This is a genomic window from Kocuria sp. UBA5001 (assembly GCF_002398425.1).
Classification (GTDB): Bacteria; Actinomycetota; Actinomycetes; order Actinomycetales; family Micrococcaceae; genus Kocuria; species Kocuria salsicia.
Map to the genome: position 1 here is coordinate 48,273 of NZ_DGYR01000001.1, position 50,053 is coordinate 98,325.

Below are 50,053 nucleotides of genomic sequence, written 5' to 3' on the forward strand. Positions count from 1 at the left end.
GCCCTTGATGATGAGGTTGAGGGTGTCGATCTTGCCCTCCGCCACGGCCTCGTCGAAGGACTCGAGGGTGATGCGCTTGCGGCGCTTCGCCAGTGCGGCGTTGCGGTCCGCGGCCTCACGCTTTTCGGCGATCTGACGGGCGGTGCGCTCCTCCTGCGTGGACAGGAAGGTGTCACCGGCTCGCGGCACGGTGGACAGACCCAGGACCTGCACCGGGCTGGACGGCAGCGCCGCCTCGACCGTGTTTCCCGTGTCGTCGAACATCGCACGAACGCGGCCGTAGGCCGCACCGGCGACGATCGAGTCGCCCACCTTCAGCGTGCCGGACTGGACCAGCACCGTGCAGACCGCGCCGCGGCCCTTGTCCAGGTTGGCCTCGATGGCCACACCGCGGGCGTTCTTGTTCGGGTTGGCCTGCAGCTCCAGGGCACCGTCCGCGGTAAGCACGATCGCGTCCAGGAGTTCCTCGATGTTGAGGCTCTCGCGGGCGGAGACGTCCACGAACATGGTGTCTCCGCCGTACTCCTCGGGCACGAGACCGTACTCGGTGAGCTGGCCGCGGATCTTCTCCGGGTTGGCGTCAGGCTTGTCCACCTTGTTGACCGCGACGACGATCGGCACGTTCGCCGCCTGGGCATGGTTCAGCGCCTCCACGGTCTGCGGCATGACGCCGTCGTCCGCGGCGACCACCAGCACGGCGATGTCCGTGACCTGGGCACCACGGGCACGCATGGCGGTGAACGCCTCGTGACCCGGGGTGTCGATGAACGTGATGAGCCGTTGCTGGCCCTCCACCTCCGTGGCGATCTGGTACGCACCGATGTGCTGGGTGATGCCGCCGGCCTCGCCCTCGATCACCTTGGTGTTGCGGATCGCGTCCAGCAGACGGGTCTTGCCGTGGTCCACGTGGCCCATGACCGTGACGACCGGGGGCCGCGGCGCGAGGACGTCCTCGCCCTCCGCCTCCAGCTCGGCGTCGAGGTCGATGTCGAAGGACTCGAGCAGCTCGCGCTCCTCGTCCTCCGGCGAGACCACCTGGATCTGGTAGCCGAGCTCGGCACCCAGCAGCTGGAACGTCTCCTCGTCGAGGGACTGCGTCTGCGTGGCCATCTCACCCAGGTGGATGAGCACGGTCACCAGCGACGCCGGGTTCGCGTTGATCTTCTCCGCGAAGTCCATGAGGGACGCGCCGCGGCGCAGGCGCACCACGGTGCTGCCGTCGCCGTGGGGAACCGACACACCGCCGACGGCGGGTGCCGACATCTGCTCGAGCTCCTGGCGCTTCGCCCGCTTCGATTTGCGGTGCTTGCCACGGGCTCCACCGCGGCCGAATGCACCCTGCGTGCCACCACGACCACCACGACCGCGGAAACCGCCGCCGGGACCACCCGTGCCGCCGGGTCCGCCCCCACCGCGGCGCGGACCCGAGCCGGGAGCCGGACGGCTACCGATCGGGGCGACACCGGTCGTGTGGCCGGGCATCATGTTCGGCGAGGGGCGGGGGCCACCGGGGCGAGGACCGCCCTGGCCCTGACCCTGGCGAGGCGCACCCGTGCGGGGAGCGCCGGGACGCGGGCCACCCTGACCCGCCTGAGCGGGACGGGGCCCACCCGGGCGGGGACCACCGGGGCGGGGACCGCCCTGGCCGGAGCCGCTCGAGCGCATGCCCTGCTGGGGTGCGAACGGGTTGTTGCCGGGGCGCGGGGCACCGGGCTTGGCCGAGCGCTGCTGACCGGGACGGGAAGCCCCGCCACGCTGGCCGCCCTCGCCGCTGCGGCCCATGCCCTGCTGCGATGCGTACGGGTTGTTGCCCGGACGCGGCGCGGACTGGCCCGGCTTGGCGCCACCCGGCTTGGGTGCGTCAGAGCGGGGTGCGGGTGCGGCGCTCGAACGCGGCGTTGCGGACGCCGAGGAGTCGGTGGGCTCCTGGGAACCGGAGGTCTGCGCGGGTGCTGCCTGCTCGGAGGCGGGTGCCGCTTTCGCCGCAGGGTTCGGGGAGCCCGGAGCGGACGGCGCGGGCTTCGCCGCGCCGGACTCCGGCTTGGAGTGGGTCCGGCCGCCGGGCTTGGGGCCGGACGCCGCCGGCTTGCGGGCACCCTGCGAAGGTGCCGCCTGCGCGGAGTTGCCACGACCTGCGGCGGGCTTGGACTGGTTCGCGCTCTCCCCGCCAGCGGGGAAGGCGGAACGCAGCTTCTTGGCGACGGGCGGCTCTACCGTGGAGGAGGCGCCGCGAACGAATTCGCCGAGTTCTTGAAGTTTGGAAATTGCTTCCTTGGACGTGATTCCGAGCTCTTTCGCGAGCTCGTGGACACGGGGCTTGGCCACTGTTCTCCTGTCTCAGCTCGCACCGAAACAGGTACGAACCGTTTATCTTCCGTTGACGCAACCACCGGACACGGGCATGGTGCTCACGCGTCCCGCGTGGCGGCGGGGTGAGTACGTATGAGTACTCATCGGCCGGCACTCATCGGTTTTCCATGGTCTTCTGACTCGCTTTCCTTGTGTTCGTCCTCCTGCGCCGGCAGGAGGACGCGGAACTGCTCCGCGAGGTCGTCCGTCGAGACGGCCGCCCGGAACGAACGGTTCAGCGCCCGCCTCCGGATCGCCTGCTCGACGCACTGCCGGGTGGCGTGCACCCAGGCTCCTCGACCTCCCAGTCGGCGGTGGGGGTCCGCCACGGCCCGGGGGCCGTGAGGGGTTTCCTCCATCGTCACGCGGACGAGTTGATCAGGTGGTGCGACGATTCGGCATCCCACGCAGGTGCGCAGACTCGCAGTGCTCATCCACGCTCCTCATGATCCACAACCCGCTCCCCCGAGCACGCGGACGTGCAGGATCACGAGAGATGGTCTACCTGATCAGGCCACAGTCTAGCGCGCCGCCGGGGAATCGCCCGAATCACCGCGCCGCGAGGCTCACTGGGCCTTGGACTCCGCGACGATATCGATCCCCCAACCGGTCAGGCGTGCGGCGAGACGGGCGTTCTGCCCCTCCTTGCCGATCGCCAGCGAGAGCTGCGAGTCCGGGACGACGGCGCGCGCCGAGCGCCCCGCCTCGTCCAGGACCTCCACACGGCTCACGCGGGAGGGGGACAGGGCGTTCGCGATGAACGTGGCGGGGTCCTGCGAGTAGTCGATGATGTCGATCTTCTCCTCCCCGAGCTCGTTCATCACCGCGCGCACACGGGAGCCCATGTCACCGATGCAGGCGCCCTTGGCGTTGGCTCCTGGGCGGGTGGCGACTACCGCCATCTTGGTGCGGTGACCGGCCTCGCGAGCCAGGGTCACGATCTCCACGGAGCCGTCCGCGATCTCCGGGACCTCCATCTCGAAGAGTCGGCGCACGAGGTCCGGGTGCGACCGGGACAGGGTGATAGACGGGCCCTTGAAGCCGCGCTTCGCCTCAACCACGAAGGCGCGGATGCGGTCGCCGTGCTTGTAGGTCTCCCCGGGGACCTGCTCGTGCGGCGGCAGCAGCGCCTCGACGGTGCCCAGGTTCACCTGCACCATTTTGGGGTTGTTGCCCTGCTGGATCTGGCCGGAGACGAGCTCGCCCTCGCGGCCCTTGAAGTGGCCCAGCACGTTGTCGTCCTCGACGTCCCGCAGCTTCTGCAGGATGACCTGCCGGGCCGTAGCCGCGGCGATGCGTCCGAAGCCGGCCGGGGTGTCGTCGAACTCACCGATCCGGTGGTCCTCGTCGTCCAGCTCCGGCGCCCAGATGGTCACGTGCCCGGAGCGGCGCTCCACCTCTGCCCGAGCGCCGTTGATGGCACCGGGGGAACGCATGTAGGCGAGCAGCAGCGCCTGCTCTATGGTGGGGATCAGCACGTCCACCGGGATGTCGCGTTCGCGCTCCAGCAGCCGCAGTGTGCTCATGTCGATGTCCATGTGTCCCGCCTTCCCTCGCACCGCGCCGGGTTCCGTTCCGGGTGGGGCCGGGAACCAAACAGCGCGCCGCACGTGTCGTGCGGTGCGCTGCGGCGTGGTGTTCGTCGTGTTCTGTTGCGGTAATCGTACATCCCCGCGGGGACGTCAGATCTCGACCTCCACCTTCGCCGAGCGCACCTCGTCGTAGGCCACGTCCTCCGGGTCCAGGTACTTCACGGGCATCCCCTTCTTGGGCTGGTGCCAGCGCTGCAGCACGGCGTGGTCCTCGTGCGCCTCGAGCAGCCGGGCCGTGTAGCGCTCGCCCTCGAGCGGGCGGACCCGCACCAGCCGGCCCACGTTGCGGCGCCAGTGCCGCGGGGTCTCGAGCGAGCGCGTGGCACCGGGGGTGGAGACCTCGAGCTCATAGGGCGGGCCGGGCACCGGGTCCTCACGGTCCAGAGCGTCGGAGATCTCGCGCGCGACGGCCGCCACGCCGTCGAGGTCCAGGGATTCCGTGCCCTCGGTCACGTCAACGAGCACTCGCAGCGTGCGCGTGCCGCCCTCCCCCGTGAGCTCGCACTCCTCGAGGAAGAGCCCCGCGGCCTCGACCACCGGGGCCACGGTCTTGCGGATGGTGGCATTCTCGTGCGACGTCATGGGTTCTCGTCTCCTGTGGTTCGTGTCGTCCGCCGCACGGGCGGCCTCTGCCGGGCGGCGCTTCTCCCTATCATGGAGCAGACCCGTCCCCCGGAGGAATTCGTGAGTTCTCACCCGTCCACGCCCCGCGAGCGGAGCTGGCGCACCGCGGCCGCGGTTCTCGCCGTCGTCCTGCTGCTCGTGGTGGCCGCCGGTCTCTGGGCGCACTGGCGGCCGCTGTCGGACGACGACGCCGCCCGGCTCGCAGCCCGAGCCACCGCCGAGTCCGTGCGCGCCCAGCTGCACCCGGGGTCCTCCGCGTCCTCCGCGCAGGCGGGCAGTGCGAAGCCCTCGGACAGCACCGCACCCGCGGACGATTCCCCCCGTCCGGACACGGCCCTGCTCGCGGACGGCTCCCTGCTTCCGGACGCGGTCCTCGACCGTCAGCTCGACGAGCTCGGACCCCCGGCCACGCCGTCGCAGACCCGGCGCATGGCGGAGCGCGGCGAGCACGCCCCCGCGGTGGAGAGTCTCTCGGACGCCGCGGGACGGCTCGCCGAGGCCGCGGACGATGTGCACGACGGCGACCTCGCGGCGTCGCTCTCGGCCGTCGCGGCATCGTGGTGGGCCGCGGACGCCTCCTCCTCAACCGGCGGGTCGGAGACCAGCGAGGCGACGGACGGTGGAGCCACGACCGGCGAGGGTGCGGCCGGTGGAGCTTCGGATGGTGAGGGTGCGGCCGGAGAGGCCGCGGGCAGCGGCTCACCCTCGGCTTCGGCGACACCCGCTGGGCCGGAGGGCTGCGAGCCCGAGCAGCTCGCGGCCGAGACCGCCGTGGACCGCGCGCAGTTCGTTGCCGAGGCCGCCCAGGCGCGGATCTCCACCGGGGACGCCGCGCGGGCAGATGTGGACGCCACCGTCGCACGGCTCCACCACGCGCTCGAGGACGGGCGTGCCGCGGGCCTGCTCGGCTGCGATCCCGGCCCGGTGGCGGCGCGGTACGACCTCCCCGAGGGGTTCACCACGGATCCCGCCGGTGCCACGGGCGCGGCAGAGCGGAAGGCCAGCGAGGCGGTCGTGCGGGCCGTGGCCACCAGCACCGCCGGGCAGCGCTCCTGGTGGCTGGACGTCCTGCAGGACACCGCGCACGGCGCCCAGCGGCTGGACCCGCAGAAGCCCGTCGCCGCGCTGCCCGGTCGAGGCTGACCCGGGCGGGCCCGGCAGGAGATCGCTGCCGTCCGCCGGGCGGTAACCCGGCTCAGCGGCCGGTGAGCACGTCCCAGCCGAGCTTCACGATCAGCACCGAGACCACAGCGAAGAACACCACGCGGATGAACGAGTTGCCCCGGGCCACCGCCGTGCGCGCGCCGATGTATCCGCCGGCCATGTTGCTCAGTCCCAGCACCAGGCCCAGTCCCCACAGGATCGAGCCGTGCGCGCCAAAGACCACGAGTGCACCGAGGTTCGTGGCCAGGTTCGCGATCTTCGCCTTGGCACTGGCCTCCAGGAAGCTGTAGCCGAGCAGCGAGACGAGTCCGATGATGAGGAAGGACCCGGTGCCCGGTCCCATGACGCCGTCGTAGAAGCCGATCACGGCACCGAGCAGGACTGCCAGACCGTAGTGCCGGGCGCCGGCGTGCCGCAGCTCGGTGAGCCGGCCCATCGACGGCTTCGCCACGGTGAAGGCCAGGACCGCGACGAGCGCCAGCACGATGATCGGCTTGAACACCCCCGCGGGCAGCGCCGCCGCCACGGCCGCGCCCGCCCCCGCGGCCACGAAGGCCGCCGCCGCCATGGGCAGGGCCGTGCGCAGGTCCGGACGGACGCGGCGGTTGAACGTCACCGCCGAGGTGGCCGTTCCGAAGACCGACCCCATCTTGTTCGTGGCCAGTGCCTGCACCGGGGTGAGCCCAGGGATCATCAGCGTCACAGGCAGCTGCAGGAGTCCACCGCCACCCACCACGGCGTCGATGAACCCCGCGGCGAGGCCGGTGAGCACGAGCAGCAGCAGGAGACCGGGGGTCGCGGTGTCCAGTCCCGAGCCCTCGAGGAAGGAGAGATCCACCACCCCGCCCGTTCCGAGCGGACTCAGCGACCGACGCCCGGGGCGTCGCCCCGGACCTCGGCAGTGATCTCTCCGACCACGTCGTCGCGTGCGATGTCGCGGCTGGTGCCGGTGCCGCGGTCCTTGAGCTCCAGCATACCGTCCTGCAGACCGCGACCCACCACGAGCACGGTGGGCACGCCCAGCAGCTCTGCATCCCGGAACTTCACGCCCGGGGAGACCTTGGGACGGTCGTCGAACACGACCGTGATCCCGGCGGACTCCAGCTCCGCAACGATTTCCTCTGCGGCCTCCAGGATCTCCGCGCCCTTGCCCGTGGCCACCACGTGGACGTCGGCGGGGCTGATGTTGCGGGGCCACACCAGGCCCTTGTCGTCGTGGTAGTGCTCCGCGATGGCCGCGAGCGCGCGGGTCACGCCGATGCCGTACGAGCCCATGGTCACGGTCACGAGCTTGCCGTTGCTGTCGAGGACCTTCAGCCCCAGGGACTCCGCGTACTTGCGGCCGAGCTGGAAGACGTGGCCCATCTCGATACCGCGCGCGATCTCCAGCGGTCCGGAGCCGTCCGGGGCGGCGTCGCCCTCGCGCACCGCGCAGGCTTCCAGCGTGCCGTCCCACGTGAAGTCGCGCTCCGCCACGAGCCCGTACACGTGGCTCTCCGCCAGGTTCGCGCCCGTGATCCAGGAGGTTCCGGGAACCACGCGGGGGTCCACGAAGAACGGGATGCCGGTGGCGGACTTCTCGCCCAGCAGGGGCTCGTCCGTGCTCAGCCCCGGACCGATGTAGCCCTTCACGAGCTGGGGGACGGCCCGCAGCTGCTCCTCGCTCGCGGCGGCCACCTCGAGCTCACCGCCCTGTCCCAGGGCGGTGCCGATGCCGGCCTCCACGCGCTTGAGGTCGATCTCCCGGTCCCCGGGGACGCCCACGGCCACGAGCTGCTTCGTGCCGTCCGGCAGCGTCACCGACAGCACCACGTTCTTCAGGGTGTCCGCGGCGGTCCAGGGCTCGCCCTCGCGGGGGTGCAGCTCGTTGGAGCGCTCCACGAGCGTGTCGATCGTGGGGCTCGACGGCGTGCGGTGCACCTGCGCGGCCGGGGCCTGCGAGTAGTCGAGCGGCTCCGGTGCCACGGTGGTCACGGCCTCGACGTTCGCCGCGAAGCCGCCCGCGGTGCGCACGAACGTGTCCTCCCCCACCAGTGAGGGGTGCATGAACTCCTCGGAGCGGGAGCCGCCCATGGCACCGGAGGTCGCGGCGACCGCCACCACCGGCAGACCCAGCCGCTCGAAGATCCGCACGTACGCGGCGCGGTGCTTGGCGTAGGACTCGTCCAGCCCGGCGTCGTCGACGTCGAAGGAGTAGGAGTCCTTCATGATGAACTCGCGCCCGCGCAGCAGCCCGGCGCGGGGGCGGGCCTCGTCCCGGTACTTCGTCTGGATCTGGTAGAGGGACACGGGCAGGTCCTTGTAGGACGAGTACATGTCCTTGACCAGCAGGGTGAACATCTCCTCGTGCGTGGGCGCGAGCAGGTAGTCCGCGCCCTTGCGGTCCTGCAGCCGGAAGAGGTTCTCGCCGTACTCGGTCCACCGGTTGGTGGTCTCGTAGGGCTCACGCGGCAGCAGCGCCGGGAAGTGCACCTCCTGCGCGCCGATCGCGTTCATCTCCTCGCGCACGATTCCCTCCACACGGCGCAGCACCGCGAGTCCGAGGGGCAGCCACGTGTAGATCCCGGGCGCCGCGCGGCGGATGTAGCCCGCACGCACGAGCAGCTTGTGGCTGTCGACGTCCGCGTCCACGGGGTCTTCGCGCAGGGTGCGCAGGAAAAGGGAGCTCAGGCGAAGCGGCACGAAAAGGTCCTAACCGCCCGGGGAACGGGCCGATCTGGGCAATGGATGTCTCCTGGGAGTCTATCGCTGTGCCCCGGGGATGCTCACGGCGGCACGGCGTCGCATGCGGCACGACGCCGCTCGCAGCACGGCACCGCTCGCCGGGCGGCGCCACTGGCAGCAGGACCGTCCCTCACAGCAGGACGGTTGCGAACTCCCCGGTCTGCTCGAAGCCCACGTGGCGGTAGGTGGCCAGGGCCGGGGCGTTGAAGGAGTTCACGTAGAGGCTCACCACCGGGGTGCGGACACGGGCGAGGGCCACGGTGGCCGCCATGCACGGCACGGCCAGACCGCGGCCGCGGTACCGGGGGTGGATCCACACGCCCTGGATCTGGCAGACGCGCCCGTGCCGGGAGCCGACGTCCGCCTTGAACACCACGGTGCCGTCCTCGTCGCACAGCACCGCGGTGCGACCCTCCGCGAGCAGCGAGCGCACGCGTCGTCGGTAGCCCTCGGCCCCGCTGGTCAGCGGCGAGTAGCCCACCTCCTCGGTGAACATCGCCACGGCGGCGGGAAGCACCCGGTCGAACTCCTCGGGTCCCGCCCAGCACACGCGCGAGGCCGTGCCACCGAGCAGAGCCGGGGCGGGGTCCCGCTCCATCACGAGCAGGGGCTGGTGGGCGCGGACGTCGAACGGTGCGGGCCAGTTCTCCCGCACCCGGTCCCACAGCCCCAGCACGGGCTCGGCCGGGCCGAAGACGGAGGCGAAGCGGGGCCCGCCGCGCAGCAGGAGGTCCGCGACGAGGTCCGTTCCCCGCTCGTCGAGGGCGATCGGGACGACGTTCGTGCCCACCCAGCACGCCCCCTCGAGCCGGCCGTCCGGGCCCCGCACGCCGTAGACGGGCGGCGTCGCACTGCCGCCGTCACGGATGCGCTCCACGTGGGCGGCCACGAACACCGAGGACACGGCGTGCTCGTCGAGCAGCCGGTCCAGCTCCCCCCGGCCCACGGCGGCGGGCGGGAGCAGCCTCGGGTCGCGGCGTCGGATCACCCGGCGGTCACGACCGGGGCACCCTCGACGGGCTGGCCGTTCTCGTCCACGCCCATCTCCTCGGCCATCTCGTTGGCCTGGGCGAGCAAGGTCTCCACGATCTGGTCCTCGGGAACGGTCTTGATGACCTCGCCGCGGACGAAGATCTGGCCCTTGCCGTTGCCGGAGGCCACGCCGAGGTCCGCCTCACGGGCCTCCCCCGGTCCGTTGACGACGCAGCCCATCACGGCCACGCGCAGCGGCACCGTGAGGTGGGCGAGACCCTCGTTGACCTCTTCGGCGAGCTTGTAGACGTCCACCTGGGCGCGCCCGCACGAGGGGCAGGAGACGATCTCCAGCTTGCGGGGGCGCAGCCCCAGGGACTGCAGGATCTGGTTGCCCACCTTGACCTCCTCCACCGGCGGCGCGGAGAGGGAGACGCGGATGGTGTCACCGATGCCCTGGGAGAGCAGGATGCCGAACGCGGTGGCGGACTTCACCGTTCCCTGCAGCGCCGGCCCGGCCTCGGTCACGCCGAGGTGCAGGGGCCAGTCCCCCCGCTCGGCCAGCAGCTGGTAGGCGCGGACCATGGTCACGGGGTCGTTGTGCTTCACGGAGATCTTGAAGTCGTGGAAGTCGTGCTGCTCGAACAGCGAGGCCTCCCACACGGCGGACTCCATGAGCGCCTCCGGGGTGGCCTTGCCGTACTTCTGCAGCAGCCGCTTGTCCAGGGAACCGGCGTTGACGCCGATGCGGATGGAGACCCCCGCCGCCTCCGCGGCGCGGGAGATGCCCTCGATCTGGTCGTCGAACTTGCGGATGTTGCCCGGGTTCACGCGAACTCCCGCGCACCCGGCGTCGATGGCCGCGTAGACGTACTTCGGCTGGAAGTGGATGTCCGCGATCACCGGGATCGGGGACTTCATGGCGATGATCGGCAGGGCGTCCGCGTCGTCCTGGGACGGGCACGCCACGCGCACGATGTCGCAGCCCGCGGCGTTGAGCTCCGCGATCTGCTGCAGCGTGGCGTTGATGTTCGTCGTGGGAGTGGTGGTCATCGACTGGACGCTGATGGGGCTCTGCGAGCCGACACCCACCGAGCCCACGCGGATCTGGCGGGTCGGGCGCCTGGGTGAGAGGACCGGCTGGGGTGCCGCCGGCATGCCGAGGTTGACCGAGGTCACGAATTTCCTCCAGGGAATTTGGCGTGCGGGGCCCGCGACACGCGCCCCGTGGGAAAGACTTCCCCCATTGTGCCCCACTCGTCCGACACGCGGCAGCCGCGCGTGACCCGCCGAACACCACGACGCCCCGGCAGCGCACAGGCTGCCGGGGCGGCGTCGGGAACTCGCGGGGGCGCCTCAGCGGCGCATGATCCTGCGCGCGAGCCAGTTGCCGAAGAACTGCACCAGCTGGACCAGGATGATGATCACGATCACCGCGGCCCACGTCACCTGGTCGTTGAAGCGCTGGTAGCCCAGGCGCAGGGCGAAGTCACCCAGGCCGCCGGCGCCGATCGCGCCCGCCATCGCGGACATGTCCGTGATGCCGATGACCAGGAACGTGTAGCCCAGGACCAGCGGGCCCAGTGCCTCGGGCAGGATCACCGTGGTGATGATCTTCCAGCGCGAGACGCCCATGGAGCGGGCCGCCTCGATCACGCCGGGATCCACCGTCATGAGGTTCTGCTCCACGATCCGCGCCACCGCGAAGGTGGCCCCGATGGTCATGGCGAAGATCGCGGCGTTGGGGCCCAGCCGGGTCCCCACCACGCTCTCCGTGAGCTTGCCGAGGGCGGCCAGCAGGATGATGAACGGGATCGGGCGCACGAAGTTCACCAGGAGGTTCAGGACGGTGAAGACCGCCCCGTTCTCCATGATGCTTCCTCGCCGGGTCACGTAGAGCCCCATGCCCACGGCCAGGCCGATGAACCCGGCCAGCACGAGGGTCACGGTGACCATGTAGAGCGTGAGCCCCGTGGCGCTCAGCAGCTGCGGTGCCAGTGTGGACCACTCCATCACTCAGCCACCTCCTCAACCTTGGTGACCGCCCGGAGGGCATCGACGGTCCGTTCGACGGCGTCCGGCGGGCCCGTGAGGGACAGCGTGAGCGTCCCGAAGGACCTGGACTGCAGGATGGAGATCCCTCCGAAGGCGATGTTGAAGCGCACGTCCGTGCGTGCTGCGTCCGAGAGCACCTCGCCGATCCGGTTCTGGTCGCGCACATCCACCATGACCAGCCGTCCCGGGTGCTCGCGGCGCAGCTTCTCGACCTCCGCGGCGTTGGGCACCGTGTGCATCACGGAGCCCACGAACTTGCGGGTGGTCTCGGCCTGCGGGTGCGCGAAGACGTCTGCGGTGGTCCCCACCTCGACCACGCGACCGCTGTCCATCACGGCCACGCGGTCTGCGATGGCACGCACCACGTCCATCTCGTGGGTGATGAGCACCACGGTGATCCCCAGTTCGCGGTTCACCCGGCGCAGCAGCGCGAGAACCTCCTGCGTGGTCTCGGGGTCCAGCGCGGAGGTGGACTCGTCCGCGAGCAGCAGCTCGGGGTTGGACGCGAGCGCCCGGGCAATGCCCACGCGCTGCTTCTGCCCGCCCGAGAGCTGCTCCGGGTAGTTGCGGGCCCGCTCGGTGAGCCCCACGAACTCGAGCAGCTCCGTGACACGTGCCCGGCGCTCCTCGGGCTTCCACCCCGCCCGGCGCAGCGGGTACTCGATGTTCCCGGCCACGGTGCGCGAGGTGAACAGGTTGAACTGCTGGAAGATCATCCCGATGTTGTGGCGCACGGAGGCGAGCTGGGTCTCCGACCGGCCGCTGACCTGCTGGCCACCGACCTCCAGGGTGCCGGACGTGGTGGTCTCCAAACCGTTGATCAGCCGCACCAGGGTGGACTTTCCCGCGCCCGAGTAGCCGATCACGGCGAAGATCTCCCCGCGCTTGACGTCCAGGGTCACACCGTCCACGGCGGTGACCTCACGGGGGCGTCGCTTGGGCCCGGTGGTGAAGACCTTGCTGACGTCGCGGAAGCTGACCAGGGTGTCCCCGGCGGCGGGGGCTGCACTCACTTGGTCTGGTCCTTCAGGTCCTGGGAGTAGCGCGTGAGGAGGTCCTTGAGCTCCTGCTGGTCCACCTTGGTGGGGACCGCGGTGCCCTTGGTCTCCTTCTTCTCGGCCTCCTGGACCTTGTCGTCGTAGTAGAACCCGGCGACCTTCTTCAGGGTCTCGTCGTCCGCGTTGGCCTCGGTGGACGCGAAGATGTTGTCGTACACCTTGGCGCTGTCCGCCGTGGGGTCGTCCTGGGCCAGCGCGGACTTGGGCTCGAGATTGGCACGGTCGAGGAAGTCGTTGTTCACCACGGAGGCGGCCACGGAGTCCATCGAGAGCACGGTCTGCTCCGCAGAGACCGGGCGCACCTTGATCTTGGACTTGTCCGTATCCACGTCCTGCTCGGTGGGGGCGATCGTGTCCTTCGTGAAGCTCACCAGACCCTGCTGCTTGAGCAGGTTCAGCGAGCGGGAGAGGTTGATCGAGTCGTTGGGAACCGCGATCTCGTCCCCCTGCTTGAAGTCGTCAACGGACTTCAGCGTCTTGGAGTACAGCCCCAGCGGGAAGATGGAGGTGGAGCCCACCGGGGTGATGGTGTCCCCGGAGTTGTTGTTGTAGTCCGCGAGGTACGCGATGTGCTGGAACCAGTTCATGTCGATGTCGCCGCTCTTCAGCGCGGGGTTCGGCTGGCTGTAGTCGCTGAAGTCCACGAACTCCACGGTGACGTCGTTCTCGGCGGCCACTTCCTTGAGGGCGTCCTGCACCGGCGTGGCCCCCACGATGCCGATGGTGATCTTGCCGTCCGCGGCCGGGTCCGTGTTGTCGGACCCGCCACCGCACGCGGTCAGGGTGAGGCCCAGGGTGGTGGCCAGAACGAGGGGAATCAGACGCTTGGTTCGCATGATCGTGCCTTTCCAGGGTCGGGAGTGGTTGCGCCGCGCAAACGGTCCCGCACTGGACGGAGGGTGCAGATCAGGCATGTGCCATTTCAGAGAAAAACCGCACTTGCCGTGATCGCATCGAATCGCGGCCGGATGGTCATCTGGGGCACCCCGCTACGGGAGAGGGTTGCCGTCCGGCCAGCCAGAGCTACGCGCCGGATCTCGTCATCCGCACAGAATCGTAGCACGCGACGTGTGACGAACCGTGACGCCCCGGGACCTCAACGGCGCCCCGCAATGCGCTCGTCCGCGACACGGCGGGCCCACTGCTCGGCGGCCAGGACGTCCTCGAGACCCGGCTGCGCGACGACGTCGTGCTCCCCCAGCACCCACTCGACCACGTCCACGATCTCCGTGAAACCCAGCTGCGAGCGGTGGAAGGCGTGGACGGCCTGCTCGTTGGCCGCGTTGAACACCGCCGGTGCCGTGCCGCCGGTGGTTCCCGCGCTCTTCATGAGCTCCACGGCGGGGAACGCCACCGGGTCCAGCGGCTCGAAGGTCCACTCGGCCGCCCGCGTCCAGTCGCACGCGGCGGCCGCGCCCGGCACACGGTGGGGCCAGCCGAGGCCGAGCGCGATGGGAAGGCGCATGTCCGGCGGCGAGACCTGCGCGAGGGTGGAGCCGTCCACGAACTGGACCATGGAGTGCACCACGGACTGCGGGTGGACGGTGACGTCGATCCGCTCCAGCGGCACGTCAAAGAGCAGGCTCGCCTCCAGCACCTCCAGGGCCTTGTTCACCATGGTCGCGGAGTTGGTGGTCACCATCACGCCCATGTCCCACGTGGGGTGGCGCAGCGCCTGCTCGGGGGTCACCTCCGCCAGCTGCGCGCGCGTCATCCCGCGGAACGGACCGCCGGAGGCCGTCAGCACCAGGCGGTCCACCTCCGCGGCCGTGCCGGAGCGCAGCGCCTGGGCGATCGCGGAGTGTTCCGAGTCCACCGGGATCAGGGCGTCCTCGAGTCCTGTGGCCGCGGCTGCGCGTTTCACGAGCGGGCCGCCGGCGATCAGCGACTCCTTGTTGGCCAGCGCCACCCGCCGACCCGCCCCGAGGGCGGCGAGCGTGGGAGCGAGTCCGATGCTGCCGGTGATCCCGTTGAGCACGAGGTCCGCGCCCTCCCACGCCGCGATCCGCTCCGCGGCGTCCGAGCCGTGCAGGATCTCGGGCACGGGCGACGACGACGCGCGGGCGGCGGCCGTGAGCGCCTCGCGCAGGCGGGCGGCGTCGTCCGCGGAACCGCTCGTACCCACGGCCCGCACCCGGAAGGCGACGGCCTGGCGGGCCAGCAGATCCAGGTTGGACCTGCCTGCAGCGAGGGCGACGACTTCGAACGGCGAGTGACCTACACCCTCCCCCGGCCTGCGCAGCCCGGCGGCCTCCGCGACGACGTCCAGGGCCTGCGTGCCGATGGAGCCCGTGGACCCCAGGATCACCAGGCGGCGGGGGGCATCCCTGGTGGCGGCGTCGAGGTCGGGGGTCATGGCGCGGGTCTCAGTCATGCCCCCAGTATCCCGCGTGCTCGGCCCCTGGCACGCACGCGGACCCGCCCGGGTGCGGACACGGCCTGGGGCACGGATACGGACCCGGGTACGGAACAAGGGCGCCACCCGGAGGTGACGCCCTTGTTCGCTGGGTCAGTGCGACCGCTGTGGACTCAGCGGCGACGGCCGGCCACGAAGCCGTAGATCAGCAGCACGATGATCGCGCCGATCACGGACGTGATGATGGTGCCGAAGCTGATTTCGTCGATACCGGCGTGCAGACCGGGAATGATGGACCCGATCCAGCCACCGAGGAACGCGCCCACGATGCCGAGGATGATGGTGACGATGATCCCGCCACCCTGCTTGCCCGGAAGGATCAGCTTGGCGAGAGCGCCCGCGATCAGACCGAGGATGATCCAGCTGAAAATGCCCATGTCTCCACCTCTAGTTACGTTTGTCACACAGGCGGGTGTCCGCTGTGATCGTGTTCAGGGAACCACCATCATTCTACTACTTGTTTCCGGCGTAAGGACACAGGTCACAGGGTGGTGTAGCACACGCTCCCGCCCTGCGGACGACAGCCGCGGAACCTGGAGGCAGCGCCCCCGGTCAGTGGTTGACGGCCTTCTCCGCGCCCACGCCGGTGAGGGAGCGAACCTCCATCTCCGCCTGCTTCACCGGATCCTCCCTGCGGCGCTCCGTGATCGAGCCGATGAACCCGAGCAGGAAGGACGCCGGGATGGAGATGATGCCCGGGTTGGACAGCGGGTAGATGGCGAAATCAGCGTCCGGGAGCATCGAGGTCTCCGAGCCGGACATCACCGGCGAGAAGACGATCAGCACCACGGAGAGGATCAGACCTCCGTACATGGACAGCACCGCCCCGCGGGTGGTGAAGCGCTTCCAGTACAGGGAGTAGAGGATCGTCGGCAGGTTCGCGGAGGCCGCAACGGCGAAGGCGAGGGCCACGAGGAACGCCACGTTCTGCCCCTGGGCGCCGATGCCGCCGAGGATCGATATCACGCCGATGATCACCACGGTGGTCTTGGCCACGCGCAGCTCCTGCCGGGGGTCCGAGTTCCCCTTCTTGATCACGGAGGTGTAGATGTCGTGCGCGAACGACGCCGACGCCGTGATGGCCAGGCCCGCGACCACGGCCAGGATGGTGGCGAACGCCACCGCCGCGATGAGACCCATGAGCACGGAACCGCCCAGTTCGTAGGCGAGCAGCGGGGCTGCCGAGTTCACACCACCCGGTGCCGACTTGATCCGGTCCGAACCGATCAGCGCAGCCGCACCGAAGCCGAGCACCAGGGTGAAGAGGTAGAACAGGCCGATCAGCGAGATCGCCCAGACCACGGACTTGCGGGCTTCCTTGGCGGTGGGCACCGTGTAGAAGCGCATCAGCACGTGCGGCAGACCCGCGGCTCCGAGCACCAGGGCGAGGCCCAGGGAGATGAAGTCGAGCTTGGAGATCTCGCTCACGCCGTACTTCAGCCCGGGCTCGAGCATCGCCGGGTTGTTGTTGGTCTCCACCGCCGCCCCGAGGATCGAGGAAAAGTTGAAGCCGAACATGGCCAGGATCCACACGGTCATCACGGCCACGCCGGTCACGAGCAGGCACGCCTTGATGATCTGCACCCACGTGGTGCCCTTCATGCCGCCCACGAGCACGTAGACGATCATGATGACGCCCACGATCACGATCACGAGCGACTGCCCGGCCTTGGAGCCGATGCCCAGCAGCAGGGAGACGAGCGCGCCCGCTCCAGCCATCTGGGCCAGCAGGTAGAAGAACGTCACGGCCAGCGTGGAGATGGAGGCCGCCACGCGCACCGGGCGCTGGCGCAGCCGGAACGAGAGCACGTCCGCCATGGTGAACTTGCCGGTGTTGCGCAGGGGCTCGGCGATCAGCAGCAGCGCCACGAGCCACGCGACGAAGAAGCCGATCGAGTAGAGGAAGCCGTCGTAGCCCTGCAGGGCGATCGCTCCCACGATGCCCAGGAACGAGGCGGCGGAGAGGTAGTCGCCCGCGATGGCCAGCCCGTTCTGCGTTCCCGAGAACGAGCGGCCCCCGGCGTAGTAGTCAGCCGCCGTGGCGGTGGACTTCGAGGCCCGGATCACCACCACGAGCGTCACGACCACGAACGAGACGAAGATGGAGATGTTGATCGCCGGGTTGCCCACGGTGGAGGTGGGTGTGTCCGCGAGCTGGACGATCGGCAGGGAAACTGCGGGGACGGCGATCATGGCCGGGCCTCCTGGGTGGTCTCAGCCCGGTGGGACTGCTGGGATTCGAGGTGCTCGCGCAGGGCGGTGGCCTGCGGGTCGAGCGTGCGGTTCGCGAAGCGCACGTAGGCGGCGGTGATGCCGAACGTGGTGACGAACTGCAGCAGGCCCAGGACGAGTCCGAGGTTGATGTTCCCGGCCACTCGCGTGGACATGAAGCCCGGGGCGTAGATGGCCAGCACCACGTAGAGCAGGTACCAGACCAGGAACGCCACCGCGAGGGGGAAGACGAACGAACGGTGGGTGGAGCGCAGCCGCTGGAACTCTGTCGAGCGCTGCGCTGCGGGGAAGTCGATGCCGGTCGTGGCGACGGAGCCGTTCGGATCGACAGGGGGCGTGGACGCCATTGTGTGCCTCCTTGTGTGATGAGGAACACAGTACGGTCTGTGTATCCAAAGACACAGTGGCGCCGGTCAATGATGCAAAAAATCCGCGATATGACGCGGATTAGTTAGGGGACCTCACTAAATCACCAACATCTGTGTATACACAGATGCCGGGGGCGTCCGGTCACGCGCGGGTGCGCAGGGCCAGCACGAACTCCACCGCGCGGTCCAGGAACGCGTCCACCTGCTGCTCCTCGTAGCAGCGCTGCCCCTGCGCGGAGCGGAAGACCGCCTCCCGCAGCATCCGGGGGTCCACCTCCGGCGCGCTGCGCAGCTGCTCCACGAGCCGGTCGCACAGCACGTCCACGTCCGCCACGGCGTAGCCGGGCGTGCGGTGCGTGGCGGGGCGCCGGAAGCGCTGCGTCCGGGGCCGGTTCAGCCGGCCGAGCAGCAGCTCCCCCAGCAGCTCCACGTGCTCGTCCCAGCGGGCCACCCCGTGCTCCGCCACGAAGGCGCGCTGCTCCTCGGCGAAGATCGCGTCCTCGAGCTCGTCCAGGTGGGGATCCACCACGGCGGGATCGTAGCCGCCGCGGACCCTGTCGAAGACGCGCTCCCGGATCTGTCGGCTGCCCACGTGCCGCACGCCGTCGGCGTCGGGCACCCCGTCCCCGGCGGTCTCCCGGTACTCCCGGGACCCGTCCTCTGCGGCCCGCAGGGCGCGCACACGGGCCAGGAAGTCGTCCACCTGCGCGGGGTCGTACCCCCAGGCGTGGTCCGCCACCCGCTCGAAGCGGGGCTGCTGCGTGGTCATGTGGGGCCCTTTCCGTCCGTGCGCGGGCGGGTGGCGGCCGTCGCCGCCGTCCGCCCACGGCTCATCCCAGGACGCTGAACAGTTCGAAGATGACGTAGCCGGTGATCACGGCGAAGAGGATGGAGTCGATCCGGTCCATCACGCCGCCGTGCCCGGGCAGCAGCGTTCCCATGTCCTTGATGCCGATCTCGCGCTTGACCATGGACTCGGAGAAGTCCCCCACGGTGGCCACGGCCACGACCGCCACGGCCAGCACGGCGCCCTGCCACCAGGGAATTCCGAGCAGTAGCACCGCGCACAGCACGCCCACCACCACGGCACCGCCGAGCGATCCCGCGAAGCCCTCCCAGGACTTCTTGGGGGAGATCTTGGGGGCCATGGGGTGCTTGCCCCACACCACGCCCACGGCGTAGCCGAAGGTGTCGGAGCTGACGGCCAGCAGGATCACCGTGAGCACCTTCTGGGGCCCGTCCGGCGAGTGGTACAGCAGCACCGCGGTGCTGAGCAGGAAGGACGCCCACACGAGGGCGAAGATGGAGCCCATCATGGACAGCATCATGCCGTCGCGGGAGCCGAAGGCGCGCCACACCACCACCAGGGTCACGGAGAGCACGAGGGCCATGGACAGCCACTGGGCGCCCCCGAAGAACGCGGCGAGCGGCATGGCCACGGCGGCCAGCACGGCCGGGACCTTGGGGATCTGCACCCCCTTGTAGGTCAGCGACCGTGCGATCTCCCACACACCGATGCCGGCGGCGGCGCCAGCGAGCAGCGCGAGCACGAGGGGCACGAAGAACAGCCCCGTGACGAGCGCCCCGATGAGCACCACCGCCACCGCGATGGCGGCCGGGAGGTTGCGCCCGGCACGGGAGGGCGCCCTGTGCTCGGTGCTGCGCTGGAACGGGCGCGTGAGAACCTGTCGCAGCAGCCCCGTGGACACGAGCGGCTCGCGCTGGGAGGAGTGGGCGTCCGAGCCCCCGCCGGACGGGGACGCGGCACGGTTCGCGGCGTCACCCTGGTCAGGGGGTGGCGGGGAGAGCGGAGAGTCGGCTGAGGGCATCAGGCGCCGAGGAGTTCGGCTTCCTTGTTCTTGAGCAGCTCGTCGATCTGGTCGATGTGCTTCTTGGTGACGGCGTCGAGGTCCTTCTCCCCCCGCTTGCCGTCGTCCTCGCCGACCTCGCCGTCCTTGACGAGCTTCTCGATGGCCTCCTTGGCGTGACGGCGGATGTTGCGCACGGACACGCGGCCCTCCTCCGCCTTGGTGGAGACGATCTTCACGTACTCCTTGCGGCGCTCCTCGGTGAGCTCGGGCATGACCACGCGGATCACGTTGCCGTCATTGGCGGGGTTCGCGCCGATGTCCGAGTCCCGCAGGGCCTTCTCGATGTCGTTGAGCGCCGAGCGGTCGTACGGGGTGATGAGCAGGGTGCGCGCCTCGGGGGTCTGGAAGGAGGCGAGCTGCTGCAGCGGGGTGGGCGTGCCGTAGTAGGACACGAGCAGGCCGGAGAACAGCGCCGGGTTGGCGCGGCCGGTGCGCACGCTGGAGAAGTCGGTCTTGGCGGCGTCCACCGCCTTGTCCATCTTGGTGGTGGCATCCGAGAGGACGTCTGAAATCACGGCTGGTTCTCCTTTGGCATGGCCGGCCCGCGGGAGCGCGACCGGTGGCGTCGGTTCGTTGTCTCCACTCTAACGGGCTGGACCCCCGCGCCGCTCGCGGCACCGTCCGGGGAACCACCGTTGGCGGCGACGTCGACGGCACGGCGGCCAGCGACGTCACCGCACAATGTCGCGGCGTCAGCGGGTCACGGGGTGACCAGCGTGCCGATCTCCTCGCCCAGCACCGCGCGGGTCACGTTCCCCGCCCCCTCCATGCCGAAGACCCGCATGGTGACGTTGTTGTCACGGCACAGCGCGAACGCGGTCTGGTCCATCACGCGGATGTCTCGGGCAAGGGCTTCGTTGTAGGTCAGGCTCGCCAGGCGCTCGGCGGCGGGGTCCTTGCGAGGATCGGCGGTGTACACGCCGTCCACACCGTTCTTGGCCATCAGGACCTCCGTGGCGTGCACCTCCAGTGCGCGCTGTGCGGCCACGGTGTCCGTGGAGAAGTAGGGCAGCCCGGCGCCGGCACCGAAGATGACCACGCGGTCCTTCTCCATGTGCCGGATGGCGCGGCGCGGGATGTAGGTCTCGGCAACCTGCTCCATCTTGATCGCGGACTGCACACGGGTGTCCACGCCGCACTGCTCCAGGAAGTCCTGCAGGGCGAGGCAGTTCATCACGGTGCCGAGCATGCCCATGTAGTCCGCGCGGGAACGGTCCATCCCGGCCTGCGAGAGCTCGGCGCCGCGGAAGAAGTTGCCGCCGCCCACCACGATCGAGGTCTCCACGCGGCCCACCGTCGCGGCGATCTGCTCCGCGATCTGGCGCACCACGGTGGTGTCCACACCCACGCTGCCGCCGCCGAAGACCTCACCCGAGAGCTTCAGCAGCACGCGACGACGTGCCGGCGCTCCCGGACGCACCTCCCGGCTCATGCGGATGGCCTCGTCCTGGGGCTCGGATTCGTTGGTGGTGGGCATGGAACCTCCCGGGGCCGGTGTGTCGTCAGGGTGCTTCCCCGGGCACCACCCCCGTGTGTCGTGACGGGGTGCCCGTGAGAGCGGCCGGCGCGTGGCAGACCGCCCACCAGCATACAGAAACGGCGGGGCCCCACCGGTCTCCCGGCAGGGCCCCGCCGTCGCGGGGTGCGGTGCGCGGACGGTCTCCCGTTCACGACGCCGCTACGTCCGCCGCGCACGTCACCTCGGTGGTGCACGCGGCGGACGCGGTGGTGAGATCAGGCTCCCACGCGGAACCGCGCGAACGCGGTGGCGGTGGCGCCGGCCTCGGAGAGCACCTGGCCCACGGACTTCTTGGAGTCCTTCGCGAAGTCCTGGTCCACGAGCACGACGTCCTTGTAGTAGCCCTTCAGGCGACCCTGGACGATGTTCGGGATGATCTTGTCCGGCTTGCCCTCGTTGCGGGCGGTCTCCTCGGCCACGCGCTTCTCGTTCTCGACCGTCTCGGCGGGAACGTCCTCCTCCGAGAGGAAGGTCGGGGACATCGCGGCGATGTGCACGGCGACGTCGTGCGCGGCGGCCTCGGCGTCGGCACCGGACACGGCCAGCAGGACACCCACCTGGGCGGGGAGGTCCTTGGAGGTCTTGTGCAGGTACACGGCCACGTGGTCGCCGGCCACGCGGGCCACACGACGCACGACGACCTTCTCGCCCAGCAGCGCACCGGTCTCGGTGACGAGCTCGGAGACGGTCTTGCCGTCCACCTCGGTGGCCAGCAGGGACTCGAGGTCCGCGGCGTCAGCGGCCACGGCGGCGTCGAGCACCTTGTTGCCGAACTCCACGAACGGCGCGGACTTGGCCACGAAGTCGGTCTCGGAGTTGACCTCGACCATGTAGCCCACGTTGTTCTCCGCGCGGGCGACGATGATGCCCTCGGCGGTGGAACGGCCCTCGCGCTTGGTGACGCCCTTGAGGCCCTTCACGCGGATGATCTCCAGGGCCTTCTGGGTGTCGCCGTCGGCCTCGTCCAGGGCCTTCTTGACGTCCAGCATGCCGGCGCCGGTGCGCTCGCGCAGGGCCTTGATGTCAGCAGCGGTGTAGTTCGCCATGTGAACTCCTCTGTTGTCGGTTGTGTCCGCACCGGGCGTCCTCGGACGCCCGGTGCGGTTCCGGTCACCACTGTGGGTCACCGGGAAGAATGGGAGGTGAACACCTCCCGCGGCCTCACTCGGCGGCGGGGGCGTCCTTCTGCTCAGCGGTCTCAGCGGTCTCGGCCGGCTGCTCGGCGGCGGGAGCGGACTCCTCGGCCGGGGCGGCCTGCTCGGACTTCTGCTCCTCGTGCTGCTCGAGCAGCTCGCGCTCCCACTCGGCCATGGGCTCCTCGGCGGCGTTGGACTTGCCGTTGTGGCGCTCCATGAGGCCCTCGGCCACGGCGTCCGCGACCACGCGGGTCAGCAGGGAGACGGAGCGGATGGAGTCGTCGTTGCCCGGGATGGGGAACGCGACCTCGTCCGGATCACAGTTGGTGTCGAGGATCGCGACGATCGGCACACCGAGCTTCTGGGCCTCGTCGACCGCGAGGTGCTCCTTCTTGGTGTCCACGATCCAGATCAGGGACGGGGTCTTGGTGAGGTTGCGGATGCCGCCGAGCGTGCGCTCCAGCTTCTCCTTCTCGCGGCGCAGCAGCAGCAGTTCCTTCTTGGTGTACTGCGAGCCGGCGACGTCGTCGAAGTCGACCTCTTCCAGTTCCTTCATGCGGTCGATCCGCTTGGAGACCGTCTGGAAGTTGGTGAGCATGCCACCGAGCCAGCGGTGGTTCACGTAGGGCATGCCCACGCGGGTCGCCTGCTCGGCGATCGCTTCCTGCGCCTGCTTCTTGGTGCCGACGAAGAGGATGGTGCCGCCGTGGGCGACGGTCGACTTGACGGCCTCGTAGGCCTTGTCGATGAAGCCCAGCGACTGCTGCAGGTCGATGATGTAGATGCCGTTGCGCTCGGTGAAGATGAAGCGCTTCATCTTCGGGTTCCAGCGACGGGTCTGGTGGCCGAAGTGGACGCCGTTGTCGAGCATCTGGCGCATGGTTACGACGGGCATGTCGTCTCCTGTGAGTATCTGACGGCCCGGGGGCCGTCATGGGTTGACGGTTCTCGACCGGCGGTGCCGGTCCCTGGCGCGATGCGGCGGGCCACTCCTTCTCAGAAGGTGCTCGCACGTGCCCCGTACCGAGTTCCCGTGGAACGGGGGGTCTCGGACCGAGGGGCACGCACCCGCACGAAGCGTGTTCGTGGTGGGTTCCCTCGCGCGCGAAGTCAGCTGCCCGCCGTTGTTCCCACCCGCGAGCGGGCATGAGGAACCGATGGCAGGGCAACTGCACCGTCCAGTCTAGCGCATCGCGCGGTGTGCCCGCTCCACATCCCGCGGTACGTCGCCGCACGACGACGCCGCGGCGCCAGCCTGGCGGCATGACTCCCTCAGATCCTCCTGTCCCTTCCTCCGGAGCGCCCGTGCCGCAGCCTCGCGCACCGGGGCTGCCGGGTGCCACGGCGCTGGCGCTGCTGCTGCTCCTGGTTCTCGTGCACCCCGGGGCGCTCTCCCCCGCCGCGGCGGCACCTGCGGGCTGGGCGTGGCCCGTGTCCCCGCGTCCCGCCGTGGAACGGCACTTCGAAGCCCCGGCGAAGAAGTGGTTGCCGGGCCACCGCGGTGTGGATCTGCACGCTCCACCGGGCACGGAGGTGCACGCCCCGCAGGCGGGGACGGTGAGCTTCACGGGTGTGGTGGTGGACCGGGAGGTGCTCACGATCGACCACGGGGACGGCCACAAGTCCTCATTCGAGCCCGTCCTGGCCACGGTGGGCGGTGGCGACCGGGTGACCAGGGGTCAGGTGATCGGGAAGGTGGCGGAGCCCGGTCACGGTCCCGGAGGTACGGCCGTCCACTGGGGCGTGCGAGAGGACCGGGAGTACGTCAATCCGTTGCAGTTCGTCGTCGATCTGCGACCCTCGGTCCTGCTGCCCGTGCCGCAGCGGCAGTGAGCGGGAGGAATAGGTCCGGCCAGTTCGAGCCGGAGGGGTGGGGACGGGTCCTGCGGGAAATGGATCCTGCGGGAAGCGGCTGGCATCTTCGCCAACCGGGCGGAGACGCCGCTCGGACGGGGTCAAAGAAATCGCCCTCCCGCCGGGCGAGATACCTGGCGGGAGGGCGGTGCGCGTAGGGCGGGTGGGGCTTGAACCCACGACCCAAGGATTATGAGTCCTCTGCTCTGACCAGCTGAGCTACCGCCCCTCGTGACGACCCGAAGGCCGCCGCACCACGGTACCCCACCGTGACCTCCGGTGGTGCGCCACGGGGCCGGGCTCGGGTGCGGTGCCCGTGCGGCGTCGTCGTCCCCGGTGCAACGGACCGTGGCTGCTCAGCGGGAGGCACCGCTGTAGAGGGACTCGAATCGGTCCAGCGTGCGGGTGAAGGAGTGCTGGGACACCATGTGGTGGCTGTGCTCCCCCATGGCCCGCCGCTGCTCCTGCGTGGCGTCGAGCACCAGCTGCAGCTTGCGCGCCAGGTCTCCGGAGTCGCCCGGCGAGAACAGGTAGCCGTTGCGGCCCTCGTCAGCCAGGTGCGGCAGCGCACGGGCGTTGGCGAGCACCACGGGCTTCGAGGCGCTCATGGCCTCGAGCGTCACGAGGGACTGCAGCTCCGCGGTGCCCGGCTGGCAGAAGACGTCCGCACGCAGATACGCACGGCGCAGCTCCTCGTCCGTGAGGAACCCCAGGAAGTGCACTCGATCCGCAATCCCCTTCTCGTGCGCGAGGGCAATGAGCCCGTCCCGCTGCTCCCCCTCCCCCACGATCTCCGCGTGCACGTTCTTCTCCCGCGGGATCAGGGCGATGGCCTCGATCAGCTCGTTGACGTTCTTCTCCACCGCGAGCCGCCCGCAGAACAGCACCACGGGATGGTCCTGGTGTCCGACGTCCTCCCCCTCACGGGCCTCGTAGTGCCCTGCCTCGATCCCGTTGGAGACAGCCACCGCACGGTCCGCCACGCCGTTGTCCACCATGGTCCGCACGGCGAGCGGAGTGGGCGCGGTGATGACGTCGCACCGGTCGTAGATCTTCGCGAGGTCCCACCAGGAGACCTTGCGGTACCCCTTGATGAACCACTCGGGGAACGGCAGGAACGGTTCGATGTTCTCGGGGATGAAGTGGTTGGTGCCGATCAGCCGGATCCCGCGGCGGGACGCCTCCCTGGCGACCAGCCGCCCCAGGATGTAGTGGCACTGGATGTGGACCACGTCCGGCTGCAGCTCGTCGAACAGGCGGGTGATCTCGCGGGCCACCTCCCAGGGGAAGCACAGCCGGAAGTACGGGTGGGTGAACGCGTGGTGGGAGCGGATGCGGTGCTCCGTCACGCCGCTGTCGTCCATGGTCCGGGACGCCCCGCTGGTGGGCATGGGTGCCATCACGTGGACCTCGTGACCGCGATCAAGCATGCCGTGCGCCAGACGGCGGGCGAACTGGGCGGAACCGTTGACGTCGGGCGGATAGGTCTCTGCGGTGATCAGAATCTTCAATGCCTTGTGTTCCGTACGTGAGTCATCGGTCGGGGCGCGCGACCTTCCGGGACGACGCCGCCTGCTGGCCGGTGCCGCCATCCTGCGTCCTCGAGCGGGCGCGTGCGGCCGCTCGGCGCTGGATGACCTCTGGGTGGAACCGGGAGAGCAGGACCACGCCGACTATAGCAACGACACCTGCAAGCCCCATGCCCGCGGCGAGCCACCCGGTGAGCACCTCTCCGGCCTCATCGAGGACGAGCAGCCCCAGGGCCACCCCCACCATGGGGTCCACCACGGTGAGCCCGGCGATCACGAGGTCCGGAGGCCCGCTCGAGTAGGCGCACTGCACCATCCAGCCGCCCAGAACGGCCGTGACCAGCAGCATCAGCACGGCCAGCCAGTTGGACGCCCCGAGCCCGCCCGCTGTGAGAGCGGTCATGCTCAGGCGCACGAGCACCGCCACGAACCCGTAGAGCACCCCGGCGCCGAGCACGTAGAACATGCTGATCCGGCGACGGCGAAACACCACCTCCGCGATGCCGAGCAGCACCACGAGACCGAGCAGCATGAGCACCACGGTGTTCTCCGCGGCCGCGCCCGGCCTGCGTGACGGGTCCGTGGCCGAGACGGCGCACGCGACGAATCCGGCGCCGCCGACCGTGCACAGCACCACGGCGAGCCAGGTTCGGCGGTTGATCGTGAGGTGCTGGTGGCGCGCGTGCAGCAGTGTCGTGATCGCCAGCGCGACCACACCGATGGGCTGCACCACGGTCACGGTGGCCAGCGTCAGCGCGGAGACGTTCAGCGCCATCCCCAGCCCCAGCAGGCCCGTGCCGAGCAGCCAGCGGCCGTTGCGCAGCAGGGCCCCCAGATTGCGGGGTCTCAGGGCCCCGGAGGTCTCGCCCCTGACGGCCGCCGACTGCGTCTGAGTGCCCACCGCGAGGCACACGGCGGAGGCGATCGCCAGCGCCACCGCGATCCACTGGCTCATCGTCCCGTCTTCTGCTGGTCCACGGACTCATCGTAGGGGCACCGCTGCCACCGCGCTCCGCACCTCATCCCGCCGGACTCCGGAGATGCCGCGGGCCGGGCCCTCCGAAGAGGACCCGGCCCGGTGCCTCGGGAAACAGCTCGACAGAGCCGCCCGTGGGCTGCTCGAACTACTTGCGCAGAAGCTTCCGCAGGAACACGAGGAACGCGGTTCCTGCCGCAGCGGCGACGGCCAGCGGCTGCCAGCGTTCGCTGAGCACGTCCGCCGCAGAGGTGGAGCCCTCCGCGCGCACGCCCTGCGTGCCGCCCTTGGAGGCGAACATGCTCTTCACGGAGGCCTGGGTGGCCTTCACGGTGCGCGAGGTGCGGTTGACGAAGCCCTTGGTGGCGGCCTGCACGGAGTCCGCGCGGTTCTGGGCGTCGTCGCGCAGGCTTTTGAGGTGCTCGCGGCGCAGCTTCAGGCGGGAGCGCAACTGCTCCTCGGTGGGCTTGACCGGCTTGACGCGGTTCGGATCGTTCGCGGCCTCCTCCTTCTCGCGCTGCTTCTTCTGCTCGGCCTCGTTGATCTCGCGCTGGACGCGGCCCTCGTTGTACGCGGAGCCCTCCTTGAGGACGCCGAGGTCGTAGCGCAGCCCGAAGATCGTCTTCTCCGGCACGAGCGGCATGGCGTTCTTGATCTTGGAGACACCGATCAGAGCCAGGACGGCGAGGACCACGATGAACACGACGGCGAGCAGCAGGGCCGCGAGCCACGCGGGCATCACGTGGGAGAGCCCGGCAATGGCCGCGCCGACCAAGGCGATCACCGCGAGACCCAGGAAGAGCAGGCCGACGACGACGAACGCAGCGCCCACACCCACCTTGATGCCCTTGTCCTTGAGCTCGAGGACGGCCAGCTGGGCCTCGTCCTTGAGCTGCTTGGGGAGCAGGCGCACGAAGACCTTGACGACGTCCGTGATGGGTGCCGCCCCCGGCCTCTTGGTGGTGCGGGTTCCTGTGGTGGGTGAGTGGCCGCTGTTGGGGCCCACTGCGTGGCTCATGCCGCCTCCGGTGAGTGCGTGGTGGTGGTGATGGAACGATCTGGTCTCAAACTACCATCCGCCCGGGAGGCCTCCGGCCCCGCCGGAGCCCGACACACGGGCCCCGTGCAGTCACCGCAGGCGGCCGTCCTCCATGGTCACGCACTCGTCGGCGAGCGGCACGAACTCGGTGTCGTGGGTGACCACGAGGGATGCGAGGGAGAACTCGTGGGTGAGGCTGGCGAGCAGCTCCATGATGCTGCGTGAGCGCTCCTGGTCCAGTGCCGCGGTGGGCTCGTCCACGAGCAGCAGCTGGGGGTCGTTCATGAGCGCCCGGGCAATGTTCACGCGCTGGCGCTGCCCGCCGGAGAGCTGGTGGGGGCGGCGGTCCCCACAGTCCGTCAGGCCCACCTGCTCGAGCAACTCGTCCGCGCGCTTCCCGGCGGCCTTCAGCTCCTTGCCGCGGGCCCCTGCGATGTGGGCGGCGAGCACGAGCTGCTCGCGCGACGTCAGGGCCGCCAGCAAGTTGGGCTGCTGGAAGACCATGCCGGTGTGCCCTCGGCGGATCCTCGCGAGCTCCTTCTCGGGCAGCTTCGTGAGGGACTCCCCCGCCACGGTGACGGTGCCGGAGGTCGGGCGGATCAGGGCGGCCGCCACGGCGAGCAGCGAGGACTTGCCGGAGCCCGAGGGCCCGATCAGCGCCGTCATCGTGCCGCGGTGCAGTGTCAGGTGCACGTGGTCCAGGGCGGTGACGGTGCGCGCAGTGCCGTCCGCGGCGGTGCCGTCCGGGTACTCGAGGCACACGTCGCGCACATCCAGCGCGGCGGCGTCGGCATCCGCGTGGCGGGTGCCGCAGGGGCCCCCATGACGGGACTCGAGCTCGTCGCCGGCGAGGTGCTCGGTCCGGTGGTCGTCCTGGCCCACGAACTCGGCGGGGCCGTGGGCATCGGCGCGGTGGCGGGGCTTGGTGTCGGAAGCGTGCATGGTCAGTTACCTCCCAGGGCAATCATCGGGTCGACGGTGGAAACGCGGCGCACCGCGAGCAGGGAGCCGAGCAGGCCCAGGACGAGCACACCCAGCACGGGCAGTCCCACGCTGGCCAGGCTCAGCTGGAACGACACGGCGGATCCCGCGAGCAGCCCACCCAGCAGTCCGAGTGCGCCGCCCACGAGCACGCCCAGCGTCAGGACCACGGCCGCCTGCACGATCGAGTCCCGCACCACGTAGCCACGGTCGGCACCCAGGGCGCGCAGCACCGCGATGTCACGGGTGCGCTGAATGGTCCACACGGTCAGGAAGGAGACCACGACCAGTGCAGAAATCCCGTACAGGAAGCCCTGCATCATCAGCAGCGAACCGCGCTCGGACTCATAGGCGGGAAGTGCTGCGAACGCCTCCTTGGTGCTCATGGCCACGGTGTCGGTGTCACCAGGCAGCTCCTGCGGGTAGTCCTGCGTGGTCAGGGCCAGCGCAGTGGCCTGCTCGTCACTCGTGGTGTGGGCCAACGCCGGGAAGTCGGCCATGCTCATCCACACCACCGGAACGTGGCTGTAGTACTCGTCCTCGACCACGCCGGTGGTCTTCAGGGCCTTGCCGCCCATGGAGACGGTGTCCCCCACGGAGACGTGCATGTCGTCGGCCAGAGTGCTGCTCAGCACCACCTGGCCCTCGTCCGGATGGGTTTGGCCGGAGGACGCCTTCAGGTCCGGGGCGAGCTTCGAGCTCGGCTCCAGGGCGATGGCGGCGGCCGCGGTGGTGCCCGCGCGCGACGTCGTGGTGCTCGCGTCCTGGGTCTCGGCACCGCTGCGGGCGCTGGTCTGGGTGATCCCCAGGCGCTCCACGCTGTCCTTGCCCACGCCGTCGCGCCACCTCTGCAGCTCGCCGTCCGTGATCTGCGACGTGGTGAACGAGGACGTGCCGGAATCCCCCGGGGGCGCGCTCAGCACGAGGCTCTGGGCAGCCAGGCGCTCGAGCGCTGACGTGTTCTGGTGACCGAGTCCGTTGGTCAGACCGGTCAGCAGGACCAGCAGCAGGGTGATGAGCGCCACGACCGTGGCGAGCAGCGCGAAGCGGCCCTTGGCGAAGGTGATGTCCCTCAGGGACAAGAACATGGGGTGGCTCCCGTGACGAAGGTGTGGTGGACAACTGCCTCCAGTCTCCGGCGGCGGCGGCACGCGGGGATCGCCACCCCGGTTGAAGGTCGGGGCGCGAGCGGTTGAACCGCGGATCAACCGTTCGGTTGATGTCCACCGGGTGGCCCGTGCGTACCATGACCATGGACTTCGGCTGCCCGTCCGGCACCCGTCGCCGTCCGCAGAGCACCGTCGAGGAAGGCACACCGTGCGCCACGAGCTGTCCACCCCCGTGCTGCTGCGCACCATGCGGGTCACGCTGCACGTGAGCTTCGCCGGGCTGCTCGCGCTCGCGCTCGTGCGCGCGCTGCTGAGCTGGCCACGGGGCCACACGGCCCCGCTGGTGACGCTGCTGTGCGGTGCGCTGGTGCTCGCCGCGTTCTACCTGGCGGGAACCATTGCGGAGAACCGCGTGGCGCGCGGCCGCGCGGGCCGCGCCACCATGCGCCTGGCACCGGCGTGGCTGTTCGTCGTCACCCTGCTGTGGGCGCTGCTCGCGCTGCAGAGCGCGGACTTCTCCTGGGTGGTCTTCCCCCTCTTCTTCCTCTACCCGGTGCTGCTGAGCCCCCCGGTGGCCCTGGTGTGCGTGGCGCTGCTCGTGGGTGTGGTGGGGGTTTCGCAGTACCTCCACACGCCCAGCGGGTCCTTCACCGCACCCATGGTGATCGGCCCGGCGATCGGTGCCGTGGTCGCGCTGCTCGTGAGCTACGGCTACCGCGCCCTCTATCGGGACGCCCAGCGCCACGTGCGGGTCATCCGTCAGCTCGAGTCCACACGCGAGGAGCTCGCACGCCAGGAGCGCGCGGCAGGTACCATGGCCGAGCGGGAGCGACTGTCCCGGGAGATCCACGACACGCTCGCCCAGGGGCTCACGTCCATCGTGCTGGTCTCCCGTGCGGGCCAGCAGTCCCTCGCGGACGGCCAGCAGGATGTCGCTGCCGCTCGCCTGGCCACCATCGAGGGAACCGCGGCCGCGAACCTCGCCGAGGCCCGCCGGTTCGTGCGGGACCTCGCCTCCCCCGCCCTGGACGAGTCCCTGCCCGGTGCGCTCTCGGAGGTCTGCCACCGCACCGAGGAGGGCGCGCGTGCCGCGGGCACCGGGCTCACGTGCGAGTTCTCGGTGCAGGGCGAGCTCCCCGAGCTCACGGGTCCCCAGCGGACCCTGTTCATCCGTGCGGCACAGTCCACCCTGGCGAACGTGACCTCCCACGCGCACGCCTCCCGCGCGGTGGTCACGCTCGCGGGGTGGGAGGACGCCGTGACCCTGGACGTCGTGGACGACGGCGTGGGCTTCGACCCCCGCGCAGCGGCTCGCCGGGGGCGCGACGACTCCTACGGCCTCTCCCACCTCCGACGCCGCACGGAGGAGCTGGGCGCCGAGCTGACGGTGGAGTCCGAACCGCACGGCGGCACCGTGGTGAACGTGCGGCTGCCGCTCGCGGACGCGGCGTCGTCGTTGCCCGCACCGCCCCACCACACCCCCGGAGACAGGAGTCCCTCATGACCACCCAGGTGCTGCTGGTGGACGACCACCCCGTGGTGCGCGCCGGGTTGCGCGCCGTGCTCGAGTCCCTCGGGGACATCACCGTGTGTGCGGAGGCGCAGGACGGGCGCGGCGCGCTGGACGTGCTCGCGCGCCCGGCGCACGGGGTGGACGTGGTGGTCATGGACCTGCAGATGGGGCAGGGCATGGGCGGGCTGGAGGCCACCCGGCGGATCGTCGCGTCCGGTGGACCGCCCGTGCTGATCCTGACCACGTACGACACCCAGGCGGACGTCGTCGCTGCCCTCGAGGCCGGCGCCACCGGCTACCTGCTCAAGGACGCCCAGCCCGCGACCATCGGGCAGGCGGTGCACGACGCCGCGGCGGGGCGTCCGGTGCTTTCGCCGTCAGTGACCGCCCACCTGGTGAGCCGCGTGCGCGCGCCAGGGGCCACCCTGAGCGCGCGCGAGATCGACATCCTCCGCGGGCTCGCCACGGGCGCGTCCAACCGGGCGCTGGCGAAGTCCCTTTTCATCTCCGAGGCCACTGTGAAGACGCACCTGGTGCACATCTACGACAAGCTCGGCGTGGACAACCGCACCGCAGCGGTCAGCCGCGCTCGGGAGGAGCACGTCATCTGAGACCCTGACCGGGCACCGAGCCGCCCCAGTGAACGCAGTACCAGGGCAGCCGCTGGGCCTGCCCCCGGGAGACCAGGCGGTGCGGCGTGTAGTCGGTGACGGGCGGCACGTGTTCGAACCCTGAGCGGACCACCCCGGCGTAGCGGTGGCCGGTGTCGGGGTAGACCATGAGAACGCAACGATCTTCGCTGGACCGCTGCTGGACGGCCCCACAGGTCCCCCACCGCCAGCCCATGAGCATTGAGCTCGCGCCGCCGTGCCGTGACCGCCCAGGACGTTCGATGACGCCGTGAACGGCACGAGCCCCAGGGCTGCGGCCCCCCGCAGGGGCCAAATCCGCACGACGATCCCGCCGTCGCTCAGGCCCCGCTGGTGAGAGCTGCCCAGACGTACCGAGCGGTGTCCGCGGGTGGCCCGGGGGTCAGCGAGCGGCCTCGGCGATCAGCTCGGCGGTGCAACGGGGCTGGTCAAGCATCACGAAGTGGCCGCTGCGGGACACCACCACGCGGCGCACGGAGGTCTCCTGCGCAAGCCGGGCGGCCTGGGCCAGGACGTGGCGAGCCCACCGGCTGAGCCCCGGGCGGGGTACGCGGCCGTTGGCGGCCACGACCGTGAGGGGCACCCCGGATTCCAGGGGCATGCGACCGCGCAGTTCGCGGAGCCGGTTCATGCAGGCCACGTAGCCCGCGAGGTCGCGCAGCGAGGCCAGCAGGATGTTCGAGGAGGAGCCCTCGGCGCGCAGTCCGCCCATCGCCCGCGCCACGCCCCGCCGTCCTGGAACTAGCGCCACCGAGACGGCGGGCCCCACCAGTTGCCAGAGCACCCGCACGAACGTGGATCGAACCGCGGGGTGGGTGCCGTGACGGAAGCGGCCAGCGGCGCGGGCCCCGTCGTGCGCCCAGTCCGCGCCCTCGGCCTCGGGGACAGAGCCGTCCAGGAACACCAGGGACCCCAGCCTGCCGGGATGGAGGCGGGCCGCCGCCTCCACGACCGCCGCGCCGAAGGAGTGGCCCACTGCCGTCACCGGGCCAGTGGCTCCCAGCGCGGTGAGGACCGCGAGCAGTCGGGCCGCCTCGGTATCGAGGGTCGGGAGTGTCTCGGAGACCTGCTGGCCCGGCGCGTATCCGGGGCGGTCCAGCACGATCACACGGTGCTCCCCTCGCAGCAGCTCGACCACGGGGGCCCAGTCCCACAGCACGGAGGCCACGCCCGAGCAGCACGCAACAACGGGTCCGGAGCCGATGTCCAGCACGCGGGTCGGCTCGCCCATGACGACGAGCTCCCGCAGGTGCTCCCGCCACAGCGCTCCCGTGGGGGTGCCCATGCCGGGGTCGTTTCGAGCGACGTCCGCACCCGTTCGACCACGGGAAGACCGGACACGGCAACGAGCCACACGACGATCACCACCATCGACGCCCGCTGCGTGATCCCCTCGGTGGGGATCCTGGTGATCAGCACGTCGATCCCGGACAGCGAAGCGCCCACGACGCCGCGGGGTCGGGGCGGCCTTCGGTGCACCGAGGCCGTCTGGCAGCCCGCGCCGTGGTGTGCGGGCCCGAGAGTGGGACAGAACGGCCATCATGATCAGCAGCATCCCGAAGATCCCGTCCGTGGTGCGCGGCATCGTGCCCGCGGGGTGGTCCGCCACGACGTACTCCGAGGCGTAGGACGTCCACGGATGCAGCTGCGGGTTCAGCAGCGGGGCTACGAGCCACGTCAAGTACAGCAGCGCCACCACCAGACTGAGGCGACGGGACGCGAGGGTCATGGAGCCGAATCACCCACCTGTCGTCGTGGAACTGCACGAGCGCAGCACCGCTCACTTTAGTAGGGCACTGCGCGGGCTCGAGTGCTCGGGGGCGTGGCAGGCCTCGCAGCGGTGGTGGAGGAGAGCGCCCCTCCGCCCAGTGCGGTTGCACCGTTCGGAGGGGCGGCTCGCAGGCCGCCGCTTCCAGAACTCAGGCGCGCAGCAGCTCCCGCTCCTCTTCGGAGCGCACCGGGGCCCGCTGCCCGGTGCGCACGCGGCGGAACGCCTCGCACAGGGCGACCACAGCGATGTTGGCGGCCAGCCCGATGATGCCCTCGCTGATGGCCCACGGAAGGTGCCACCAGAACGTGTAGCCGATCACCAGCGCGAGTCCCGTCAGCGCACCGGCCAGGATGGACGACGCCGCGATCCGGCGCCGCAGCAGCAGGGCCGCCGCGATGGCCGGGGCCAGCTGGTCCATGCCGGAGAACGTGAGCAGGAGCAGGTTGGCCAGCAGGTCCGGCATGGCCACGGCCAGTCCGAGAGCCGCGGCGGTGGCGACCACCACCGTGACCTGCGTCGTGGCGAACTGCGCCTTCTCCGTGCGGGCGCGGATCAGGTTGCGGGACACCAGGGTGCCGGTGGCGATCAGCAGGGACGCGGAGGGCACCATGGCGGTGGCGATGCCAGCCACCGCCAGCACACCCATCAGCCACCCCGGGAACACCCCGGAGGCCAGCGTCAGCAGGGAGCTGTCCGGGTCCGCGCCGGTGCCCAGGACCACCAGAGCCACGTAGCCCACCACCAGGGGCATCACGATCAGCGTGTTGTAGAACGGCAGGAACAGGTAGTTGCGACGCAGCACGGTGGAGCTGCGGGCGGAGAGCACAGGCGGCCAGTCGTTGGGCATGGTGATGAAGGCGCACCCGATGGCGCTGATGGCCATGTTGGACACGTACCACGGAATGCCGTATTCCCCCGTGCCGTGCACCGAGAGCTTCTGCGGCATCTGCTCCTGCACAGTGTGGAACACGTTCGTGAAACCGCCCGTGTAGTGGATCGGCACGGATACGCACACCACGAACAGCATGAGGATCATCAGCACGTCCTTGAAGTACGCGGTGGTGGCCACCCCGCGCAGCCCGGACCACAGGACGAAGGCCACCACCAGCACGAAGGCGATCACCATGGACCAGTTGCCCAGGGAGGCGTTGCCGGTCACGAGCTCCACGATCAGTCCCAGCCCGGTGATCTGCAGCTGCAGGTACGGCAGCAGGAACACGACGCCGGCCACGGCCACCAGGATGCCCAGGAACCGGGAGTTGTAGACGTCCTGGAGGAAGTCCGCCTGGGTGAGGTGCCCGCGGGCTCGGGCCAGGCGCCAGATCTTGGGGCCGATGAAGTACATGGCGATGTAGCCCAGGGGCACGTAAGGCATGGAGTAGAAGGACGCCGCTCCGCCGGAGACCACCAGGCCCGCGGTGCCCAGGAACGTGAAGGTGGTGAAGACCTCCCCGGCCTGGAGCAGCCACGTGGTGGTGGTGCCGAAGTTGTGCCCGCCCACGGTCCACTCGGCGAGGTCCCGGTCCGGGCTGCGCCGGCCCATGAAGCCCAGCGCCGCGATGAGGAGGATGCCTCCCAGAGTGACGACGACAATGGTGCTCACGGGGTCTCTTCGGGGCCGCTGGGTGCGGGGTGCGTGCCGGTCGCGGCCAGCGGGTCCCTGGTGCCGGAGTCGGCGCGGGCGGCCGCGCGGCGCTCGTCCCCCACCCGGGAGGCCAGCAGGTCCAGGACCTCCTCGCGGTCCTGGTCCGTGCGCGTGAACTCCACGATGCACAGGAACAGGCAGATCAGCAGGCTGCACGGGATGCAGGTCCACCACATGATCACGGGGATGCCCAGGATCAGGTGGGGTCCGTTCAGCGGGGACAGCCACTGCAGGACGAAGGCGGCCAGGAACGGGAACAGGCACACCGCCCACCACAGCGCCCTGCGCCCGGCGGGGATGCTCTGGCGGCGCGGCACGATGGTCTGCGCCGCTGTGGGCGTGGACTCCCGCGCCCGGTCAGCGAGGCTCCGGTTGCTCTCCGGGGCCGCACCGCCGGGCGACGACGCCGCGGGGCCCGGGGTGCTGCCGTGGGTGTGGGGATCAGTCACGGGACGCCAGCTCCTCCGCGGTACGGGCCAGGCGTTCGCGCTGGGCGGGGTCCGCGGCCATGTCCGCGGCGGTCCAGGCCAGGCTCAGACCGCCCTCCCACATCGCGGTATCTGCCGCGGGCAGCGCGCAGTAGCGCTCGAACTCGGGTTCGTGGCACGTGGCACCCCCGGCCTCCACCAGGATGGTGGGGTGGATCGCGGGGATCCGCAGCGAGACGTTGGCCATGTCCGTGGAGCCGGCCAGGCGGCGTCGTCGGCTCATGGGCGCATCCGTGAACGCCCGGCCGAGGGACTCGGCGTTGGCCCGGTACGCGGCGACCATGGGGTCGTCGTTGCGGAACTCGGAGAACGCGGGCCAGTCATCGTGGACCTCCAGCGTGCAGCCGGTGGCCAGGGCACCGGCCTCGAAGCAGCGCAGCAGTCGTTCCTTGGCGCCGCCGGGGCCCTCGAGCTCGGCGAGGGTGTCCGCGCGGGCGTCGTAGGCAAGGCGCGCGCGGTGCGGGACCACATTGGGGGCGTCCCCTGCACTGCGCACGATGCCATGCACCAGCTCACCGGGCTGCAGGTGCTGGCGCAGCAGCCCGATGGCCACCTGCGCCACGGTGGCGGCGTCCCCCGCGTTGACGCCCTGGTGTGGCGCCTCGGCGGAGTGGGCGGGCTTGCCCGTGTACTCGATCTCCAGGTCCACGACAGCTCGCGTCACGTGGTCCGCGTTCTCCTCCTCGCCCGGGTGCAGCATCATGGCCGCGTGGACGCCGTCGAAGACCCCCTGGTTCAGCATGAGGACCTTGCCGCCGCCGTACTCCTCGGCGGGGGTGCCGAAGACCTTCACGGTGAGGTCCAGCTCGTCCGCGACCGGGGCCAGGCTGATCCCCGCCAGCACGCCTGAGGCGGCAATGATGTTGTGTCCGCACGCGTGCCCCACGCCGGGCAGCGCGTCCATCTCCGCGCAGATGCCGACGACGAACGGTCCCGTCCCGTAGGACGCCACGAACGCTGTGTCCAGGTTCGCCACCCCGGTCTCCACACTGAAACCGTGCCGTTCCAGGACCGTGGTGAGCTTCGCGGCAGTGCGAGTCTCTTCGAAGGCGATCTCCGGGTCCGCGTGCACCGCGTGGCTCAGGTCCACGACGTCGTCGAGCACCTGCTCCGCGGCCTCCCGGATGCGCTGCTGACCTGCGGGGGAACGATACCCACTCCCTCGGCCGGGGTCTGTTCCGTCACGGTGATCCTCCTCCACTACCTGTGATGCGGGTCTCAACACTAGGGGGTGGGGAAATTCCGGGCATCTTCACAGGCGAGCGGTTCACCAGGTGAGATGAGTGGGGTGATCGCGCGCCCCGGCGCGCGGCCATGCGGTGGGAGGGACGACGGTGCTGGGTCAGGCCCGCACGGCCGGTGCCGCCTCGTCATCCTCTGCGGGCAACTTGCCCGGGGCGCCGTCGCGCATGTCCCGGAAGGTCTTGAAGCTGGCCCAGACCACCGCTGTGAGGGGAACCGCCAGCAGCGCGCCGGCCACCCCGCCCTCGTGTGCGCCGATGGCCAGGGCCGCGATGATCACGATGCCGTGCAGGCCCAGTGCGGTGCCCATGACCTTGGGCTGGAGGATGTGGTGCTCGACCTGGTTCACGAGGATCACCACGACGACCAGCACGATCGAGGCGACCGGCCCGGCCGCCACCAGCGCCACCAGTGCGGCCGCCAGCCCGGTGACCAGGGCTCCGACGATGGGGATGAAGGCGCCCAGGAAGATCAGGGCAGCCAGGGGGAAGGCCAGCGGCACCCGCATGACGAGCATCGTGATCAGGTCGCACACAGCTGCGAAAGCCGCGATGACCACGGTGCCCCGGATGTACCTGCCCAGCACGTGCACGGAGGCGCGCCCGGCCTGGTTGGCCCGCTCCCTCAGCCGCTCCGGCAGGAACCCCACCAGGAAACCGGCCATGCGTTCTCCGTCCAGCAGGAAGAAGAACAGCATCACAATCATCAGCAGCGCACCGGTGAGGATCTCCGTGACCACGGAGACACCGGACAGTGCGCTGGACTCTGCACCACTGTTCTTGAGGAACTCGGTGGCCTGGGTGAAGTACTCGTTCAGGTGGGTGCTGTCCAGCGGGATGCCCCAGCCGGTGAGGATCTCCACCAGCTTGTTCACGCCCTCCTGGGTCTTCTGCGCGAGGTCGGACCACTCGTTGCGCACCGTCAGCGCGATGCCGAACAGCACGGCGCCCAGTCCCACCAGGATGCCCAGCAGACCGGTGATCGCCGACCAGATGCGGTTGAAACCGGCCCGCCTACGGAGGAACCGCATGATCGGGTGCATGGCCGACGCGATGATGACGGCCAGGAGCAGCGGCAGCACCACGATCTTCAGCGTTGCGGCCAGCCACACGACCAGCCCGATCGCCACTGCCAGGATCAGCGTCTGCAGCGCCCGGATGGCGGACCGGCCGTAGGGGTCGTGCCACATCTGCCGCGGCGTGGGAGCGGGGGCCGGTGCCTGCGGCGCTGGGGACTGTGGTTCCGGGCTCTGCTGCACGGCGGTGGCGCCGCGTCCGGAGGCGGCGGCCTGTGGTGAAGAGGTTGACTCGAAGTCGGTCATCGCGGAAGTCCTTGGGCCAGGAGATCAGGGGTGGTGTGACGGCGCAGGATCCGTTGCATATGACCGGAACCTCCCGCGGTCGCGCACTCACACCCTAGACGCGGGAGGTCGGACGCACACCACCGCTCCGTCACAGGGCCACGAGGCCACAGGGGATCTGGCACGGCCGAACCGGTCCGGGCGGAAGAGGGCACGAAAAAGGCCCCCTCCCCTTCCGGGTAGGAGGCCTCCGTGGTGGCTCCCCCGACTGGACTCGAACCAGTAACCCTTCGATTAACAGTCGAATGCTCTGCCAATTGAGCTACGGGGGAACGTGCACGTTTCCGCGCGACGAGACGATACTCTACCTCCCGTGGCGGGCATCCTCAACTTGTCTGAGCGCCCGGGCCTCAGGGCAGCGCCCCTCCCCGCCGCTGCCGAGATGCCGAGGCTCACACCCCCATAAGACTGCGACGCTGCAGCTCCAGTTCGAGCAGCTCGCGGTTGAGCTGCTGGTAGAGGTCCGGCTCGCGCTGGGCGTTGAGCCGGTTGAGGTGCGCGAGCTTGTCCGACTTCTCCCGGTTGATGTGCATCTCCACGAGCGAGGTGAGCACCCCCACGGCGTAGTTGCGCATCTGCTGCTCCGTGGCCGCCGGCAACGGTGTGACCGACAGCTGTGCCAGGTAGCCGTGCAGCTGATCGGGCAGGTGGCTGCGGACGGCTTCCAGCCAGACCCTTCCGCCCTGGACCTGCTCGCCGATCTCCGAGCGGGCAGTGACAAGGGCGTCGTGCATGACCTGGTGCACGCGGTACGTCATGCCCGCGGACTCGAAGTGCCCCCAGTAGGTCGTGGGCACGAGGTCCGGGACTTGCAGCACCACTTCCAGTGCCTCCCGCTCCATGCGGGACACCGGCTCCCGGGGATCCGGCAGCTCCACGGGCCGCGAACCCCGATCGTCGTCGGACCCGGAACCGGGTGCCACGTCGCCCGGCCGTGCGCGGCCGTCCTGCGGGGAGGCACCGGCGAGGCGGCTGGGTTCCTGGCCGCGCTGCCCGGAGCGGGCGCCGTCGTTGCCGGGACCACTGCGCTGCGCCGACGCCGCGGCCACTGCCCGCATCACCTCGTCCGTCTCGATGCCGAGCCAGCCCGAGAGCTCCCGCGCGTACGCCGGGCGGAGGGAGGGATCGCGGATCTGCGCGACGATGGGTGCGCACGCGCGCATGGCACGCAGTCGCCCCTCGAGGCTGTTGACGTCGTACTCCTTGATGGTGGCCCTCAGCGCAAACTCGAACAGCGGGGTGCGGGTGTCAACGAGGTCGCGGACGGCCACGTCCCCGCGCGCCAGGCGCAGGTCGCACGGGTCCATGCCGTTCGGCTCCACAGCCACGTAGGTCTGGGCCACGAACCGCTGGTCCTCCTGGAACGCGCGCAGCGCGGCCTTCTGCCCGGCGGCGTCGCCGTCGAACGTGAAGACCACCTCGCCACCCGCGGAGTCGTCCGAGAGGAAGCGGCGCACGATCTTGATGTGCTCCGCCCCGAACGCCGTCCCGCACGTGGCGACCGCCGTGGTGACCCCGGCCAGGTGGCAGGCCATGACGTCCGTGTAGCCCTCCACCACCACCACCTGCTTGGACTTGGCGATGGGCCGTTTGGCCAGGTCGATGCCGTAGAGCACCTGGGACTTCTTGTAGAGCTGCGTCTCCGGGGTGTTGAGGTACTTGGGCCCCTGGTCGTCCTCGTAGAGCTTGCGCGCGCCGAAGCCGATGACCTCCCCGGCCACCGCGCGGATGGGCCAGATCAGCCGGCCGCGGAAACGGTCGTAGAGCCCGCGGTTGCCCTCGGAGAACATGCCGGTGAGCTTGAGTTCCTGGTCCGTGAAGCCGTGGTTGCGCAGGTGCTGCAGCAGGTGGGACCAGCCCTGCGGCGCGTAGCCCACGCCGTACGTGCGGGCGGCCTCCTGGTCGAAGCCCCGCTCCCCCAGGAACTTCTGGGCCGCGGCGGCCTGGCGTGTGTAGAGGTTGCGCTGGAAGAACTCGGCGGCCACCTTGTGGGCGTCCAGCAGGCGCTGGCGACGGCCGACTTCCTCGCGGTTGGGCGCCCCACCCTGCTCGTAGTGCAGCTCGTAGCCAATGCGCGCGGCCAGCCGCTCCACGGTCTCCGTGAAGGGGGTGTGGTCCATCTCCATGAGGAACGCGATCACGTCCCCGGACTCGTCGCAGCCGAAGCAGTGGTACGTGCCCATCTGCGGGCGGACGTGGAAGGACGGCGAGCGCTCGTCGTGGAACGGGCACAGCCCCTTGTACGATCCGATGCCCGCGGGCTTGAGCGTCACGTACTGCTCGACGACCTCGCGGATGTCCGTGCGCGCCCGTACCTCGTCGATGTCTTCGCGCTTGATCAGTCCGGCCACTGGGCCAGTTTAGGCACCCCGTCAAACCGGCCGAGCACCGCGCCCGCGGCATGTGCAGACCGCCCCGCACGGGGCGTCAGGGCAGCGATCCGAGCGTCGTCTCCGGTGAGGACGACGACGCCCCCCCTGCCCGGTCGCCCTTGCGCGCCCCGCCTGCGAAGGTCGGAGGCCGGCAGCATCCGTGAGCGGCGGCGAGGCCACCCGCGCGGGCCCTCTCAGGAACCGGATGCCGGCACGTCGTCCGCGCGCGGCGCTCCCCGTTCCGGTGCGCCGCGATCCGGTGTGACCCGGTCCGGCGCCCCCACGGTCTTCGACCCGAGCATTGCCACCCCGCCGAGGGCGCCCACCGCCGCGAAGGCGAAGAACCCCCACGGGTAGGCCAGCCCGGCGCCCAGCAGCGATCCTCCGAGGATGGGTCCGCTGATGGCTCCCAGCCGCCCCACCCCGGCAGACATCCCGAGCGCCGTCGCCCGGACCTGCGGCGGGTGGTTGGCCGCGGTGAACGCGTAGACGAGGACCTGCGAGGAGAACACGAAGCAGCCGGTGAGGAAGACCATCACGTAGATCCCGGCCAGCGGCAGGCTGATGACCAGCGCGGCGAGCAGCACGGCGGAGGCTGCGAACCACAGGATGCTCGCCACGCGCGGCGTGATCCGGTCCGCCACGCGGCCGCCGATCCACAGCCCCACCACGGCACCCACGTTGAGGATCACCAGGAAACCGAGGGAGTTGCCGAGGTCGTAGTCCGCCGCTCGCATGATCTGCGGCAGCCACGTGTTCAACCCGTACACCAGCAGCAGGCCCATGAAGGATGCGATCCAGATGACCACCGAGTTGCGGGCGTAGGTGCCGGAGAGCAGCAGTGCGGCGCCCTTCTTCTCGGCCTGCTGTGCGTGCACGGAGGACGACACCGGGGGGTCGCTGTGGACGGCCCCCGCACCGTGGGCGGTGGGCAGCTCCAGGTGGATGCCGTAGTGGTCTGCGACCCGGCGGGCGTCCTGGTAACGGCCCTGTGAGGCGAGGTACGACGGCGACTCGGGCAGGAAGACGAGCATGAGCGGCACGAGGACCAGCGCTGGCAGCGCGCCGACGACGAACATGGCGTGCCACGAGAGGTGCCCCAGCACCCAGATGGCGAGCGCCGCCGTGAGCACGGCACCCACGTGGTAGCCAGTCATCATCACGGTCGTGGCGTTGGATCCACGACCGGGACGGGAGAACTCCGTGACCATGGAGATGCCCGTGGGCAGGCAGCCCCCGAGGCCGAGGCCGGCCAGGAAACGCAGTACGCCGAAGGCGAGGATCGTGGGCGCGAAGGCCGCGGCAAAGGTGAGCACCGAGAACACGATCACCGCTCCGATGAGCAGCTTGCGCCGGCCCCAGCGGTCCGTGAGGTACCCCATGCCGAGCGCACCCAGCATCATTCCGAACAGCCCGGCGGTGGCCACCACGGTGCCCTGACCGGTCGTCATTGACCACTCCGGATCGGCCAGGAGGCTGGGCATCACGGCACCGAGGACCACGGCGTCGAAGCCGTCGAGCAGCACCGCGACCCAGCACAGGGGTGCGACCCAGGCCGGAGATCTCAGGACGACGCCGCGGGAGGCTGTGGGAGGCACGGAACGCACGGGATTCACTTCCGGTGGGGTGAGGGGGCAGTGAGCGAAGAACACCGTGATCCTAATCTCAGGTGCGTATGGTCCACATCACTGGCTCCGTTGAACGGAATCCCCGCGAGCGCGGAACGATTCCGGTCCCCGTCCTGCTCCCGCACCGGCCTCAGGACGCACCGCGACAGGCGCCGCACGGTCGGGCCCGCACCCAGCGCCCTGCCCTCACCAGAGCGGCTTGTCCCCCGTGCGCCAGTTGGTGCCGCGAATCCTGTCGTGCAGCGCCACGGCGGAGTGGTCCGTGAGACACGCGATCTGGTCCACGACGAGCCGCAGCCGCGCGGCCTCCACCCCCGGGCCGTCGCTCAGCGCGCGCCAGTCCGCCGCGAAGTCGGGCGCGAGGAACCGCCCGTCGGTCTCCATGAGGGCCCCCACCAGGATGGTGAGGATCTCGTGCTGGTTGTCGTAGAGAGGCATCGCGTCCCGCACGGTCATCACGAACGCGGTGGCGATCCCCTTGAGAACGGCGATCTCCAGCTCCGTCTCCCACGGCACCACGAGGGACGCCCGGTAGCGGGTCAGTGGCTCATCTCCCGCGACCTCCCGCGTGGCCTCCACCGCGGACATCGCGAAGCGCCCGATCAGCTGGCTCGTCATGTTCTTCAGCCGGGCGAGGTCCCCGCGGGTGCCGTCCATGCGCGGCACCCAGGCGGAGGTGGCCTCCAAACGGGCGAGCGCGGCATCGAGCTCGGATCCTGTGGCGGTGGGCACGTACCAGCTGCGCGCGCACTCGACCACCCGGGCGCGCTGACGCTGATCCGCGAGCGCCTCGAGCTGCAGGGCATGGGCGGCCACGGCGTCCTCGACGTCGTGCACGCTGTAGGAGATGTCGTCCGCGAGGTCCATGACCTGAGCCTCCAGACACTTGCGGCCCTCCACCGCGCCCTCGCGGAACCACTCGAACACGGGAAGGTCGTCCTCGTACGCGCCGAACTTCCGGTTGGGCCGCCCGTCCGCGCGAGGCGGGGCATCCGTGGCGGACCACGGGTACTTGCACGTGGCGTCCAGCGTGGCCCGCGTGAGGTTCAGTCCCGCGGGCTCCCCTGTGGGAGTCATGATCTTGGGCTCCAGCCGAACGAGCAGCCGCAGCGTCTGCGCGTTGCCCTCGAAACCGCCGATCTCCCGTGTCAGCTGCGCGAGCACCGTCTCGCCGTTGTGCCCGAAGGGCGGGTGCCCGAGGTCGTGGGACAGGCACGCGGCGTCGACGACGTCCGGGTCGCAGCCCAGCGCCTTGCCCAGTTCGCGCCCGATCTGCGCGACCTCCAGGGAGTGGGTCAGCCTGTTGCGCACGAAGTCGTCGCTCTGCGGCGCCACCACCTGCGTCTTCGCGGCGAGCCGGCGCAGCGCGGAGCTGTGGAGCACGCGGGCGCGGTCCCGCTCGAAGTGGCTGCGGTGCCGGTTGTGGTGGTCCTCGGTGACGAAGCGCTCGACGTCCGAGGGCTCGTAACCGGGGGCCAGGATGCCCAGACGGTCCGGGGTGTGCACGGTGCTCAGCCTCCCGAGACGTCGAGCTCGGCGGCCGACAGGCCCAGGCGCTCGGCGTCGCCCAGGATGCGCGAGTCCAGCCAGCCGTCCGGCAGGTGCGGCTTCTTGGGCGAGCCGGCACGGCCGCGGGGCCCCTCGACGTCCGCCCCCGGGTAGGGCTGGTCCAGGTCCAGCTGGTCCAGCAGCTCGCGCAGCGCGGCGAGGGTGGGCACCTGCGCCATCTTCGCGCGAAGCTCCCCTCCCACCGGATAGCCCTTGAAGTACCAGGACACGTGCTTGCGGATCTCGCGGCAGCCCTTGGCCTCGTCCCCGAACTCCTCGGTGAGCAGCTCCGCGTGGCGGTACACGGTGTCCGCGACCTTCCGCACGCCCGGCCGGTAGCGGCGGGGGCTGCCCTCGAACGCGGCCTGCAGGTCCCCAAAGAGCCACGGCCGCCCCTGGCAGCCACGCCCTACGACGACGCCGTCCACCCCCGTGTGCTCGACCATCCGCACCGCGTCCTCCGCGGAGAAGATGTCCCCGTTGCCGAGCACGGGAATGTCCGGCAGTGCCTCGCGCAGGCGGGCGATGGCGTCCCAGTTCGCGGTGCCCGAGTAGTGCTGCTCCATCGTGCGTCCGTGCAGCGCGACGGCAGCCACGCCCTCGTCGCGGGCCATGCGTCCGGCGTCCAGGTAGGTCTGGTGCTCGTCGTCGATGCCGATGCGCATCTTTACGGTCACGGGGATGTCCGCCGCGGAGGCCTCGCGCACGGCGGCGCCCACAATGGCCCGGAAAAGGTCCGTCTTCCACGGCAGGGCGGAGCCGCCACCGCGCTTGGTGACCTTGGGGACGGGGCAGCCGAAGTTGAGGTCGATGTGGTCCGCGCGGTCCTCCTGCGCAACCATCCGCACGGCCTTGCCCACGTTCACGGCGTCCACCCCGTAGATCTGGATGGAGCGCGGGGTCTCGTCCGGGTCGTGGTGGATGATCCGCAGGGATTCCGGCCTGCGCTCCACCAGGGCACGTGCGGTGACCATCTCGGTCACGTACAGCCCCCCACCGTACTCGCGGCACAGCTTTCGGAAGGACTTGTTGGTCACCCCGGCCATGGGGGCCAGCACCACGGGGACGTCCACGGTGAGGGGTCCCAGGTGCAGCGGCTTCAGGTTCAGCACGGCCGGTTCACGGTCCGTGGTCTCAGTGGTCTCGGTGTTCATCGCCCGCCATTGTCTCACTCCCGGGTGCGACCCCGGCCCCGATCTGCTCGATGCGCACCGCCAGCTTGAACACCCGGATCTGCTCGTCGCGGCGACCCAACGTCTTGCACACCCGCCCGAGCTCCCGCAGGCACGCCACCCACTCGTCCGTGTGGACCTCCGGATCCGGCAGCGAGGAGTACAGCGAGGACGCGCTCGTGAGCGCGTGCGCCGCCTCGGGCCAGGCCATGTCCGCAGCGGCCAGGTGCGCCAGGCCCTGCCAGCACAGAATCTGCCCGGCCACGTCCCGGCGCCGCTCGCAGCCCGCAAGCACGGTCTCGTAGTGCTCCGCGGCCAGCCGACGCCGTCCCGCCGCCTGTGCCGCCGTGGCCAGGTGGGAGGTCCAGCGCAGGTCCTCGCGCGTGACGAACACCGGGCCGTCTGCCTCCCCGGCGGGCCGCGCGGGATCCACCACCCCCGCGGCGTCGGCCCCCTCCTGAAACACGCGGTACGCGTCCCACGGACGGGCCTGCGCGAGCAGCACGTCCCCAAGTTCCTCCAGGCAGCGCACCCGCCCGCCCACGGTGCGAGCGCTGCGCGGCGCACGGCGGTACTGCACCGCCCCGATCCGGTAGTGGTGCTCGGCGGCCGCGAGGTTCCCGGCGTCGCGCTCCAGGTCTCCCAACGACGACGCCGCGTCGCCGGCCTGGCACCACGCCTCGCCCAGGCGCGCGGTCCGCAGCGCGTCCGAGAACGCCTCCCGGGCTCCGGGGACGTCCCCGCGCTGCACGGCGGCGGTGCCCCGTTTGAGGCGACGGGCGGAGGTCTGTGCTGCGAACACTGGGGGCTCCCGGTCTGAGACGGTCGGAGGGGACGGGTGAAGAACACGGGCGGTGGAGAATCCGGGCGGGTGGCAGAGCGAGTCTGCCGGGCAGGGGCTGTGTGCTCAGAGGATCCGGCGGCCGGCAGGGGACGGCTGCAGGGTCAGAAAAAGAGGATCGCGGAAACCGCGCTCGGCAAAGGTGGAGCACACGGAGCGCGCCAGGGAGTCAACGGCGTGCACCGGGGCGAGTGCCAGCACGGAGCCGCCGAAGCCACCGCCCACCACCTTGGCACCCAGGGCGCCAGCGTCGACGCACGCGGCCACGGCGGCGTCGAGCTCCGGGACGGAGACCTGGCAGTCCAGTCGCATGGACTCGTGGCCGGCCACGAGCAGGCGGCCCACGAGCGACCAGTCCGCGTCCGGCGTCGCGAGCTCGTCCGCAATCCGCACGGAGCGGACCATCTCGGTGAGCGAGTGCCGCAGCCGCAGCCGCACGCCCTCGGGGTCGCCGTCCAGGGGCGCACCGTCCGCGAGGACGGCGTCGAAGCGGGCGAGCGCCGCGGCGGCGTCGTCCTCCGAGGGGTGCTCCGGCAGCGCGTCCCGCAGCCGGCCCACGCCGAGGACCGCGGCGGCCGCCTCGCACTCGGCGCGGCGGGAGCTGTACTGCCCGTCCGCGAGCCGGTGGGGTGCGCGGGTGTCCACCGCGAGCCAGGTGAGTCCGGCGGCGGCGGGCTCCGCGGGCAGGCTCGCCACGTCGAAGTCCCGGCAGTCCAGCGCCAGTGTCTCCCCCGCATGCGAGCGCAGGGACGCCGTCTGGTCCAGACCGCCCGTGTTGGCGCCCACGATGTAGTTCTCCGCGTCCATGCACGCGCGGGCCAGGGCGCGGCGCGGGGCCTCGTCCGGATCGTCGTTGCCCGTGCTCAGCGAGAACAGGGCGAGGGCCACGGAGCACTCGAGCGCCGCGGAGGACGCAAGGCCAGCACCGATCGGCACGGTGGAGTCCACCATGAGGTCCGCCCCGAAGCCGGGGGCCAGTGCGAGCTCGGGAACCGCGACGGGGTGGGCCGAACGGCCTGTGGCCACGCGGTCCATGCCCCACGCCACGCCGGCCGCATAGCCGAACCAGCCGCCGACGGAGCCGGGGGCCACGTCCGCCACGCGCACCTCGCGCAGCCGCTCGTCCGCCACGGACTCGTCTGCGTCCTGCAGCGAGCGCGCGCGCAGCAGCCCGTCCGTGCGCGGAGCCGCGGCTGTGAGAGTGACGTACTGGTGGGCGAAGGGCAGGCACGTGCCGCCGGAGAAGTCGGTGTACTCGCCCATGAGGTTCGCCCGCCCCGGTGCCGCCCACACGCCCACCGGGGGGCGTCCGAAGGCCTGTTCGAAGTGTTCCCCCAGCGCCCGGGCCCGCCGTGCGACGTCCGGCTGGGCCACCCACTGCGGGCAGTCGCCCTCCTCCGGGACGGTGGCGACGCTGAGTTCACAGGACACGGACGGGTTCCTCCTGGTGCGGGCGGACGGGGACGGACGGCAGTGGCGCACCGTGCCGTCTCAGCGGGCAGCCCACTGCCGGGCAGGGTACGGCCCGGGTGGGGTGCGCGAGACCCCATTGTCCACTACACGCTCACACCGCGCGAAAGTGCTGTCCGAGTTCTTCCAGACTCCGGTCCCTGGTCTCCGGAACCACCCGGTGCACCCACACCAGGGCCACGAGCTGCAGTGCCACGAAAACCAGCACCGTCCACCCCACGCCCAGGGCGTTCGTGAGCGGCGGGAGCATCAGCCCCACCACGAAGGTCATCATCCACAGCAGCCACGCGCACACGCCCATGCCCACGCGCCGCAGCAGCACCATGGACAGCGCCACCGCCGCGACCCCACGAGGCCGGGGGACGATGTTCGCGTAGAACGCACCGTTGCCTCCGAATCCGGAGTCCTGGAGCACGCTCACCCCGTAGTGCTGGACGGCGTTGATGCCGGAGATCTGGTTGATCACGGCCATGGACAAACCCAGCACGAAGACCCTGCGGATCCACGGGATGCGCACCAGGTCCAGCAGCCCGGCGCATGGCCGGTCACGATCCCGGTCTCCGTCCCGCGCGGCGAGCTCCAGGACCTGCTCGGCCTCCCGTGGACTGTAGGCGTCTTCTCGGATCCGGTGCAGCGCCCGGCGCGCCTCCTCGGCCCGCCCCTGTCCGGCCAGCCAGCGCGGGGACTCCGGGACCACGGTCATCCCGATCCACAGCGCCAGGGCGGGAACGGTGGCGAGCACGAGCATGTAGCGCCACACGTGCGCAACGTGGCCGAAGGCCGTCGCCAGCCCCGCGTTGAACACGAACGCGAGCGCCTGCCCACCCACGAGCATCAGCTCGTTCTGGGCCACCAGTCGCCCGCGCAGGTGGACGGGGGCAAGCTCCGCGAGAAACACCGGGACGACGACGGACGAGGCACCCACCGCGAGTCCCAGCACTGCCCGTGCGGCCACCAGGACCGGGATGGACGGTGCGGCCGCGCAGCCGATCGTGGCGAGCACGAACACGACGGGAGGGCTGCAACGTTCAACGGATCGGCTGGGGCCGGTCCTCAGTCGAGGACAAGTGTCTCCGTCTCCGTGATCACGCGGGCCACCCCGGCGTCCAGGAGGTTGTCCACCACGGCCACGAGTGGGCCCATGGCGTCGTCCACCTCGACCTCCACCGGGTAGTCGCTCACGAGCAGCGCAAGCAGCTTCTCCAGCGCGGCACCCGTCTGCGCCTCCGTGGCACCGGCGGCGCCGGGCACGTACCCGAGCAGCACATCCGCGATCTCGTTGGGCTGCGGCTCGTCGTGCGGGTTGGCCGGGTCGAACGGGCGGTAGCTCACGGCGAAGGCCGCGATCTGGCCCCGCTCATCCTCCGGCGAGATGCCGCGGCGCAGCACAACGGCCCCGTAGGCCCCGGCGGTGTCCGAGAGGAACTGCTTGTTGACGGCGCCGATGCTCACATCCCCCACCGGGTCCCACTCGTGGACCGCTCGGTAGAACGCCTCGACGGCGCGTGTGAGCTCCACGGAGCCCGTGGCCAGGTCCTCCACGGACTCGGTGGCCGCGCCTTCCGGGGTGCTGTCCAGCGTGGGCAGCGGCAGGGCACCGGCGTCCACGCGGACCACCCGCGAGCGCATGGCGCCCGTGAAGCCCAGTGAGCGGGCGAAGCCCTCCCCCGTGGACTCGGGTGCCACCCGGGTGCGCAGGGCGCTGACGTCCACCCCGCCGGCGGCGGCAGCGGCCCGCAACCGGGACACCAGTTCCCGGCCGATGCCCTCACGCCGGTGGTCCGGGGCCACCTCGACGGACAGCCACAGCCGCTGCGGGTGCCACGCGGAGGCGTAGCAGACCCCGGCGGCGACCGGGACGCCGTCGTCGGTGGCCACGAGCGTGACGGAGAACCCGCTCTGGTCCTGCGCACCCAGCCGGGCGCGGAACGCCTGGACCGGTGCGGACTCGGCGTCCGGCCACAGTTCGAGCAGGCGCAGGTCGTCGTCCTCGCGCCAGGGGCGGTAGTCGATGCTCATGCGGTTCCTACTTCTCCAGGCGCTCGGCCAGGTACTGCTGCACGCGGTCCAGACCCACGCGCTCCTGGGTCATCTCATCACGCGAGCGGATGGTCACCGCCTGGTCCTCGAGGGTGTCGAAGTCCACGGTGATGCAGAACGGCGTGCCGATCTCGTCCTGGCGGCGGTAGCGGCGCCCGATCGCCCCCGCGTCGTCGTAGTCGATGTTCCAGCGGCGGCGCAGCTCGGCGTCCAGATTCTGGGCGGCGGGGCGCAGATCCTCCTTCTTGGACAGCGGCAGCACCGCGGCCTTCACCGGCGCCAGGCGCGGGTCCAGGCGCAGCACGGTGCGGGTGTCCACGCCGCCCTTGGTGTTCGGCGCCTCGTCCTCGAGGTAGGCGTCCACCAGGAACGCCATCATGGAGCGGGTCAGCCCGAAGGACGGCTCGATCACGTACGGGGTGTAGCGCTCGCCGGAGGCCTGGTCGAAGTACTGCATCTTGGTGCCGGAGGCCTCGGTGTGGTTGCTGAGGTCGAAGTCCGTGCGGTTCGCCACGCCCATCAGCTCACCCCACTCGGAGCCCTGGAAGCCGAAGCGGTACTCGATGTCGATCGTGCCGTCCGAGTAGTGCGCGCGGTCGTCCGCCGGGACGTCGTAGCGGCGCATGTTGTCCGGGTTCACGCCCAGGTCCACGAACCAGTCCCAGCACGCCTCGACCCACTCGTCGAAGTACTTCTTCGCCTCGTCCGGGTGGATGAAGTACTCGATCTCCATCTGCTCGAACTC

General features: G+C 70.5%; 45 protein-coding genes, 2 tRNA genes and 1 riboswitch. Of the genes, 4 read left to right on the forward strand and 43 right to left on the reverse strand.

Annotation, left to right across the window (positions count from 1 at the left end; all coding sequences use genetic code 11):
- From infB to rimP, 4 genes are all read right to left on the reverse strand, one after another.
- Nucleotides 1-2,325 (reverse strand): translation initiation factor IF-2 (infB, locus tag B3G12_RS00245; protein ID WP_290498519.1); only part of this gene is annotated, 2,325 nt, incomplete at its 3' end.
- 125 nt (nt 2,326-2,450) lie between these two features.
- Complete coding sequence (locus B3G12_RS00250; protein WP_290498521.1) at nt 2,451-2,783, reverse strand: YlxR family protein; 333 nt, start codon at nt 2,781-2,783, stop codon at nt 2,451-2,453.
- A 132-nt stretch (nt 2,784-2,915) separates the two neighbouring features.
- Nucleotides 2,916-3,887 (reverse strand): transcription termination factor NusA, encoded by a 972-nt coding sequence (gene nusA / locus B3G12_RS00255; RefSeq protein WP_144942271.1) that lies wholly within the window; start codon nt 3,885-3,887, stop codon nt 2,916-2,918.
- A 144-nt stretch (nt 3,888-4,031) separates the two neighbouring features.
- A complete protein-coding gene (gene rimP / locus B3G12_RS00260) occupies nt 4,032-4,523 on the reverse strand; it encodes a ribosome maturation factor RimP (protein WP_144942272.1) in 492 nt (163 codons plus the stop codon).
- Between the two features lie 102 nt (nt 4,524-4,625).
- On the opposite strand from rimP, the gene B3G12_RS00265 reads away from it, so the two are divergent.
- Nucleotides 4,626-5,708: a hypothetical protein gene (locus tag B3G12_RS00265; protein ID WP_290498525.1), complete on the forward strand. Its 1,083-nt coding sequence runs from the start codon at nt 4,626-4,628 to the stop codon at nt 5,706-5,708.
- A gap of 52 nt (nt 5,709-5,760) precedes the next feature.
- Here B3G12_RS00265 and B3G12_RS00270 read toward each other — a convergent pair whose 3' ends face one another.
- The 17 genes from B3G12_RS00270 to rpsB all read right to left on the reverse strand — a co-directional run bounded on the left by B3G12_RS00270 (nt 5,761) and on the right by rpsB (nt 22,975).
- On the reverse strand, nt 5,761-6,567 hold the full coding sequence (locus B3G12_RS00270) for a sulfite exporter TauE/SafE family protein (RefSeq protein WP_290498745.1): 807 nt from the start codon (nt 6,565-6,567) through the stop codon (nt 5,761-5,763).
- Nucleotides 6,568-6,590: 23 nt separating this feature from the next.
- A complete protein-coding gene (locus B3G12_RS00275; RefSeq protein ID WP_290498527.1) occupies nt 6,591-8,411 on the reverse strand; it encodes a proline--tRNA ligase in 1,821 nt (606 codons plus the stop codon).
- 172 nt (nt 8,412-8,583) lie between these two features.
- Complete coding sequence (locus B3G12_RS00280) at nt 8,584-9,441, reverse strand: DUF4081 domain-containing GNAT family N-acetyltransferase (RefSeq protein WP_145010438.1); 858 nt, start codon at nt 9,439-9,441, stop codon at nt 8,584-8,586.
- Nucleotides 9,438-10,604 (reverse strand): flavodoxin-dependent (E)-4-hydroxy-3-methylbut-2-enyl-diphosphate synthase, encoded by a 1,167-nt coding sequence (ispG, locus tag B3G12_RS00285; protein WP_055083969.1) that lies wholly within the window; start codon nt 10,602-10,604, stop codon nt 9,438-9,440. The genes B3G12_RS00280 and ispG overlap by 4 nt, the downstream gene beginning before the upstream one ends.
- 177 nt (nt 10,605-10,781) lie before the next feature.
- On the reverse strand, nt 10,782-11,438 hold the full coding sequence (locus B3G12_RS00290; RefSeq protein ID WP_094394726.1) for a methionine ABC transporter permease: 657 nt from the start codon (nt 11,436-11,438) through the stop codon (nt 10,782-10,784).
- Complete coding sequence (locus B3G12_RS00295) at nt 11,438-12,493, reverse strand: methionine ABC transporter ATP-binding protein (protein WP_094393641.1); 1,056 nt, start codon at nt 12,491-12,493, stop codon at nt 11,438-11,440. Before B3G12_RS00295 ends, B3G12_RS00290 begins: the two co-directional genes overlap by 1 nt.
- Nucleotides 12,490-13,374: a MetQ/NlpA family ABC transporter substrate-binding protein gene (locus B3G12_RS00300; RefSeq protein ID WP_290498534.1), complete on the reverse strand. Its 885-nt coding sequence runs from the start codon at nt 13,372-13,374 to the stop codon at nt 12,490-12,492. The genes B3G12_RS00295 and B3G12_RS00300 overlap by 4 nt, the downstream gene beginning before the upstream one ends.
- A gap of 94 nt (nt 13,375-13,468) precedes the next feature.
- A riboswitch (SAM riboswitch) is annotated at nt 13,469-13,583 on the reverse strand.
- 51 nt (nt 13,584-13,634) lie between these two features.
- Nucleotides 13,635-14,894, reverse strand: coding sequence for a 1-deoxy-D-xylulose-5-phosphate reductoisomerase (gene dxr, locus B3G12_RS00305; protein WP_414672719.1), 1,260 nt, complete (start codon nt 14,892-14,894; stop codon nt 13,635-13,637).
- A 173-nt stretch (nt 14,895-15,067) separates the two neighbouring features.
- On the reverse strand, nt 15,068-15,331 hold the full coding sequence (locus B3G12_RS00310; protein WP_055083977.1) for a GlsB/YeaQ/YmgE family stress response membrane protein: 264 nt from the start codon (nt 15,329-15,331) through the stop codon (nt 15,068-15,070).
- Nucleotides 15,332-15,506: 175 nt separating this feature from the next.
- Nucleotides 15,507-17,147, reverse strand: a complete 1,641-nt coding sequence (locus tag B3G12_RS00315) for a solute symporter family protein (protein ID WP_145010444.1) — start codon at nt 17,145-17,147, stop codon at nt 15,507-15,509.
- Nucleotides 17,144-17,533: a DUF485 domain-containing protein gene (locus B3G12_RS00320; RefSeq protein ID WP_145010447.1), complete on the reverse strand. Its 390-nt coding sequence runs from the start codon at nt 17,531-17,533 to the stop codon at nt 17,144-17,146. Before B3G12_RS00320 ends, B3G12_RS00315 begins: the two co-directional genes overlap by 4 nt.
- 163 nt (nt 17,534-17,696) lie before the next feature.
- Entirely contained in the window at nt 17,697-18,323 is a 627-nt protein-coding gene (locus B3G12_RS00325; protein ID WP_145010450.1) for a hypothetical protein, read from the reverse strand.
- Between the two features lie 61 nt (nt 18,324-18,384).
- Nucleotides 18,385-19,383 carry a phosphatidate cytidylyltransferase gene (locus B3G12_RS00330; protein WP_290498538.1) on the reverse strand — a complete coding sequence of 333 codons (999 nt, stop codon included), beginning with the start codon at nt 19,381-19,383 and terminating at the stop codon, nt 18,385-18,387.
- Nucleotides 19,383-19,940 (reverse strand): ribosome recycling factor, encoded by a 558-nt coding sequence (gene frr, locus B3G12_RS00335; RefSeq protein WP_144942281.1) that lies wholly within the window; start codon nt 19,938-19,940, stop codon nt 19,383-19,385. The genes B3G12_RS00330 and frr overlap by 1 nt, the downstream gene beginning before the upstream one ends.
- A 185-nt stretch (nt 19,941-20,125) precedes the next feature.
- Nucleotides 20,126-20,857 carry a UMP kinase gene (gene pyrH, locus B3G12_RS00340; RefSeq protein WP_144942448.1) on the reverse strand — a complete coding sequence of 244 codons (732 nt, stop codon included), beginning with the start codon at nt 20,855-20,857 and terminating at the stop codon, nt 20,126-20,128.
- Nucleotides 20,858-21,159: 302 nt separating this feature from the next.
- Nucleotides 21,160-21,990 carry a translation elongation factor Ts gene (gene tsf / locus B3G12_RS00345; protein ID WP_055083987.1) on the reverse strand — a complete coding sequence of 277 codons (831 nt, stop codon included), beginning with the start codon at nt 21,988-21,990 and terminating at the stop codon, nt 21,160-21,162.
- Nucleotides 21,991-22,105: 115 nt separating this feature from the next.
- The gene (gene rpsB / locus B3G12_RS00350; protein ID WP_094393638.1) at nt 22,106-22,975 is read right to left on the reverse strand and encodes a 30S ribosomal protein S2; all 870 of its coding nucleotides are present in this window, start codon (nt 22,973-22,975) and stop codon (nt 22,106-22,108) included.
- Nucleotides 22,976-23,385: 410 nt separating this feature from the next.
- On the opposite strand from rpsB, the gene B3G12_RS00355 reads away from it, so the two are divergent.
- A complete protein-coding gene (locus B3G12_RS00355; protein WP_238694052.1) occupies nt 23,386-23,913 on the forward strand; it encodes a murein hydrolase activator EnvC family protein in 528 nt (175 codons plus the stop codon).
- Nucleotides 23,914-24,089: 176 nt separating this feature from the next.
- On the opposite strand, the gene B3G12_RS00360 is transcribed toward B3G12_RS00355, so the two are convergent.
- The 6 genes from B3G12_RS00360 to B3G12_RS00385 all read right to left on the reverse strand — a co-directional run bounded on the left by B3G12_RS00360 (nt 24,090) and on the right by B3G12_RS00385 (nt 29,547).
- A tRNA-Ile gene (locus B3G12_RS00360) sits at nt 24,090-24,163 on the reverse strand.
- A gap of 127 nt (nt 24,164-24,290) precedes the next feature.
- Complete coding sequence (locus tag B3G12_RS00365; RefSeq protein WP_055083991.1) at nt 24,291-25,445, reverse strand: glycosyltransferase; 1,155 nt, start codon at nt 25,443-25,445, stop codon at nt 24,291-24,293.
- A 22-nt stretch (nt 25,446-25,467) separates the two neighbouring features.
- Nucleotides 25,468-26,418: a DMT family transporter gene (locus B3G12_RS00370; protein ID WP_290498543.1), complete on the reverse strand. Its 951-nt coding sequence runs from the start codon at nt 26,416-26,418 to the stop codon at nt 25,468-25,470.
- A 169-nt stretch (nt 26,419-26,587) separates the two neighbouring features.
- Entirely contained in the window at nt 26,588-27,457 is an 870-nt protein-coding gene (locus tag B3G12_RS00375) for a phage holin family protein (RefSeq protein ID WP_144942284.1), read from the reverse strand.
- A 111-nt stretch (nt 27,458-27,568) separates the two neighbouring features.
- The gene (locus B3G12_RS00380; protein WP_290498546.1) at nt 27,569-28,420 is read right to left on the reverse strand and encodes an ABC transporter ATP-binding protein; all 852 of its coding nucleotides are present in this window, start codon (nt 28,418-28,420) and stop codon (nt 27,569-27,571) included.
- Nucleotides 28,421-28,422: 2 nt separating this feature from the next.
- Nucleotides 28,423-29,547 carry an ABC transporter permease gene (locus B3G12_RS00385; RefSeq protein ID WP_290498548.1) on the reverse strand — a complete coding sequence of 375 codons (1,125 nt, stop codon included), beginning with the start codon at nt 29,545-29,547 and terminating at the stop codon, nt 28,423-28,425.
- Nucleotides 29,548-29,776: 229 nt separating this feature from the next.
- On the opposite strand from B3G12_RS00385, the gene B3G12_RS00390 reads away from it, so the two are divergent.
- On the forward strand, nt 29,777-31,072 hold the full coding sequence (locus B3G12_RS00390; RefSeq protein WP_145010465.1) for a sensor histidine kinase: 1,296 nt from the start codon (nt 29,777-29,779) through the stop codon (nt 31,070-31,072).
- A complete protein-coding gene (locus B3G12_RS00395; RefSeq protein ID WP_145010468.1) occupies nt 31,069-31,692 on the forward strand; it encodes a response regulator in 624 nt (207 codons plus the stop codon). The genes B3G12_RS00390 and B3G12_RS00395 overlap by 4 nt, the downstream gene beginning before the upstream one ends.
- Here the strand turns inward: B3G12_RS00395 and B3G12_RS00400 are convergent.
- The 16 genes from B3G12_RS00400 to B3G12_RS00475 all read right to left on the reverse strand — a co-directional run.
- Nucleotides 31,685-31,861, reverse strand: coding sequence for a hypothetical protein (locus B3G12_RS00400; protein ID WP_290498550.1), 177 nt, complete (start codon nt 31,859-31,861; stop codon nt 31,685-31,687). The genes B3G12_RS00395 and B3G12_RS00400 overlap by 8 nt on opposite strands.
- A gap of 252 nt (nt 31,862-32,113) precedes the next feature.
- Complete coding sequence (locus B3G12_RS00405) at nt 32,114-33,460, reverse strand: alpha/beta fold hydrolase (protein ID WP_290498552.1); 1,347 nt, start codon at nt 33,458-33,460, stop codon at nt 32,114-32,116.
- 190 nt (nt 33,461-33,650) lie between these two features.
- Complete coding sequence (locus B3G12_RS00410) at nt 33,651-35,105, reverse strand: sodium:solute symporter family protein (RefSeq protein ID WP_290498554.1); 1,455 nt, start codon at nt 35,103-35,105, stop codon at nt 33,651-33,653.
- A complete protein-coding gene (locus B3G12_RS00415; RefSeq protein WP_290498555.1) occupies nt 35,102-35,596 on the reverse strand; it encodes a hypothetical protein in 495 nt (164 codons plus the stop codon). The genes B3G12_RS00410 and B3G12_RS00415 overlap by 4 nt, the downstream gene beginning before the upstream one ends.
- Nucleotides 35,589-36,857, reverse strand: coding sequence for a M20 family metallopeptidase (locus B3G12_RS00420; RefSeq protein WP_290498557.1), 1,269 nt, complete (start codon nt 36,855-36,857; stop codon nt 35,589-35,591). Before B3G12_RS00420 ends, B3G12_RS00415 begins: the two co-directional genes overlap by 8 nt.
- 120 nt (nt 36,858-36,977) lie before the next feature.
- Nucleotides 36,978-38,198 (reverse strand): AI-2E family transporter, encoded by a 1,221-nt coding sequence (locus B3G12_RS00425; protein ID WP_144942291.1) that lies wholly within the window; start codon nt 38,196-38,198, stop codon nt 36,978-36,980.
- A gap of 235 nt (nt 38,199-38,433) precedes the next feature.
- Nucleotides 38,434-38,509 (reverse strand) — tRNA-Asn (locus B3G12_RS00430).
- Nucleotides 38,510-38,629: 120 nt separating this feature from the next.
- The gene (dnaG, locus tag B3G12_RS00435; protein WP_144942292.1) at nt 38,630-40,588 is read right to left on the reverse strand and encodes a DNA primase; all 1,959 of its coding nucleotides are present in this window, start codon (nt 40,586-40,588) and stop codon (nt 38,630-38,632) included.
- Between the two features lie 215 nt (nt 40,589-40,803).
- Nucleotides 40,804-42,207: an MFS transporter gene (locus B3G12_RS00440; protein WP_222128304.1), complete on the reverse strand. Its 1,404-nt coding sequence runs from the start codon at nt 42,205-42,207 to the stop codon at nt 40,804-40,806.
- Between the two features lie 216 nt (nt 42,208-42,423).
- Nucleotides 42,424-43,743, reverse strand: coding sequence for a deoxyguanosinetriphosphate triphosphohydrolase (locus B3G12_RS00445; protein WP_144942293.1), 1,320 nt, complete (start codon nt 43,741-43,743; stop codon nt 42,424-42,426).
- Nucleotides 43,744-43,748: 5 nt separating this feature from the next.
- Nucleotides 43,749-44,939: a tRNA dihydrouridine synthase DusB gene (gene dusB, locus B3G12_RS00450; protein ID WP_144942294.1), complete on the reverse strand. Its 1,191-nt coding sequence runs from the start codon at nt 44,937-44,939 to the stop codon at nt 43,749-43,751.
- On the reverse strand, nt 44,920-45,759 hold the full coding sequence (locus B3G12_RS00455) for a hypothetical protein (RefSeq protein ID WP_144942295.1): 840 nt from the start codon (nt 45,757-45,759) through the stop codon (nt 44,920-44,922). Before B3G12_RS00455 ends, dusB begins: the two co-directional genes overlap by 20 nt.
- 105 nt (nt 45,760-45,864) lie before the next feature.
- Nucleotides 45,865-47,229, reverse strand: coding sequence for a galactokinase (locus B3G12_RS00460; protein WP_244944764.1), 1,365 nt, complete (start codon nt 47,227-47,229; stop codon nt 45,865-45,867).
- 133 nt (nt 47,230-47,362) lie between these two features.
- Nucleotides 47,363-48,271, reverse strand: a complete 909-nt coding sequence (locus B3G12_RS00465; RefSeq protein WP_290498565.1) for an MFS transporter — start codon at nt 48,269-48,271, stop codon at nt 47,363-47,365.
- A 50-nt stretch (nt 48,272-48,321) separates the two neighbouring features.
- Nucleotides 48,322-49,287: a GNAT family N-acetyltransferase gene (locus tag B3G12_RS00470; RefSeq protein ID WP_144942297.1), complete on the reverse strand. Its 966-nt coding sequence runs from the start codon at nt 49,285-49,287 to the stop codon at nt 48,322-48,324.
- A gap of 7 nt (nt 49,288-49,294) precedes the next feature.
- The coding region (locus B3G12_RS00475) for a glycine--tRNA ligase (RefSeq protein ID WP_290498566.1) at nt 49,295-50,053 on the reverse strand (759 nt) is incomplete at its 5' end.

Coding starts and splice junctions, on each gene's coding strand:
- tsf (WP_055083987.1), bottom strand. CDS start 21,990: ATGGCGAACTACACCGCTGCTGACATCAAGGCCCTGCGCGAGCGCACC.
- B3G12_RS00310 (WP_055083977.1), bottom strand. CDS start 15,331: ATGGGCATTTTCAGCTGGATCATCCTCGGTCTGATCGCGGGCGCTCTC.
- B3G12_RS00405 (WP_290498552.1), bottom strand. CDS start 33,460: ATGACCCTCGCGTCCCGTCGCCTCAGTCTGGTGGTGGCGCTGCTGTAC.
- B3G12_RS00320 (WP_145010447.1), bottom strand. CDS start 17,533: ATGGCGTCCACGCCCCCTGTCGATCCGAACGGCTCCGTCGCCACGACC.
- B3G12_RS00395 (WP_145010468.1), top strand. CDS start 31,069: ATGACCACCCAGGTGCTGCTGGTGGACGACCACCCCGTGGTGCGCGCC.
- rimP (WP_144942272.1), bottom strand. CDS start 4,523: ATGACGTCGCACGAGAATGCCACCATCCGCAAGACCGTGGCCCCGGTG.
- nusA (WP_144942271.1), bottom strand. CDS start 3,887: ATGGACATCGACATGAGCACACTGCGGCTGCTGGAGCGCGAACGCGAC.
- B3G12_RS00375 (WP_144942284.1), bottom strand. CDS start 27,457: ATGAGCCACGCAGTGGGCCCCAACAGCGGCCACTCACCCACCACAGGA.
- B3G12_RS00400 (WP_290498550.1), bottom strand. CDS start 31,861: ATGGTCTACCCCGACACCGGCCACCGCTACGCCGGGGTGGTCCGCTCA.
- rpsB (WP_094393638.1), bottom strand. CDS start 22,975: ATGCCCGTCGTAACCATGCGCCAGATGCTCGACAACGGCGTCCACTTC.
- B3G12_RS00290 (WP_094394726.1), bottom strand. CDS start 11,438: ATGGAGTGGTCCACACTGGCACCGCAGCTGCTGAGCGCCACGGGGCTC.
- B3G12_RS00470 (WP_144942297.1), bottom strand. CDS start 49,287: ATGAGCATCGACTACCGCCCCTGGCGCGAGGACGACGACCTGCGCCTG.
- B3G12_RS00380 (WP_290498546.1), bottom strand. CDS start 28,420: ATGCACGCTTCCGACACCAAGCCCCGCCACCGCGCCGATGCCCACGGC.
- B3G12_RS00315 (WP_145010444.1), bottom strand. CDS start 17,147: ATGATCGCCGTCCCCGCAGTTTCCCTGCCGATCGTCCAGCTCGCGGAC.
- B3G12_RS00385 (WP_290498548.1), bottom strand. CDS start 29,547: ATGTTCTTGTCCCTGAGGGACATCACCTTCGCCAAGGGCCGCTTCGCG.
- dxr (WP_414672719.1), bottom strand. CDS start 14,894: ATGACCCCCGACCTCGACGCCGCCACCAGGGATGCCCCCCGCCGCCTG.
- B3G12_RS00330 (WP_290498538.1), bottom strand. CDS start 19,383: ATGCCCTCAGCCGACTCTCCGCTCTCCCCGCCACCCCCTGACCAGGGT.
- B3G12_RS00425 (WP_144942291.1), bottom strand. CDS start 38,198: ATGACCGACTTCGAGTCAACCTCTTCACCACAGGCCGCCGCCTCCGGA.
- B3G12_RS00325 (WP_145010450.1), bottom strand. CDS start 18,323: ATGACCACGCAGCAGCCCCGCTTCGAGCGGGTGGCGGACCACGCCTGG.
- B3G12_RS00370 (WP_290498543.1), bottom strand. CDS start 26,418: ATGAGCCAGTGGATCGCGGTGGCGCTGGCGATCGCCTCCGCCGTGTGC.
- dusB (WP_144942294.1), bottom strand. CDS start 44,939: ATGAACACCGAGACCACTGAGACCACGGACCGTGAACCGGCCGTGCTG.
- pyrH (WP_144942448.1), bottom strand. CDS start 20,857: ATGAGCCGGGAGGTGCGTCCGGGAGCGCCGGCACGTCGTCGCGTGCTG.
- B3G12_RS00250 (WP_290498521.1), bottom strand. CDS start 2,783: ATGAGCACTGCGAGTCTGCGCACCTGCGTGGGATGCCGAATCGTCGCA.
- B3G12_RS00300 (WP_290498534.1), bottom strand. CDS start 13,374: ATGCGAACCAAGCGTCTGATTCCCCTCGTTCTGGCCACCACCCTGGGC.